At 71.4% G+C, this 52,433-nt stretch carries 52 protein-coding genes; 30 read left to right on the top strand and 22 right to left on the bottom strand.

Features of this window, described 5'->3' with window-relative positions; translation table 11 throughout:
• Both B9S58_RS03525 and B9S58_RS03520 read left to right on the top strand, forming a co-directional pair.
• Positions 1 to 1,352 (top strand): PQQ-binding-like beta-propeller repeat protein (locus B9S58_RS03525; RefSeq protein WP_258044173.1); only part of this gene is annotated, 1,352 nt, incomplete at its 5' end.
• 162 nt (positions 1,353 to 1,514) lie between these two features.
• A complete protein-coding gene (locus B9S58_RS03520; protein ID WP_258044172.1) occupies positions 1,515 to 2,807 on the top strand; it encodes a C40 family peptidase in 1,293 nt (430 codons plus the stop codon).
• A gap of 64 nt (positions 2,808 to 2,871) precedes the next feature.
• Here B9S58_RS03520 and B9S58_RS03515 read toward each other — a convergent pair whose 3' ends face one another.
• From B9S58_RS03515 to B9S58_RS03495, 5 genes are read right to left on the bottom strand one after another with little or no spacing between them, the layout of a single operon-like run.
• Positions 2,872 to 4,107, bottom strand: coding sequence for a styrene monooxygenase/indole monooxygenase family protein (locus B9S58_RS03515; protein WP_103530677.1), 1,236 nt, complete (start codon positions 4,105 to 4,107; stop codon positions 2,872 to 2,874).
• Between the two features lie 51 nt (positions 4,108 to 4,158).
• Positions 4,159 to 4,806, bottom strand: coding sequence for an ATP/GTP-binding protein (locus B9S58_RS03510; protein WP_103530676.1), 648 nt, complete (start codon positions 4,804 to 4,806; stop codon positions 4,159 to 4,161).
• Positions 4,787 to 5,203, bottom strand: a complete 417-nt coding sequence (locus tag B9S58_RS03505; protein ID WP_103530675.1) for a DUF742 domain-containing protein — start codon at positions 5,201 to 5,203, stop codon at positions 4,787 to 4,789. The genes B9S58_RS03510 and B9S58_RS03505 overlap by 20 nt, the downstream gene beginning before the upstream one ends.
• A complete protein-coding gene (locus B9S58_RS03500) occupies positions 5,200 to 5,691 on the bottom strand; it encodes a roadblock/LC7 domain-containing protein (RefSeq protein ID WP_103530674.1) in 492 nt (163 codons plus the stop codon). The genes B9S58_RS03505 and B9S58_RS03500 overlap by 4 nt, the downstream gene beginning before the upstream one ends.
• Positions 5,688 to 8,885, bottom strand: coding sequence for a nitrate- and nitrite sensing domain-containing protein (locus B9S58_RS03495; protein ID WP_103530673.1), 3,198 nt, complete (start codon positions 8,883 to 8,885; stop codon positions 5,688 to 5,690). Before B9S58_RS03495 ends, B9S58_RS03500 begins: the two co-directional genes overlap by 4 nt.
• A 364-nt stretch (positions 8,886 to 9,249) precedes the next feature.
• On the opposite strand from B9S58_RS03495, the gene B9S58_RS03490 reads away from it, so the two are divergent.
• On the top strand, positions 9,250 to 10,044 hold the full coding sequence (locus B9S58_RS03490) for a protein phosphatase 2C domain-containing protein (RefSeq protein ID WP_103530672.1): 795 nt from the start codon (positions 9,250 to 9,252) through the stop codon (positions 10,042 to 10,044).
• Positions 10,045 to 10,102: 58 nt separating this feature from the next.
• Here the strand turns inward: B9S58_RS03490 and B9S58_RS03485 are convergent, their stop codons facing one another.
• The gene (locus B9S58_RS03485; protein ID WP_103530671.1) at positions 10,103 to 10,585 is read right to left on the bottom strand and encodes a MarR family winged helix-turn-helix transcriptional regulator; all 483 of its coding nucleotides are present in this window, start codon (positions 10,583 to 10,585) and stop codon (positions 10,103 to 10,105) included.
• A 28-nt stretch (positions 10,586 to 10,613) separates the two neighbouring features.
• On the opposite strand from B9S58_RS03485, the gene B9S58_RS37780 reads away from it, so the two are divergent.
• Together B9S58_RS37780 and B9S58_RS03480 are read left to right on the top strand one after the other, a co-directional pair.
• On the top strand, positions 10,614 to 10,772 hold the full coding sequence (locus B9S58_RS37780) for a hypothetical protein (RefSeq protein WP_181009173.1): 159 nt from the start codon (positions 10,614 to 10,616) through the stop codon (positions 10,770 to 10,772).
• Between the two features lie 66 nt (positions 10,773 to 10,838).
• Positions 10,839 to 11,591 carry a polysaccharide deacetylase family protein gene (locus tag B9S58_RS03480; RefSeq protein ID WP_181009175.1) on the top strand — a complete coding sequence of 251 codons (753 nt, stop codon included), beginning with the start codon at positions 10,839 to 10,841 and terminating at the stop codon, positions 11,589 to 11,591.
• Between the two features lie 140 nt (positions 11,592 to 11,731).
• Here B9S58_RS03480 and lon read toward each other — a convergent pair whose 3' ends face one another.
• On the bottom strand, positions 11,732 to 14,164 hold the full coding sequence (gene lon / locus B9S58_RS03475; RefSeq protein ID WP_103530669.1) for an endopeptidase La: 2,433 nt from the start codon (positions 14,162 to 14,164) through the stop codon (positions 11,732 to 11,734).
• Between the two features lie 318 nt (positions 14,165 to 14,482).
• Here lon and B9S58_RS03470 point away from each other — a divergent pair, with 318 nt between their 5' ends.
• The 5 genes from B9S58_RS03470 (at position 14,483) to B9S58_RS03450 (ending at position 21,756) form a co-directional block, all read left to right on the top strand.
• Entirely contained in the window at positions 14,483 to 15,166 is a 684-nt protein-coding gene (locus B9S58_RS03470; RefSeq protein ID WP_103530685.1) for a spermidine synthase, read from the top strand.
• Between the two features lie 404 nt (positions 15,167 to 15,570).
• Positions 15,571 to 16,308 (top strand): response regulator transcription factor, encoded by a 738-nt coding sequence (locus tag B9S58_RS03465; RefSeq protein WP_103530668.1) that lies wholly within the window; start codon positions 15,571 to 15,573, stop codon positions 16,306 to 16,308.
• Positions 16,305 to 17,381 (top strand): HAMP domain-containing sensor histidine kinase, encoded by a 1,077-nt coding sequence (locus B9S58_RS03460; RefSeq protein WP_103530667.1) that lies wholly within the window; start codon positions 16,305 to 16,307, stop codon positions 17,379 to 17,381. The genes B9S58_RS03465 and B9S58_RS03460 overlap by 4 nt, the downstream gene beginning before the upstream one ends.
• A gap of 281 nt (positions 17,382 to 17,662) precedes the next feature.
• Positions 17,663 to 21,448, top strand: a complete 3,786-nt coding sequence (locus B9S58_RS03455; RefSeq protein ID WP_103530666.1) for a multifunctional oxoglutarate decarboxylase/oxoglutarate dehydrogenase thiamine pyrophosphate-binding subunit/dihydrolipoyllysine-residue succinyltransferase subunit — start codon at positions 17,663 to 17,665, stop codon at positions 21,446 to 21,448.
• A 122-nt stretch (positions 21,449 to 21,570) separates the two neighbouring features.
• Positions 21,571 to 21,756, top strand: coding sequence for a DUF6104 family protein (locus B9S58_RS03450; RefSeq protein ID WP_003966321.1), 186 nt, complete (start codon positions 21,571 to 21,573; stop codon positions 21,754 to 21,756).
• 45 nt (positions 21,757 to 21,801) lie between these two features.
• Here B9S58_RS03450 and B9S58_RS03445 read toward each other — a convergent pair whose 3' ends face one another.
• Positions 21,802 to 22,632, bottom strand: coding sequence for a hypothetical protein (locus B9S58_RS03445; RefSeq protein WP_103530665.1), 831 nt, complete (start codon positions 22,630 to 22,632; stop codon positions 21,802 to 21,804).
• A gap of 153 nt (positions 22,633 to 22,785) precedes the next feature.
• Between B9S58_RS03445 and B9S58_RS03440 the strand changes: the two genes are divergently transcribed.
• Both B9S58_RS03440 and B9S58_RS03435 read left to right on the top strand, forming a co-directional pair.
• Positions 22,786 to 23,643, top strand: coding sequence for a DUF4097 family beta strand repeat-containing protein (locus B9S58_RS03440; protein WP_103530664.1), 858 nt, complete (start codon positions 22,786 to 22,788; stop codon positions 23,641 to 23,643).
• A 1-nt stretch (position 23,644) separates the two neighbouring features.
• Complete coding sequence (locus tag B9S58_RS03435) at positions 23,645 to 24,697, top strand: PadR family transcriptional regulator (protein ID WP_103530663.1); 1,053 nt, start codon at positions 23,645 to 23,647, stop codon at positions 24,695 to 24,697.
• Here the strand turns inward: B9S58_RS03435 and B9S58_RS03430 are convergent.
• The 6 genes from B9S58_RS03430 to B9S58_RS03405 all read right to left on the bottom strand — a co-directional run bounded on the left by B9S58_RS03430 (position 24,592) and on the right by B9S58_RS03405 (position 29,930).
• Positions 24,592 to 25,263, bottom strand: coding sequence for a Clp protease N-terminal domain-containing protein (locus B9S58_RS03430; RefSeq protein ID WP_103530662.1), 672 nt, complete (start codon positions 25,261 to 25,263; stop codon positions 24,592 to 24,594). The two genes, B9S58_RS03435 and B9S58_RS03430, sit on opposite strands and share 106 nt — an antisense overlap.
• On the bottom strand, positions 25,263 to 25,472 hold the full coding sequence (locus B9S58_RS03425) for a helix-turn-helix domain-containing protein (RefSeq protein WP_103530661.1): 210 nt from the start codon (positions 25,470 to 25,472) through the stop codon (positions 25,263 to 25,265). The genes B9S58_RS03430 and B9S58_RS03425 overlap by 1 nt, the downstream gene beginning before the upstream one ends.
• A gap of 31 nt (positions 25,473 to 25,503) precedes the next feature.
• The gene (locus tag B9S58_RS03420) at positions 25,504 to 26,043 is read right to left on the bottom strand and encodes a GNAT family N-acetyltransferase (protein ID WP_103530683.1); all 540 of its coding nucleotides are present in this window, start codon (positions 26,041 to 26,043) and stop codon (positions 25,504 to 25,506) included.
• Positions 26,021 to 27,445, bottom strand: coding sequence for a cellulase family glycosylhydrolase (locus B9S58_RS03415; protein ID WP_103530684.1), 1,425 nt, complete (start codon positions 27,443 to 27,445; stop codon positions 26,021 to 26,023). Before B9S58_RS03415 ends, B9S58_RS03420 begins: the two co-directional genes overlap by 23 nt.
• A 96-nt stretch (positions 27,446 to 27,541) precedes the next feature.
• On the bottom strand, positions 27,542 to 28,510 hold the full coding sequence (locus B9S58_RS03410; protein ID WP_103530660.1) for a zinc-binding dehydrogenase: 969 nt from the start codon (positions 28,508 to 28,510) through the stop codon (positions 27,542 to 27,544).
• Positions 28,511 to 28,688: 178 nt separating this feature from the next.
• A complete protein-coding gene (locus B9S58_RS03405) occupies positions 28,689 to 29,930 on the bottom strand; it encodes an NADP-dependent malic enzyme (protein ID WP_103530659.1) in 1,242 nt (413 codons plus the stop codon).
• A gap of 527 nt (positions 29,931 to 30,457) precedes the next feature.
• On the opposite strand from B9S58_RS03405, the gene B9S58_RS03395 reads away from it, so the two are divergent.
• The 3 genes from B9S58_RS03395 to B9S58_RS03385 are packed head-to-tail and all read left to right on the top strand — an operon-like array spanning position 30,458 to position 33,175.
• Positions 30,458 to 31,420, top strand: coding sequence for an ABC transporter substrate-binding protein (locus tag B9S58_RS03395; protein WP_103530658.1), 963 nt, complete (start codon positions 30,458 to 30,460; stop codon positions 31,418 to 31,420).
• 28 nt (positions 31,421 to 31,448) lie between these two features.
• Entirely contained in the window at positions 31,449 to 32,414 is a 966-nt protein-coding gene (locus tag B9S58_RS03390; RefSeq protein WP_103530657.1) for an amino acid ABC transporter permease, read from the top strand.
• A complete protein-coding gene (locus tag B9S58_RS03385) occupies positions 32,411 to 33,175 on the top strand; it encodes an amino acid ABC transporter ATP-binding protein (protein WP_103530656.1) in 765 nt (254 codons plus the stop codon). Before B9S58_RS03390 ends, B9S58_RS03385 begins: the two co-directional genes overlap by 4 nt.
• 111 nt (positions 33,176 to 33,286) lie before the next feature.
• Here B9S58_RS03385 and B9S58_RS03380 read toward each other — a convergent pair whose 3' ends face one another.
• From B9S58_RS03380 to B9S58_RS03370, 3 genes are all read right to left on the bottom strand, one after another.
• Positions 33,287 to 34,081, bottom strand: coding sequence for a hypothetical protein (locus B9S58_RS03380; protein ID WP_103530655.1), 795 nt, complete (start codon positions 34,079 to 34,081; stop codon positions 33,287 to 33,289).
• A complete protein-coding gene (locus B9S58_RS03375; RefSeq protein ID WP_103530654.1) occupies positions 34,078 to 34,566 on the bottom strand; it encodes a SigE family RNA polymerase sigma factor in 489 nt (162 codons plus the stop codon). Before B9S58_RS03375 ends, B9S58_RS03380 begins: the two co-directional genes overlap by 4 nt.
• Positions 34,567 to 34,763: 197 nt before the next feature.
• The gene (locus tag B9S58_RS03370; RefSeq protein WP_103530653.1) at positions 34,764 to 35,525 is read right to left on the bottom strand and encodes a trans-aconitate 2-methyltransferase; all 762 of its coding nucleotides are present in this window, start codon (positions 35,523 to 35,525) and stop codon (positions 34,764 to 34,766) included.
• Between the two features lie 88 nt (positions 35,526 to 35,613).
• On the opposite strand from B9S58_RS03370, the gene B9S58_RS03365 reads away from it, so the two are divergent.
• On the top strand, positions 35,614 to 36,234 hold the full coding sequence (locus B9S58_RS03365; protein ID WP_103530652.1) for an ABATE domain-containing protein: 621 nt from the start codon (positions 35,614 to 35,616) through the stop codon (positions 36,232 to 36,234).
• Here B9S58_RS03365 and sodX read toward each other — a convergent pair.
• Positions 36,147 to 36,575, bottom strand: a complete 429-nt coding sequence (gene sodX / locus B9S58_RS03360) for a nickel-type superoxide dismutase maturation protease (RefSeq protein ID WP_103530682.1) — start codon at positions 36,573 to 36,575, stop codon at positions 36,147 to 36,149. The two genes, B9S58_RS03365 and sodX, sit on opposite strands and share 88 nt — an antisense overlap.
• A 188-nt stretch (positions 36,576 to 36,763) precedes the next feature.
• Between sodX and sodN the strand changes: the two genes are divergently transcribed.
• Entirely contained in the window at positions 36,764 to 37,159 is a 396-nt protein-coding gene (sodN, locus tag B9S58_RS03355) for a superoxide dismutase, Ni (RefSeq protein ID WP_103530651.1), read from the top strand.
• A gap of 308 nt (positions 37,160 to 37,467) precedes the next feature.
• A complete protein-coding gene (locus B9S58_RS03350) occupies positions 37,468 to 38,010 on the top strand; it encodes an NUDIX hydrolase (protein ID WP_103530650.1) in 543 nt (180 codons plus the stop codon).
• Between the two features lie 4 nt (positions 38,011 to 38,014).
• Here B9S58_RS03350 and B9S58_RS03345 read toward each other — a convergent pair whose 3' ends face one another.
• Positions 38,015 to 39,325 carry a helix-turn-helix domain-containing protein gene (locus B9S58_RS03345; protein WP_181009171.1) on the bottom strand — a complete coding sequence of 437 codons (1,311 nt, stop codon included), beginning with the start codon at positions 39,323 to 39,325 and terminating at the stop codon, positions 38,015 to 38,017.
• 158 nt (positions 39,326 to 39,483) lie between these two features.
• On the opposite strand from B9S58_RS03345, the gene B9S58_RS03335 reads away from it, so the two are divergent.
• From B9S58_RS03335 to B9S58_RS03285, 12 genes are all read left to right on the top strand, one after another.
• Positions 39,484 to 39,927: an ATP-binding protein gene (locus B9S58_RS03335; RefSeq protein WP_258044170.1), complete on the top strand. Its 444-nt coding sequence runs from the start codon at positions 39,484 to 39,486 to the stop codon at positions 39,925 to 39,927.
• The gene (locus B9S58_RS03330; RefSeq protein WP_103530647.1) at positions 39,915 to 41,027 is read left to right on the top strand and encodes a radical SAM protein; all 1,113 of its coding nucleotides are present in this window, start codon (positions 39,915 to 39,917) and stop codon (positions 41,025 to 41,027) included. Before B9S58_RS03335 ends, B9S58_RS03330 begins: the two co-directional genes overlap by 13 nt.
• Positions 41,028 to 41,030: 3 nt before the next feature.
• Positions 41,031 to 41,168 carry a hypothetical protein gene (locus B9S58_RS37775; protein WP_181009169.1) on the top strand — a complete coding sequence of 46 codons (138 nt, stop codon included), beginning with the start codon at positions 41,031 to 41,033 and terminating at the stop codon, positions 41,166 to 41,168.
• Between the two features lie 77 nt (positions 41,169 to 41,245).
• The gene (locus B9S58_RS03325; RefSeq protein WP_103530646.1) at positions 41,246 to 42,055 is read left to right on the top strand and encodes an aminoglycoside phosphotransferase; all 810 of its coding nucleotides are present in this window, start codon (positions 41,246 to 41,248) and stop codon (positions 42,053 to 42,055) included.
• A gap of 169 nt (positions 42,056 to 42,224) precedes the next feature.
• Entirely contained in the window at positions 42,225 to 42,722 is a 498-nt protein-coding gene (locus tag B9S58_RS03320) for an NUDIX domain-containing protein (RefSeq protein WP_103530645.1), read from the top strand.
• A gap of 457 nt (positions 42,723 to 43,179) precedes the next feature.
• The gene (locus tag B9S58_RS03315; RefSeq protein WP_103530644.1) at positions 43,180 to 44,052 is read left to right on the top strand and encodes an alpha/beta fold hydrolase; all 873 of its coding nucleotides are present in this window, start codon (positions 43,180 to 43,182) and stop codon (positions 44,050 to 44,052) included.
• Positions 44,053 to 44,243: 191 nt separating this feature from the next.
• Positions 44,244 to 45,212: an alpha/beta hydrolase gene (locus B9S58_RS03310; RefSeq protein ID WP_103530643.1), complete on the top strand. Its 969-nt coding sequence runs from the start codon at positions 44,244 to 44,246 to the stop codon at positions 45,210 to 45,212.
• Positions 45,205 to 46,377 carry an acyltransferase gene (locus tag B9S58_RS03305; RefSeq protein ID WP_103530642.1) on the top strand — a complete coding sequence of 391 codons (1,173 nt, stop codon included), beginning with the start codon at positions 45,205 to 45,207 and terminating at the stop codon, positions 46,375 to 46,377. The genes B9S58_RS03310 and B9S58_RS03305 overlap by 8 nt, the downstream gene beginning before the upstream one ends.
• Positions 46,378 to 46,405: 28 nt before the next feature.
• A complete protein-coding gene (locus B9S58_RS03300) occupies positions 46,406 to 47,770 on the top strand; it encodes a sensor histidine kinase (RefSeq protein ID WP_103530641.1) in 1,365 nt (454 codons plus the stop codon).
• Positions 47,767 to 48,441 carry a response regulator transcription factor gene (locus B9S58_RS03295; RefSeq protein ID WP_103530640.1) on the top strand — a complete coding sequence of 225 codons (675 nt, stop codon included), beginning with the start codon at positions 47,767 to 47,769 and terminating at the stop codon, positions 48,439 to 48,441. Before B9S58_RS03300 ends, B9S58_RS03295 begins: the two co-directional genes overlap by 4 nt.
• 68 nt (positions 48,442 to 48,509) lie before the next feature.
• On the top strand, positions 48,510 to 49,772 hold the full coding sequence (locus B9S58_RS03290; protein WP_374935652.1) for a DUF1266 domain-containing protein: 1,263 nt from the start codon (positions 48,510 to 48,512) through the stop codon (positions 49,770 to 49,772).
• Positions 49,769 to 50,953: a DUF1266 domain-containing protein gene (locus B9S58_RS03285; protein ID WP_103530639.1), complete on the top strand. Its 1,185-nt coding sequence runs from the start codon at positions 49,769 to 49,771 to the stop codon at positions 50,951 to 50,953. Before B9S58_RS03290 ends, B9S58_RS03285 begins: the two co-directional genes overlap by 4 nt.
• Positions 50,954 to 50,969: 16 nt before the next feature.
• Here B9S58_RS03285 and B9S58_RS03280 read toward each other — a convergent pair whose 3' ends face one another.
• The 3 genes from B9S58_RS03280 to B9S58_RS03270 all read right to left on the bottom strand — a co-directional run.
• Positions 50,970 to 51,851 carry an SDR family oxidoreductase gene (locus B9S58_RS03280; protein ID WP_103530638.1) on the bottom strand — a complete coding sequence of 294 codons (882 nt, stop codon included), beginning with the start codon at positions 51,849 to 51,851 and terminating at the stop codon, positions 50,970 to 50,972.
• Positions 51,852 to 51,874: 23 nt separating this feature from the next.
• Complete coding sequence (locus B9S58_RS03275; protein ID WP_103530637.1) at positions 51,875 to 52,219, bottom strand: DUF952 domain-containing protein; 345 nt, start codon at positions 52,217 to 52,219, stop codon at positions 51,875 to 51,877.
• Between the two features lie 33 nt (positions 52,220 to 52,252).
• Positions 52,253 to 52,433: LPXTG cell wall anchor domain-containing protein (locus B9S58_RS03270; RefSeq protein ID WP_146063455.1), on the bottom strand; the 181-nt coding region annotated here is incomplete at its 5' end.

Below are 52,433 nucleotides of genomic sequence, written 5' to 3'. Positions count from 1 at the left end.
CGCTGCCTCCCGCGCCGGCCCCGGTGCCCGACCCCGCCGCGAGCCGCCGGACCCTGCTGACCATCGCGGCGGCGGCCGTCGGCGGGCTGATCGTGGGCGGCGGTTCGGTCGCCGCGCTCGGGTCCGGGGGCACCGCGGTGGTTACCGACGACAAGCCCGCGCCGAAGCCCCGCCGTACGCTCCCCGGGCAGCCCCCCGAGCCGCGCTGGAGCTACGCGCACCCGGCCTCCGAGTCGTCCCCGCTCACCACCGCCGTATGGCAGGACAAGCTGCTCGTGGTGACGAGCGAGAGCCAGGCCAGCGCCTTGGACCTGCGCACCGGCAAGCGGCTGTGGCAGCGCGCGGACGCCGCGAAGGGGCAGGCCGCGCTGGCGGCGGGCGACGACCTGGTCTTCGTGGCGAGCCCGACGGAGTTCCTGTGGCTGTCGCCGGAGAGCGGCGAGGTCGTGCACCGCGTGCGCTACACGGACGCCTTCGCCGACCTGCCGGGCCTCACCGTCGGACGGCTGGCCGGGAGCTCCGGGCCGGTCATCTGGTTCACCGGATCGCACACGGTCACCGTGAAGGCCCCGAAGCCGAAGAAGGGCAAGAAGAAGGGCAAGGACAAGGAAGTCGTCCAGGCCCTCTTCTTCGCGTACGACATCGTGCGGCGCGAGGAGCTGTGGCGGACCGCGGTGCCCGCGGGCCGCGCCCCCGGCACCCCCTCCTACCGTGTGGTCACGGTGCGCTCCGCCGATGTCCTCGTACGGCAGGACGCGGTCAGCCTGACGGCGGCCGAGGTCAAGGCGGCCAAGGGGAAGGGCTCGGTCCGCTCGTTCGACCAGGAGACCGGCAAGCTGCTGTGGACCAAGCAGTACGGCGCGTCCTCCCCCGACGCGGCCACCACGGGCGACGAGGACGGGACGCTGTACGCGGCGGTCGGCACGGACCTCCAGGCCTTCGAGACGGACACCACGAAGCCGCTGTGGCGCGTCGAGGGCAGCACCGGCTCGGTGTTCGGCACCCCGCTGGTCGCAGGGCCCCTGATCCACACCACCGAACGCAGCCGGCTGGTCGGCGCGGTGGAGCGGGAGAGCGGCCGGCTCGTGTGGCGACGCTCCACGGAGGTGCCGGGCATCGGGAACGCTCCGTCGCTCACGCTGAGCGGCAGCGAGAAGACCCTGATCGCCGCCGACGCCGTCCAGGTCACGGCGTTCTCGGCTGCCGACGGCGAGCGGCTGTGGAAGTTCCAGGACATCGGGTCGGCCGATCCGAAGGGGGCGACGGTGAGCGCGTCGTACCGGGCTTTCGCCGTCGGCGAGACCGTCGTCGTCCAGCGGGACAGGTCCTTCTACGCCTTCCCGGTGGCCTGAGACCCGGGCCCTTTCACCACCACCACCGCCGTCCGGGGGACCTCCCGGACGGCGCGCCGCGCGGTGCTTGCATCACCTGACACCGAATGACCGGATTATCGGATTCGCCCATTTATGGACGAGCCCGTTGCCGGGCTACGTCTCCGTCACGGAGGTGATGTCGTGTCAGGCAGACTCCTGCGCGCGGTCTGCACGACCGCACTGGCCGCGGCGCTCACGGTCTCCCCCGCCACCACCGCGTCGGCCGAACCGGGCCCCGTACCGTCCGAAGCATCCGTACCGCCGGCCGAGGAGACCGGGGGGACGGCCGGCACGGACACGGAGGGCGCGGAAGAAGACGCCGGCGAGACCGATGTCCCGGAGGCCGATGTCCCGGAGGCCGACGCCGAGACCGCCCTCGGTGCGCCCGGGGCGCCCAGGAGCGTCGTCGTCCTGCTGCGCGAACTGCAGACCCGCTACCAGGCGGCGGAGGAGGCGAGCGAGACCTACAACGCCACCGCCGAGAAGCTGAAGCAGCGGACCGCGCACCTGAAGAAGGTGAACGCGGACCTGGCGAGGGCGCGGGCCGCGCTGGAGCTCAGCCGCGGGGACGCCGGGCGACTGGCCCGCGAGCAGTACCAGGGGCGTACCGAGTTCGCCGCGTACCTCCGGCTGCTGCTGTCCCGCGACCCCGTGCGGGCCCTGGACCAGAGCCATGTCGTGGGGAGGCTGGCCGCGAACCGGGCGGCGACGGTGGACCGGCTGACCGATGCCGCCCGGCGGGCCGACACCCTGGCCGCCGCCTCCCGCAAGGCGCTGGACCAGCAGAAGAAGCTGGCCGACCGGCAGAAGAAGCAGCGCGACACCGTGCGCGGCAGGCTCAAGGAGGTCGAGGGGCTGCTGGCCACGCTCTCCGAGGAGCAGCTGACCCAGCTCGCCGGTCTCGAACAGCAGGGCGTGGACAAGGCCCAGCGTGAGCTGGTGGCCTCCGGGGCGCTCAGCTCCACCCGGCCGCCCACCCGCCAGGGCGGCGACGCCGTCGCGTACGCGATCCGGCAGATCGGCAAGCCGTATGTGTGGGGGGCCGAGGGGCCCGGTTCCTTCGACTGCTCCGGGCTCACGTCCCAGGCCTGGTCGGCGGCGGGGCGGGCGATCCCGCGCACCTCGCAGGAACAGTGGAAGCAGCTCCCGAAGGTGCCGGTCTCCGCACTGCGCCCCGGGGACCTGGTGATCTACTTCCCGAAGGCGACCCACGTGGCGCTGTACATCGGCAAGGGTCTGGTGGTGCAGGCGCCCCGCCCCGGTACGAAGGTCAAGGTCTCACCCCTGGCGTCGAACCCGCTGCTGGGGGCGGTCCGCCCCGACCCCGGCGGCGCCCCGCTGTCCACGTACACGCTCCCGGAGCTGCCCGAGGGCGCACGCGACGGAGCGGACACCGGATACGGCACGGACGCGGCGCCGGACGCCGCCCCGTAGGGCCTGGACCTCGGCGGCCGGGCCGGCGGTGCGGGTCCGGCCGCCGAAGCGGTGGGCGGGGCGTTCAGGCGCCGGTGAGCGAGGCCAGGTACGCGTTGGTCTTCTCGGGATCGTAGAAGAAGTTCTCGAAGTCCGCCGGGTCGTTGAACCCGTTGGCGAAGCGGTCCGCGACCGGTTGGAGCCGGCCGGCCGCGCCGAGCAGGTTCAGCACGTGCTCCGGCGGGACGCCGAGCATCGCGTTGGTCCACTTCGTGACGTGCTGTGCGGTCTCCCAGTAGCGGTCGAACGTGGACTGCATCCACGCCGCGTCGAACTCCTTCCCGCCGTGCTCGATGATCGAGTCCAGGTAGGCGTCCGCGCACTTGGAGGCCGAGTTGGAGCCCTGGCCGGTGATCGGGTCGTTGGCCACGACGACGTCCGCGACGCCGAGGACCAGGCCACCGCCGGGCAGCCGGCCGATCGGCTTGCGGACCGTGGGGGCGTAGCGGCCGGCGAGGGTGCCGTTGGCGTCGGTCAGCTCGACCTTGGTGGCGCGAGCGTACTCCCACGGCGTGAACTTCTCCATGAGCTCCAGCGTCTTCGCGAGGTGCTCAGAGGGGTCCTTGATGCCCTGGAAGGCGTCCAGCGGACCGCCCGGGACGCCCTCCCAGAAGAGGATGTCGGCACGGCCGGAGGTAGTGAGCGTCGGCATCACGAACAGCTCGCCGACACCCGGCACCAGGTTGCACCGGACCGCGTCGAACTCAGGGTGTTCCGGGCGCGGGCCCATGCCGTGTACGTAGGCGACGGCCAGCGCGCGCTGCGGGGCGTCGAACGGCGAACGGGCCGCGTCCCGGCCGAACATGGAGACCAGCTCGCCCTTGCCGGCCGAGACCATCACCAGGTCGTAGGTACGGCAGAAGTAGTCCAGGTCGGAGACGGCGGCCCCGTGGATGACGAGTTGTCCGCCGCGCTGGGCGAAGGTCTCCATCCAGCCGGCCATCTTCACGCGCTGGTCGACTGACTGGGCGTACCCGTCGAGCTTGCCGACCCAGTCGACGGCGCGGGAGGAGTCGGGGGCGGCGACGGAGACGCCGAGGCCCTCGATCTTCGGGGCCTGGGACTCCCAGAAGTTCAGCTGGTAGTCACGCTCGTGCTGGAGCGCGGTGTGGAACATGCACTGCGTCGACATGACCCGGCCGGTGCGGATCTCATCGGCGGTGCGGTTGGACATCAGGGTGACTTCGTAGCCTCTGGACTGCAGCCCCAGGGCCAGCTGGAGCCCGGACTGGCCGGCTCCGACTATGAGTATCTTCCGCATCGCGGCTCTCCGTTGTGTTGATCAAGGCAATCTGTTCGATCCAGGCGGGTGCTAGGGGGTGACGTCGAGAGCGTGGCCCACCAGGGCCAGGAGCGACTCGACGACCGTGATCCGGTTGCGCGCGTCCATGATCACTATCGGCACGTGCGGGGGTACGGTCAGGGCCTCCCTGACGTCCTCCGCCTCGTAACCGGGCGTCCCCTCGAAGTGGTTGACGGCCACGATGTACGGCAGTCCGCAGCTCTCGAAGTAGTCGAGGGCGGGGAAGCAGTCGGCGAGCCGGCGGGTGTCGGCGAGGACGACCGCGCCGATCGCCCCGCGCACCAGGTCGTCCCACATGAACCAGAAGCGCTGCTGGCCCGGTGTGCCGAAGACGTACAGGACGAGGTCGTCATCCAGCGTGAGCCGGCCGAAGTCCATGGCCACGGTGGTGGTGATCTTGTCGGGCGTCGCGGTGAGGTCGTCGGTCTCCTCGCTGGCCTGGGTCATCAGCGCTTCGGTCTGCAGCGGCGTGATCTCGGAGACCGCGCCGACGAACGTCGTCTTGCCGACGCCGAAGCCGCCCGCCACCACGATCTTGGTGGCGGTGGGCGCGCGGGTGTGGTCGAGCTGCCAGGCCTGGAGGGACTCCTCGGCCTGTTCCCGGGGCCCCGGCTGGCGCGGGGCGAAGAGCGGCGCCTCAGAGACGGCGGAGTCCATTGAGCACCCTTTCGAGCAGTGCGCGGTCGGGCTGGCCGGTGCCGTGACCGGTCCCGTACACGCGGATCTTTCCCTGGTCGGCCAAGTCGCTGAGCAGTACCCGGACGACTCCGAGCGGCATCTTCAGCAGGGCCGAGATCTCCGCGACCGTACGCATCCGGCGGCAGAGTTCGACGATGGCCTGGAGCTCCGGCACGACCCGCGACGCGAGGTTGCCGTTGGTGAGTTCGCGGCGCTCGTCGGGTGCTTCGAGTGCCGCGACGAACGTCTCGACGAGCAGGACGTGCCCGAACCGGGTGCGGCCGCCGGTGAGGGAGTACGGGCGGACCCGGGCGGGGCGTTTGTCCGCCCCGCGGACGGGGAGCCGGGGGGCGGGTTCTGCGGCGGCGGTGGTCACAGGGCGCTCTCCAACGATGTGCGCAGCTCACTGCGGAGTTCGGGGGTGAGTACGTGTCCGGCGCGGCCGACGAAGAGGGCCATGTGGTAGGCGACGACACTCATGTCGCAGTCCGGGGTGGCGTGGACGCCGAGGAGCGAGCCGTCGCTGATCGACATGACGAAGACACTGCCCTCGTCCATGGCGATCATCGTCTGTTTGACGCCGCCGCCGTCCATCAGCTTCGCGGCTCCGACGGTCAGCGAACCGATGCCGGAGACGATCGTGGCCAGGTCGGCGCTGGATCCCTTGGGCCCGTCCGATGTCCCGGCGGCCGGTGCGGCCGCCTTCGGGGCCAGATGGCCGGGGTCGGAGGAGAGCAGCATCAGGCCGTCGGACGAGACGACGGTGACCGAGTGGACCCCTGGCACCTCCTCCACGAGATTGCTCAGCAACCAGTGAAGGTTCCGGGCCTCGGTACTCAGCCCGAATGTGCTGGGCGCAGTCAACTGCGTGCCTCCTCGACTGTGTCCCCCGTCTCTTCGTTCCGGCCGTCCGCCCGGCCGCCGGTCTCGGCGGTCCGTGCGGTCCTTGCGTTACGTGCGTCCTGTGCGGCGCCTGTGGCGTGTGCGGTGGCGCTCTGGTACCCGTGGCGGTCGGTGGGTACGCCCCCGGGGGTGGCGACGGTGATGCCGCCGGTCTCGGCGATCTCCGCCTCGACGTCGCGCCGACCCTCCTCCGCCGCCTGGTGGAAGCTGCCGAGCCGGCGGCGCAGGGCGTCCCGGTCCAGGCTGCCGGTGCGCCCGGTGGCGGGGGCGGTGTCGGGCCGGACCACCCTGGGGGTGCGCTTCGGCAGCCCCTTGTCGGTGATCCGCCCGGCCTCGGGGCGGCGGGGGCCGGGGACGGTGTCGGCGGGGGCGGTATCGGCGGCCTCGGCGTGGGGCGCGGGGCGGAAAGCGGGCCCGTCCGGGTCCTGGTACCCCGGGCCGGTCTCGGCCGGGCGCTCATGGCGGTCGGGGCCGATCGCGTACGGGTCGGTGGTCGCCGGGGCGACGGGGTCCGACGGGGGCTTCGGCAGCCGGACCTGCAGGGTGACCTCGGATTCCGACCCTGCCCCGGCCTCGGCTCCGGGCCCTTCGGCTTGGGGCCCCTCGGCTTCAGGCCCTTCGGCTTCGGCCTCGGCTTCCGTGGCCGACTGCCACGCGTCCTGCTCCTGCTCCGGTACGTCGGTGGCTTCCGGGCTCTCGTCGAGTGCGGCGCTCCCGGCGGCGTTCTCACGGATCGCCCGCTCGGCGGCGGCGATCATGGGGTCCAGGGCGGGCAGGGGCTCGGCGGCCGGCTCGGAGTCGCTCTCCGCGTCGAGGTCCGAGGCCACCTCGGCGGCCGGCCCGGTGGCCGCATCGGCCGCCGACATCGGCTCGCGCTCCGGGGTCGGTTCCGGCGACGGCGTCGGCTCGGCCCCGGCGGGCGTTCCGGGCTCGGGGGCCCCGGGCTGGAGCGGTGAACGGCTGGGCAGCGCGTTGGAGTTGGCCTCCGCGACCGAGCCCGGCAGGTTGAGCGTGGGCGCGTCACGGGGCAGCTGCACGGCGGGCGGCGAGGCGGCGGGCAGCGTCTTGGGCAGCAGGGCTTCCGGCAGGACGACGACGGCTGTCACACCACTCCCCTTCTGCTCGCGCAGCTGGACCCGCACTCCGTGCCGGGCGGCCAGCAACGACGTGACCTGAAGGCCGAGCCCGGCCCCGGTCATGTCGATGTGCCGCTCCCCCGGCTCGAACGAGGCCGGGTCGGCCAGCCTGGCATTGAGTTCGCCCATCCGGACCGTCGACATGCCGATGCCCGCGTCCGACACGGAGAGCATCACCTCGCCGCTCTCCAGGAGCCAGCCGGACAGCTCGACATGGGAGTCGGGCGGCGAGAAGGAGGTCGCGTTCTCCAGGAGCTCGGCGAGAAGGTGACTGAGGTCGTCGGCGGCGAACCCGGCGATCTGGGCGTGCGGCGGCAGGGACTGGATGGTCACCCGCTCGTACCGCTCGATCTCGCTGACGGCCGCGCGCGCCACGTCGACCAGCGGGATCGGTCCGGCGTGGCCGTGACCGTGCTCGGCGCCGGCGAGGACGAGCATGTTCTCGCTGTGGCGGCGCATGACCGTGGCCATGTGGTCCAGCTTGAACAGCGTGGACAGGCGCTCCGGGTCCTGCTCACGCTCCTCCAGGCCCTCGATGACGCCGAGCTGCCGCTCGACCAGCCCGAGGTTGCGCAGGGAGAGGTTGACGAAGGTGTGGCTGACCGTGTTCCTCAGCTGCGCCAGCTCGGTGGCCCGGGTCTGGAGTTCGGCCCGCTGGGCGACGAGGGTCTCCCGGCCCGCGATCAGCTTGGACCGTTCGCCGGTGAGGCCCTCGAGGTGTCCGGTGAAGTCCTGGTGCAGGGTGGTGAGCCTGCCGTGCAGGGTGTTCATCGACCGTACGACCTGCGCGAACTCGTCGTTGCGGCCGGTGTAGCGGACCGGTTCGGCGCTTTCGGGATCCTCGGCGAGGCGCGCGGCGCCGATGCGCAGGACGGCGAGCGGCTGGGTGAGGGTGCGGGCGACGGCGGTGGAGACGCCGACGGCGAGCAGGAAGCAGCCGCCGAGCAGGGCGATGCTCAGTTCGAGGGCGGTGACGTCGTCGTCGCGGAGACCTTCCAGGTGCTGGACCTGGCCGGTGGTCAGGGCGGACTCGACGCTGCGCATCCGGTCGACGCGGGCGGAGAGCGCGGCCTCCAGCTTCTTGGGGCTGACCCTGCGCTCCGCGTCGGAGAGCTCGGGGCGGTCGGTGAGGCGGGTGAGGTACTTCTCCGCGTCGTTGACCTCGGGTCCGGTGACGGTGGCGGAGAGCTTGTCGCGGGCCTCCGGGTCCGCCGCCTGGTCGAAGTCGGCGAGCGCGGCCAGCTCCCGGACCCGGGCCTGCTGGGCGGCGGCGCTCAGCTCGTCGCGTTCGCGGTCGGCCCGGGTGTCGCCCTCGTCCTGGGTCTGCACGGGCAGTCCGGTGAAGGGGTCGGTCAGCGGGGCCGTCGGCTCGGGGCTCGGCACGGCGAGCGCGGCGAGGAGGAGCCCGCGGGTGGCGGAGGCCTGTTCGGAGGCGCCGCCGAGGGTGAGCGGGGCCCGGGTGGCGTCGGCGGCGCGCGGCGGGGTCCTCTCCGCCAGTTCGGCGGCGATGCCGTGCAGTTTGGCGATGATGTCGGAGTACGCCTGGTGCGCCTTGAGGGCCGAGCCCTTGCCGGTCAGCGCGGAGCGGCGCAGGGAGACGACCGTCGAGAGGTCGCGGCGCAGGGCCGCGGAGGCCGCCTCGTGGATCTCGTCGATCTGCTGGTCGACGCGGGTGGTGCGGGCATCGCGGTTCTTCGCGCCGTTGGCGTCGTCCTCGTCCCGGCCGTCGGCGATGTACGCGGTGACGGCGTCACGTTCGTCGGCGAGGGAGTGCCCGAGGGTGACCGCCTGCTGGTTCAGTTCGGCGAGCGTGACCAGCCGCTGGGACTCGCTGAGATCGGCGGAGGCCCCGAGGACGGCGGGCGCGCCCGCCGCTATGACGATGACCCCGACGACCGCGACACCGGCGACCAGTCGGCTGCGCACCCGCACGGTCCGCTTGTCCGCGCCGGGTGCCGGAGGCGTCGCCCCGGAACCGTCGCGCGTCGTGCCCTTGCTCCGCGGCCGCTTCTTCTGCACCGGTGCTCGCAATCTTGACTCGTCCACCCTTGAAGCAGAGGTGACGCACGGTCACATGGAAGGGCGCCCCGCTCCTGGTACGGCTTCTGACCATTCCAGTGCTTTTGAGAGGGGGGCACGCATCAACCGCTCCGCCACTCGAAGGAGTGAACAACACTCTGGAGTTGGCGAACAAGTCTCCCCTGGTGCACCCCTGACCATGCATGGGCCATGGGGTGGAACTTCCGCTCCGCCTTTGGCAGGATGCCCGCCCGCAATCGGTCCGGAGCCCCACCTTCCGGCCCATGCGCCCGCGTTGACCTGCTGGTACAGGCCATATCCGGCCGCGTGCAGGGACGGTGAAGGGCTCGTGCAGACTGGCGGTATGCGCATCGAACTCACCACCGCGCCCGGCAGCCCCGAACGCCCCAACGAGGACTGGGCCTCCGCGACCCTTCCCGCGTCCGGCCAGGGCGGTGCGCTGGTCCTGCTCGACGGCGTCACTCCGCCGGCCGGGGACGACGGTTGTGTGCACTCGGTCCCGTGGTTCACCGCACGACTGGGTGGCGCACTGGTGGAACTGTCCGGTTCCCGCCCCGACCTGCCGCTGACCGAGGTCCTGGCCGAGGCCATCTCCCGTACAGCCGACACACATCGAGCCACCTGTGACCTTTCTCACGTGCGCACCCCTCAGGCGACCGTGGTCCTGGCACGCTGGAACGAACACACGATCGAGCACCTGGTGCTCTCCGACTCGGCCCTGCTGCTGGAGTCCCGCGACGGCGCGGTCCGGGCGGTCCTCGACGACCGGCTGGACCGGCTGCCGCCGGGCTCGCTCGCCTCGAACGAGATCGCCGATTCCACGGTGCGCAACAAGGAGGGCGGCTTCTTCACCGCCGCCGCCGATCCGTCCGTGGCCTCGCGCGCGGTGACGGGCAGCACCCCGGCGGCCGGCGTCCGCGCCCTCGCCGCGCTCACGGACGGGGCGGCCCGCTGGACGGAGGTGTTCGGCGAGGGCGACTGGGCGGACACGCTGGGGCTGCTGCGGAAGGCAGGGCCGCAGGGGCTGATCGACCGGGTGCGGGAGCTGGAGGTCGCCGACGCGGAGGCCGGGCGCGTACGGCTGCGGCGCGGCAAGACGCACGACGACGCCACCGCGCTCCTGGTGGAGCTGGAGTGAGCGCGACGGCGTCGGGTCAACTCCCGGTGCGGCTCCCCGCGGGCGCGACGGCGTCGGGTCAGCTCTCGGCGCGGGCGTTCAGCTGGTGCAGCAGGCGGGCCAGCTCGGCGACTTCGGCCCGGTCCCAGCCGGCCAGCTTGCGCACGTAGCGCCCGCGACGGGCGTCCCGGACACTGCGGAAGCGGGCCAGGCCGTCGTCGGTGAGATGGACGAGCCAGGCACGCCCGTCGGCGGGGTCGGGTTCGCGGGCCACCAGCCCGAGGTTCTCCAAGGAGTGCAGCTGACGGCTCATGGTGGCCTTGCCGACGCCGAAGTAGGCGGCCAGCTCGGTGGCCCGCTGCCGGCCCGCCGCCTCCAGGCGGACGAGCAGGCCGTAGGCGGCGGGCTCCAGTTCGGGGTGGACCTCCCGGGCCATCTCGCCCGAGCTGGCGCGTGCCCGGCGCAGGAACACGGCCAACTCGCGCTCCAGCGCCAGAAATTCGTGGTCCACGCCACTGCCGTCCGGCGCACCCGGCGCCGGCTCGCTGTCGCTCCCGCGCACGTCAGTACCCCTCTACGGTTTCCTGCCGATGAAAGTCTCCTCCGCGGCCGGTCAGCGCCGCGGTTCGGCCAGTATTTCGCAGGAGTGGACCAGCGGCGGCCCCCTGGGGCTCCTCCGCACCCGGGTCACCGGCGCCCTCACCTCCCGGGACCCCACTATGCACACCATGTATACGCACTGGGTATAGTCCTCGGCGTACCGCACGCCTGTGCGGATTTCCCGCACAGAGGAGTGATGTGTCGTGCCCCGAAAGATGCCGTCGCCAGGGATGGGGTTGACCGCGGCGCTGGTGACAGCGCTCACACTGACGTTGAGCGGCTGCTCGATGGACACGACGGCGCCGGGCTCGGCACGCGGTGAGGCGGCCTCGGACGCCAAGGGCTCGTTCGGGCCGGTGGACTGCCGCAAGGCCAAATGCATCGCCCTGACCTTCGACGCGGGTCCGGGCAAGGACACGCCGAGGCTGCTGGACATCCTCAAGGAGAAGAAGGTGCACGCCACCTTCTTCCTGCTGGGCAAGCACCACGTCATCAAGCACCCCGACACGGTGCAGCGCATCGAGGACGAGGGGCACGAGGTCGCCAACCACACCTGGACGCACAAGATCCTGACCGACCAGAAGCCGGACGAGATACGGGCCGAGCTGGAGAAGACGCAGCTGGCCATCGAGAAGATCACCGGTAAGAAGCCCCGGCTGATGCGCCCGCCGCAGGGCCGCACCGACGACACGGTCTCGGAGATCAGCAAGGACCTGGGGCTCTCCCAGGTGCTGTGGAGCGCCACCGCCAAGGACTACTCGACGAACGACTCCGCGCTGATCAAGAAGCGAATCCTGGACCAGGCGAGCAAGGACGGCATCATCCTGCTGCACGACATCTACAAGGGCACTGTGCCCGCCGTGCCCGGGATCATCGACGCGCTCCAGAAGGACGGCTACACCTTTGTGACCGTCCCCGAGCTGATGGCCCCGGCGGAGCCCGAGCCGGGCACGATCTACCGCCCCTGACCGGTCCGGACAGTGCACGGAACGGCCCGCCCCCGCCGACGGCGCCTTCCACCGGTCACGCACGTGGGGCCTCTCGTTCGGATCAGCCCGGCCTGATCCGAACGAGAGGCCCCCGCGTCGCGCCCGTCACACCGTGGCGCTCAGGCCGCGGCCGGGATCCTGCCCCCCGCCAGGTCCCCGGTCCTGGCCGACGCCGGGCCGAGGGCGATCTCCAGCACCTGGCGGACGTCGGTGACCGGGTGGACGTCCAGCTTCTCCAGCACCTCGGCCGGGACGTCGTCCAGGTCGGTCTCGTTGCGCTGGGGGATCACCACGGTGGTGATGCCCGCGCGGTGGGCCGCCAGCAGCTTCTGCTTGAGACCGCCGATCGGCAGCACCCGTCCGGTCAGCGACACCTCACCGGTCATCGCCACATCCGTACGGACGAGGCGTCCGGAGAGCAGCGAGGCCAGGGCGGTCGTCAGGGTGATACCGGCGCTCGGGCCGTCCTTGGGGACCGCGCCCGCGGGGAAGTGGATGTGCACACCCCGGTCCTTGAGGTCCGCGACCGGCAGCTCCAGCTCCGCGCCGTGCGACCGCAGGAAGCTCAGCGCGATCTGCGCCGACTCCTTCATGACGTCCCCGAGCTGACCGGTCAGGGTCAGTCCGGACGCCCCGGTCTCCGGGTCGGCGAGCGACGCCTCGACGAAGAGGACGTCACCGCCGGCCCCGGTCACCGCGAGCCCGGTGGCCACGCCCGGCACCGCCGTGCGGCGCCCGGCCGGGTCCTGCGCGGACTCGGGCACGTGGTGCGGACGGCCGATAAGACCGCGCAGGTCGGTGTCGGTCACCGTGAACGGCAGCTCGCGGTCGCCCAGTTCGTGCTGGGCCGCGACCTTGCGGAGCAGCCGGGCCACGGACCGCTCCAGGTTCCGTACGCCCGCCTCGCGGGTGTACTCGCCGGCCAGCTTGCGCAGCGCCGACTCCTCCAGGGCGACCTCGTCCTGCTCCAGACCGGCCCGCTCCAGCTGGCGCGGGAGCAGGTGGTCCCGGGCGATGACGACCTTCTCGTCCTCGGTGTAGCCGTCGAGGCGGACCAGCTCCATGCGGTCGAGCAGGGCCTCCGGGATGGCTTCGAGCACGTTGGCCGTGGCGAGGAAGACGACGTCGCTGAGGTCGAGCTCGACCTCCAGGTAGTGGTCGCGGAAGGTGTGGTTCTGGGCCGGGTCGAGGACTTCGAGGAGGGCGGCGGCCGGGTCGCCCCGGAAGTCGGAGCCGACCTTGTCGATCTCGTCGAGCAGGACGACCGGGTTCATCGAACCGGCCTCCTTGATGGCCCGCACGATCCGGCCGGGGAGCGCCCCCACGTACGTACGCCGGTGGCCGCGGATCTCCGCCTCGTCCCGGACACCGCCGAGCGCGACGCGGACGAACGTGCGGCCCATGGCGTGCGCGACGGACTCGCCGAGCGAGGTCTTGCCGACGCCGGGCGGGCCGACGAGTGCCAGCACCGCGCCGCCGCGGCGGCCGCCCACGACGCCCAGGCCCCGGTCGGCGCGGCGCTTGCGCACCGCGAGGTACTCGGTGATGCGTTCCTTCACGTCGGCGAGGCCGGCGTGCTCGGCGTCCAGGATCTCCTGGGCGCCGCGGATGTCGTAGGTGTCCTCGGTCCGCTCGGTCCACGGCAGTTCGAGGACGGTGTCCAGCCAGGTACGGATCCAGGACCCCTCGGGCGACTGGTCGCTGGACCGCTCCAGCTTCTCGACCTCCTTGAGCGCGGCCTCGCGGACGTGCTCGGGCAGGTCGGCGGCCTCGACGCGGGTCCGGTAATCGTCGGACTCGTCCTCCGGGTCGCCGTTGAGCTCGGAGAGCTCCTTGCGTACGGCGTCGAGCTGGCGGCGCAGCAGGAATTCGCGCTGCTGCTTGTCGACGCCGTCCTGGACGTCCTTGGCGATGGACTCGGCCACGTCCTGCTCGGCGAGGTGCTCGCTCAGCCACTGGATGGCGAGTTTCAGCCGGGCGATCGGGTCCACGGTCTCCAGCAGCTGGACCTTCTGGGCAGTGGTGAGGAACGGCGAGTATCCGGAGTTGTCGGCGAGCGCGGAGATGTCGTCGATCTGCTGGACCCGGTCCACGACCTGCCAGGCGCCGCGCTTCTTCAGCCAGCTGGTGGCGAGCGCCTTGTACTCCTTGACGAGCTCGGCGGCGGATCCCGGCAGGGGGTCGGGGACAGCGGTGTCGAGGACGGTCCCCTCGACCCAGAGCGCCCGGCCGGGCCCACTGGTCCCGGCGCCGATGCGGACCCGGTCGCGGGCCCGGATGAGTGCGCCCGGGTCGCCGTCCGACAGGCGTCCGACCTGCTCGACGGTACCGAGGACACCGGTCCCCGTGTACGTCCCGTCGATCCGCGGGACCAGCAGCACCTCGGGCTTGCCACCGCCGGGGCGGGCGGCGGCCTGCGCGGCCTCGACGGCGGCGCGCACCTCGGTGTCGGACAGGTCCAGCGGCACCACCATGCCGGGCAGGACGACCTCGTCGTCGAGCGGCAGCACAGGCAGATCGATCGGTGTGAACGCCTCGGACTCGTTAGTCATGATCTCCCCTTCGGCAGGCAAGTTGAGCTACATGGACTCAATGCTCCTGAGCCGCCGAATGTTCCCCGACACCTGTTCGCTCTGAGCGATCAGGTGTTGCGGGTCAACCTCGTGCCCACCCGCCCGGGCAGGCCCTTCGAGTACGGGAGCACCGGGGAACGGGCTGTTGTTCCCCTCCCCCGTCCCCCTCCCCGGAGTGCGGAACCCGCTGGCCACCGGCCCGGGTGGCGGGACAGGATGGCGGACACCGACCACTACGACCGGAGACCGGAGAGCCACACCATGTCCGCGATGTCCGCACCGCAAGCCCCCGACCCGATGCCGACGCGATCCGACGACACCCCCGTCGTCCTCGACCGCCGCGAGGGCCCCTTCGGCGAGGTCGTGCTGCGGGAGCGCGGGGAGCACTTCGAGATCATCGCCAACGGCTGCTTCCTGATGGACACCTCCGACGGGCGTTCCGAGCGACTGCTGATCGACGCCGCGCTGGCCGCCCTGCCCGCCGGGCGGACCGGCCCCTCGGTGCTGATCGGCGGCCTGGGCGTCGGGTTCTCCCTGGTGCGGGCCGCCGAGGAGGAGCGCTGGGGGCGGATCGTGGTCGTGGAGCGGGAGCAGGCGATCGTGGACTGGCACCGGGCCGGGCCGCTGGGCCGGATCTCCGGGCCGGCGCTGACCGACCCCCGGACCGGGATCCTGCACACGGACCTCGTCGCCCACCTCCGTACGGCCACGGAGCGTTACGACGCGCTCTGCCTGGACATCGACAACGGGCCCGACTGGACGGTCACGGAGGACAACGGAAGCCTCTACTCCGCCGCCGGACTCGCGCACTGCCACGACCGGCTGACCCCGGGCGGCGTGCTCGCCGTCTGGTCCGCGCAGCCGTCACCGGCCTTCGAACAGGCGTTGCGGAATGCCGGGTTCAGCGGAGTTAGGACGGAAGAGGTGGCCGTTGCCCGAGGTGTGCCCGACGTGGTCCATCTCGCACTCCGGGTGGCCTGAGACCCACCGGCAATTGAGAGGTGGGAGAAGGAGCGGGGCTGGGTGCGTGCGGCTGCGAGGCGGAGGATCGAGGCAACGCGGATGGGGCCTCCCCTGCTCGAGCGAAGCCGAGAGCTTGGGGGAGTGCGTGCCAGCCCCGCGACGCCGCCCCCCCGACTGCCGGTGGGTCTGAACCCCCTCCCGGTATGCGCGGCCCGCCGGTGGCGCGGGCCAACCGGCACAAGGGCGACGATCCGGTTGCCCGGCGGGCACGAACGCACACTGCCGGGACAACACCCTGCGTAGCCGGGAGCCCTCCGCTGCCTTTACGCTGCTGACCGGCACACGGGATCACCCACGAAATCCACGAGCGAAGACCGTGCCTCCGGGGGAATGCTCCCGCGAGAACGGGCAGGGGCGGGGCGATGGAACAGACACACACCACCCACAGCGGCGTCGCGGCCACTCCGGGGGCTCAGCGCCGGGTGCTGGTGGTCGAGGACGACGCCACGATCGTCGACGCCATTTCCGCCCGGCTGCGGGCGGAGGGCTTCCTCGTGCAGACCGCGCTGGACGGCCCCGCGGCCGTGGACGCGGCCGAGGCCTGGCAGCCCGACCTGATGGTGCTCGACATCATGCTTCCCGGCTTCGACGGCCTGGAGGTCTGCCGCCGGGTACAGGCGCAGCGCCCGGTGCCGGTGCTGATGCTCACCGCACGCGACGACGAGACCGACATGCTGGTCGGGCTCGGGGTCGGCGCCGACGACTACATGACCAAGCCGTTCTCCATGCGGGAGCTGGCCGCCCGGGTGCACGTGCTGCTGCGGCGGGTGGAACGGGCCGCACTGGCCGCCGTCACCCCGCGCAGCGGGATACTGCGTCTGGGTGAGCTGGAGATCGACCACGCGCAGCGCCGGGTCCGGGTGCGCGCCGAGGACGTCCACCTCACTCCGACCGAGTTCGACCTGCTGGTCTGCCTCGCCAACACCCCGCGCGCGGTGCTCTCCCGGGAGCAGCTGCTGGCCGAGGTGTGGGACTGGGCGGACGCCTCGGGCACACGCACGGTCGACAGCCACATCAAGGCGCTGCGCCGGAAGATCGGCGCGGAGCGGATCCGTACCGTGCACGGCGTGGGCTACGCCCTGGAGACTCCCGCGCCATGACGCGGCCAGGGTCCGGACTGCGGCCCTTCTCGATCAAGGCCAAACTCGGCACGCTCGTCGTGGTCTCGGTGTTCATCACCACGGGGCTGCTGATCGTCGCGTTGCGGACCCGTACGGAGTTCCGCTTCATCACGGTGTTCTCGGTGATCGCGACGCTGCTGATCACCCAGTTCGTGGCGCACGGTCTGACCGCGCCGCTGGACGAGATGAGAGCGGTGGCCCGGTCCATCTCGCACGGCGACTACACGCGCCGGGTGAGCGGCGCCGGGCGGCGCGACGAGCTGGGCGATCTGGCGCAGACGATCAACCGCATGGCGGACGATCTGGAGGCGGAGGACCGGCATCGAAAGGAGCTGGTCGCCAATGTCAGCCATGAGCTGCGTACCCCCATCGCGGCGCTGAGAGCCGTGCTGGAGAACGTGGTGGACGGGGTGTCCGCCGCCGATCCCGAGACGATGCGCACGGCGCTGAAGCAGACGGAGCGACTCGGCCGGCTGGTCGAGACGCTGCTGGACCTGTCGCGGCTGGACAACGGGGTGGTAGCGCTCAAGGCACGCAGCTTCGAGGTGTGGCCGTATCTGTCGGGCGTGCTGAAAGAGGCCAATCTCGCCGCCTCCCACCGACGCCTGCCGTCGGGTTCGGGCAATCACTCCCGTACGGACGTCCACCTGCATCTGGACGTCTCGCCGCCGGAGCTCACCGCGCACGCGGACGCCGAGCGGCTGCACCAGGTGGTCGCCAACCTCGTCGACAACGCGGTCAAGCACAGCCCGCCGCACGGCCGGGTGACGGTGCTCGCGCGGCGCGGGGCGTACTCCGAGTCGCTGGAGCTGGAGGTCGTCGACGAGGGGCCCGGCATCCCGGAGGCGGAGCGCCACCGGGTGTTCGAGCGCTTCAACCGCGGCCAGGTGCCGTCCCCGCACGGTCCGGGCAGCGACGGCGGTACGGGACTGGGGCTGGCCATCGCCCGTTGGGCGGTCGATCTGCACGGCGGCCGGATCGGGGTGGCCGAATCCGCACGGGGCTGCCGCATCCAGGTCACCCTCCCTGGAATCCCCGAGCCGCGCGGCTGACGGCACGGTTGGCATAGGGTCGAACCGGAAGGGCACGTTCTCCGTGTCCTTCCAGCAGGGGACCTCACGTGGACACGGTCGGATGACCGTATCCACGGTCCCGTGTACTCGAAGTGCAGTGGAACCTCGCTTGTTTCCCGCCATTTCCTGCGCCGAAACCCGCCTTCAGATGTGATGTGCACGACGAAGCACCGGCCCGGTCTGCAAGGAACGGTCCGGGGGGCGTAGCCTTGATTTCCGCTGTCCATCACCTTGTGAAGCGGAAGAGGGCGGTTGCCGCCGTGTCGTCTCAGTCCCCCAGTAACTCGAGCATCTCGACCGACCAAGCCGGACCGGGCACCAACCCGGCCGCGGCGTTCGGAGCCAATGAATGGCTCGTCGACGAGATCTACCAGCAGTACCTCCAGGATCCCAGTTCGGTCGATCGCGCCTGGTGGGACTTCTTCGCCGACTACAAGCCGGGTGCCTCCGGCACGGCGGACAAGCCCGTTCCCGGCGCCGGGGCCCCGGTGACCGAGGCCCCGGCCTCCGCCGCACCGGCCGCGGCCGCTCCGGCACCGGCGAAGGCCGCGCCCGCAGCGGCTCCCGCGCAGCCCGCTCCGGCCAAGGCCGCCCCGGCGGCCCCGGCTCCGGCGAAGCCCGCGACGGCGAAGCCCGCCGCCGCGCCCGCCAAGGCCGACGAGGCCACCGAGGCCCCGGCAGGCCCGGAGTACGTGACGCTGCGCGGCCCCTCGGCCGCCGTCGCGAAGAACATGAACGCCTCGCTGGAGCTGCCGACGGCCACATCCGTCCGCGCGGTCCCGGTGAAGCTGCTCTTCGACAACCGCATCGTCATCAACAACCACCTCAAGCGTGCCCGCGGCGGGAAGATCTCCTTCACGCACCTCATCGGGTACGCGATGGTGCAGGCCCTCAAGGCCATGCCGTCGATGAACTACTCCTTCGCCACGAAGGACGGCAAGCCGACCCTGGTCAAGCCGGAGCACATCAACCTGGGTCTGGCCATCGACCTGGTGAAGCCGAACGGCGACCGCCAGCTGGTCGTCGCGGCCATCAAGAAGGCCGAGACGCTCAACTTCTTCGAGTTCTGGCAGGCGTACGAGGACATCGTCCGGCGTGCCCGCATCGGCAAGCTCGGCATGGACGACTTCTCGGGCGTCACCGCCTCGCTGACCAACCCCGGCGGCATCGGCACCGTTCACTCGGTGCCCCGCCTGATGCCCGGTCAGGGCCTCATCATGGGCGTCGGCGCGATGGACTACCCGGCGGAGTTCCAGGGCACGTCGCAGGACACCCTGAACAAGCTCGGCATCTCGAAGGTCATGACGCTGACCTCGACCTACGACCACCGGGTCATCCAGGGTGCCGCCTCCGGCGAGTTCCTGCGGGTCCTGGCCCAGCTGCTGCTCGGCGAGAACGAGTTCTACGACGAGATCTTCAAGGCGCTGCGCATCCCCTACGAGCCGGTCCGCTGGCTCAAGGACATCGACGCCTCGCACGACGACGACGTCACCAAGGCCGCACGGGTCTTCGAGCTGATCCACTCCTACCGGGTCCGCGGCCACGTCATGGCCGACACCGACCCGCTGGAGTACCACCAGCGCAAGCACCCCGACCTGGACATCACCGAGCACGGCCTCACCCTGTGGGACCTGGAGCGGGACTTCGCGGTCGGCGGGTTCGCCGGCAAGACGATGATGAAGCTCCGCGACATCCTCGGCGTGCTCCGTGAGTCGTACTGCCGCACCACCGGCATCGAGTTCATGCACATCCAGGACCCGAAGCAGCGCAAGTGGCTCCAGGACCGGGTCGAGCGCCCGCGCCCGAAGCCCGAGCGCGAGGAGCAGCTCCGCATCCTGCGCCGGCTGAACGCCGCGGAGGCGTTCGAGACGTTCCTGCAGACGAAGTACGTCGGTCAGAAGCGGTTCTCGCTGGAGGGCGGCGAGTCCGTCATCCCGCTGCTCGACGCCGTCCTCGACTCCGCCGCCGAGGCCCGTCTCGACGAGGTCGTCATCGGCATGGCCCACCGCGGCCGGCTGAACGTGCTGGCGAACATCGTCGGCAAGTCGTACGCGCAGATCTTCCGCGAGTTCGAGGGCAACCTCGACCCGCGCTCGATGCACGGCTCCGGCGACGTCAAGTACCACCTGGGCGCCGAGGGCACCTTCACCGGTCTGGACGGCGAGCAGATCAAGGTCTCGCTGGCCGCCAACCCCTCGCACCTGGAGGCGGTCGACCCGGTCCTGGAGGGCATCGCCCGCGCCAAGCAGGACATCATCAACAAGGGCGGCACGGACTTCACGGTCCTGCCGGTCGCGCTCCACGGCGACGCGGCCTTCGCGGGCCAGGGCGTCGTCGCCGAGACGCTCAACATGTCGCAGCTGCGCGGCTACCGCACCGGCGGCACCGTGCACGTGGTGATCAACAACCAGGTCGGCTTCACCGCCGCCCCGGAGTCCTCGCGCTCCTCGATGTACGCCACCGACGTGGCGCGCATGATCGAGGCGCCGATCATCCACGTCAACGGCGACGACCCGGAGGCCGTGGTCCGTGTCGCGCGGCTCGCCTTCGAGTTCCGGCAGGCGTTCAACAAGGACGTCGTGATCGACCTCATCTGCTACCGCCGCCGCGGTCACAACGAGGGCGACAACCCGGAGTTCACCAACCCGCAGATGTACACCCTGATCGACAAGAAGCGCTCGGTGCGCAAGCTCTACACCGAGTCCCTCATCGGTCGCGGCGACATCACGCTGGAAGAGGCGGAGCAGGCGCTCCAGGACTTCCAGGGTCAGCTGGAGAAGGTCTTCGCGGAGGTCCGCGAGGCCACCTCGCAGCCCGCCGCCCCGCACGTCCCGGAGCCGCAGGCCGCGTTCCCGGTCTCCGTCGAGACCGCGGTCTCCGCCGAGGTCGTCAAGCGGATCGCCGAGTCGCAGGTCAACATCCCCGAGTCGGTCACCGTCCACCCCCGTCTGATGCCGCAGATGCAGCGTCGCGCGGCCTCGGTGGAGAACGGCACGATCGACTGGGGCATGGGCGAGACCCTGGCCATCGGTTCGCTGCTGATGGAGGGCACCCCCGTCCGGCTCGCCGGCCAGGACACCCGCCGCGGCACGTTCGGCCAGCGCCACGCGGTCCTGGTCGACCAGGTCACCGGCGAGGACTACACCCCGCTGCTGTACCTGGCCGACGACCAGGCCCGGTACAACGTCTACGACTCGCTGCTCTCGGAGTACGCGGCGATGGGCTTCGAGTACGGCTACTCGCTGGCCCGTCCGGAGTCGCTGGTCATCTGGGAAGCCCAGTTCGGTGACTTCGTCAACGGCGCGCAGACCGTCGTGGACGAGTTCATCTCCTCGGCCGAGCAGAAGTGGGGCCAGACCTCCGGCGTCACGCTGTTGCTGCCGCACGGCTACGAGGGCCAGGGCCCGGACCACAGCTCGGCCCGCCCGGAGCGCTTCCTCCAGATGTGCGCGCAGGACAACATGACGGTCGCGATGCCGACCCTCCCGTCGAACTACTTCCACCTGCTGCGCTGGCAGGTGCACAACCCGCACCACAAGCCGCTCATCGTCTTCACCCCGAAGTCGATGCTGCGTCTCAAGGCGGCGGCGTCGACGATCGAGGAGTTCACCACCGGCGGCTTCCGCCCGGTGATCGGCGACGCGTCGGTCAAGGCCGAGGACGTCCGCAAGGTCGTCTTCTGCGCGGGCAAGCTCTACTACGACCTGGACGCCGAGCGGGAGAAGCGCGGCGACACGGAGACGGCGATCATCCGGCTGGAGCGCCTGTACCCGCTGCCGGGTGCGGAGATCCAGGCCGAGATCGCGAAGTACCCGAACGCCGAGAAGTACCTGTGGGCCCAGGAGGAGCCGGCGAACCAGGGTGCGTGGCCGTTCATCGCGCTCAACCTGATCGACCACCTGGACCTCGCGGTCGGCTCGGACGTGCCGCACGGCGAGCGCCTGCGCCGCATCTCGCGTTCGCACGGCTCGTCCCCGGCGGTCGGCTCGGCCAAGCGCCACCAGGCGGAGCAGACGCAGCTGGTCAACGAGGTCTTCGAGGCCTAGGACCACGTAGCCGTACGAGCTGTTCGTACGTCACCGGGACCCGGTTCCGCGCTTGTCGCGGGGCTGGGTCCCTGGCGTATCCGGCGTTTCGGTGGGCGTCCTCGCCTCGATATCCTGTGCGCATGTACTTCACGGACCGTGGCATCGAGGAACTGGAGAAGCGGCGCGGCGAGGAGGAGGTCACCTTCGAGTGGCTCGCCGAGCAGCTGCGGACGTTCGTCGATCTGAACCCCGACTTCGAGGTGCCGGTCGAACGCCTCGCGACCTGGCTGGCACGGCTGGACGACGAGGACGACGAGGACGCGTAGCCGCACGCTCCAGGAGGCGTCCCCACCAAGATCTTCATGAATCTTCTAGGAGGCGTCCGCGCCCGCCCTGGCCCGTTCGTACGCGAGACCCAGCGCGCCCTGCGCCAGGAGCACAGCACCGGCCGCCGCCCAGCCGCCGCTGCGGCGGCGGGCGCCCCACAGCAGGAGCGGGAGCCCCGCCGCGAGCTGGACGGCTGCGACGGCCCGGGCGCGGGGGCCGCGTACCCACGGGCCGATCCGGCTGCTCTCGACCGCGTCCAGTTCGACGCGTACGGCATCGCGCCAGCCGGCCCACGCGACGCGCTCCACCCCGCGCTGCACGGCGGCGACGCTGCGCAGCCGGTCGGCGCTCTCGCCCGGTGAGAGTCCGGCGGGCAGGGTCAGCCCGGTGCGGGTGAGGACGGCGAGCAGTCCGCGCAGCCGGGCGTCCGCGCCCGCGTCCGGATCGGGACGGGTGAGTCCTTCCAGTGCCTGCACGTCCAGCACCGGGTCGAGGCCGAGCCGGACCGCGAACGTACGCATGGCCTCGTCCTCGCCGACCGGGGTGCCGTCGGTCAGCCAGATGTAGCCCACGGGCCGGCGGAATCCGGCGGCGAGGGTGTACCCGGCCCGGTCGGCGTCCCACCACAGGGCGAGCACCGGCCAGGTCGAACCGACGGCGAGTGCGGTGGCCCAGCCGCCGAGGATCCGGTCGACCGGCTCGGCGTCCTGCTCCGCGCCCACGGTCCGCCAGGGCTTCCCCTCCGGGACGAGCACGCTCCACTCCTCGCCCGCGCGGGCCAGCAGCATCTGCTCGCGCAGCAGGTGGGCGAGCGGCCGTACGGTCTCGGGGTCGGCCCGGCACAGCAGGAGGGCCCCGGTGGGTGTCGCGTTCATGGCTCACACGCTAGGGCAATACGCCCAAGTTTGATGCTGTTGCATATGATTCGCCCCCAGCCAACTTCCCTTGACTTCCCTCATCCGCGATATATCGTGTTCTGGACGAGACACGATATGTTGCGTCGCCACGCTTTTCGGGAGGTCACATCCATGCCTGTGTCGACGTGGACCATCGCCGAGCCGCGGAAGCTCGCCTTCGACGATCCGGTGGCGGCGCTCCACGTGCGCATCGTCGACGGCACGGTCAACGTGGTCGGGACCGACGAGCCGGACGCCCGGCTGGAGATCTCCGCGATCGAGGGCCCGCCGCTGATCGTGACCCAGGAGGACGGCCGGCTCACCGTGGCCTACGAGGATCTGCCCTGGCAGGACTTCCTGCGCTGGTTCGACCCCAAGGGCCGCCGCCGCAGCGCCGTGGTCTCGCTCGTCGTGCCGGCCACCTCCTCGGTCGAGGTCGGCGTGATCGGCGCCGGGGCCGTCGTCTCCGGCATCAGCGGCCGCACCGAGGTCCGCGGCATCACCGGGGACTCCACGCTCGTCGGGCTGACCGGCGCGGTGCGCGGGGAGTCCGTTTCGGGCAGCCTGGAGGCCCAGAGCGTCACGGGGGACCTGCGCTTCCACTCCGTGTCCGGTGATCTGACGGTGGTCGACGGGGCAGGCGCCTCGGTCCGGGCCGAATCCGTCAGCGGTGACATGGTGCTGGACGTCGACCCGTCCGGGAAGCCCACGGACATCCGGCTGACCACGGTGTCCGGCGAGATCGCGATCCGGCTGCCGCACCCGGCCGACGCCAGGGTCGAGGCGAACACCGCGAGCGGATCCGTCTCCAACGCCTTCGAGGACCTGCGGGTCGGCGGGCAGTGGGGGGCGAAGAAGATCACCGGCACGCTGGGCGCCGGGACGGGGACCCTGCGGGCGACGACCGTGTCCGGTTCGATCGCCCTCCTGCGCAGGCCACCCGCCGAGGACGACGCGTACGCCGCCGAGCCGACCGGAAAGGTTCTCTGACATGCCTCCCGTATTCGCCCACGGCCGTCTGCGGCTGTATCTCCTCAAGCTCCTGGACGAGGCTCCGCGCCACGGCTACGAGATCATCCGCCTGCTGGAGGAGCGCTTCCAGGGCCTGTACGCCCCGTCCGCCGGCACGGTCTACCCGCGGCTGGCCAAGCTGGAGGCCGAGGGCCTGGTCACCCACGCCACCGAGGGCGGCCGCAAGGTCTACTCGATCACCGACGCCGGCCGCGAGGAGCTGGCGGGCCGCAGCGGCGAACTGGCCGACCTGGAGCTGGAGATCCGCGACTCGGTCTCCGAGCTGGCCGCCGAGATACGCGACGACGTACGGGGCGCGGCGGGCCGGCTCCGCAGCAACATGCGGGCGGCCGCGTCGGAGTCCCGGCACGGCGCGAAGGCGGGGGACGGAAGCGGCAGAGGGACGGGGAAGGGCGAACCGTCCTCCCCCTTCGGCGACTTCGGTGACTTCGGCAATCTGGGTGACCTCGGCGACAGCGAGGCGTGGCGCACGGCGAAGGAGGAGCTGCGCCGGGCCAAGCAGGAGTGGAAGGAGCAGGCCCGCCGGGCGAAGGACGAGTCCCGGCGCGCCCGCGAGGACGCCCAGCAGGCCCGCCGTCAGGCCAAGGAAGCCCAGGAGAAGGCACGCGAGCAGATGCAGACCGCCGCCCGCCAGGTGCAGGAGCACTTCGCGCGGGGCGACTGGCCCTCCGGAGTACGGGAGGGGCTCGCGGAGATCACCGGCCAGCTCGGTGGCTTCGCGCGGTCCGGCGCCTGGCCCCCGTTCGGCAAGCCCGAGCCGGACGCCGCCCCGGCCGCCCCGGCTGCCCCGGCCCCCGACGACGGCTTCGACTGGGGCACGGACGCGCCGGTCACGGGCGACCCGGTGCGCGACCTGGACCGCCTGCTGGACCGTTTCCGCGACGGCATCCGGGATGCCGCCCGCGATCACGGGGTGACGGAGGCCCAGCTCGCGGAGGCCCGCCGCCACCTGGGCGCGGCGACGGTGCGGATCGAGGCACTGCTGACGCCGGAGGACGAGGGGAAGGCCTGAGCCGGGCCCCCGTCGGCGTCGGGGCCGTACAGCGCGCGCCGCACGGTCGCGTAGGTCGCGCCGTGCTCGGCGAGGACGTCGGCGACGACTCCGGGCATCGCGGTGAGGGCCAGGAGCAGGTGCTCCTCGCCGATGAACCGGTCGCCGCGCCCCAGGGCGACCCGCAGCGACTTCTCCAGGGCGGCCTTCGCGCCCGGGGTGAAGGGGCGGTGCCCGGACCACCACCACCGGCGGCTGCCGCGGCCGGCGGCCAGGGCCCCCTCGCCATGGGTCCCTTCGACCCGGGACACGATCTCGCCGACATCGATCCCGATGCCGGCGAGGGCGTCTGTTTCGGCCCTGGTCAGGCCGCCAAGTCGGCAGGCCTCGGCGAAGGAGGCCGCCAAGGAGGCCCGGCGGTCCCGGAGACCGAGGGCGGTGACGGCGAACGAGGCCCGGCCGCCCTCCTGTTCCAGCAGCGCGAGCAGCAGGTGTTCCTCGGTGACCGAGTCGGCCCCGACGTGCTCCGCCCGGGTCACGGCGCCCTTCACGGTCGCGCGGGCCCCTCGGGTGAATCGCTCGAACATCAACGCCTCCCGTGCTTCTTGTGCACGGCCTGCCGGCTGACGCCCAGCTCGGCGGCGATCTCCTGCCACGACCAGCCCTGGACGCGGGCACTTCCGACTTGTACCGCTTCGAGCTGCTCCAGCAGCCGCCGCAGCGCGGCCACCGCACGCAGCCCGACGCGCGGGTCGCGGTCACCGGCGCGTGCGGCCAGATCCGTTGCTTCGGTCATGACGTCAACCTACATTGACACCACCCTATCGTCAATCAAAGTTGACACTGTCGTCGGCCAGGCGCGCGTGCCGCTCGACGTCGTACCGGGCGTCGCCGTAGCGCAGCTTGGCCCGCTCGACGCCCTCGAACGCGAACCCCGACCGGGTCGCGACCCGGCACGAGGCCGGGTTGTCGGTGCGGTGCCCCAGCTCCAGCCGGTACAGCCCGAGCTCGCCGAAGGCCCAGCGCGCCAGGGCCCGCACACCGGCCGGGGCGACGCCCCGGCCGCGTGCGGCCTCCGTGGTCCAGTAGGAGACCCAGCCGGTGTCATGGGCCCGGTTCACGGCGCCGACCGCGACACAGCCGAGAGCCTCGCCCGCCTCCCCCACGACGGCCCAGGAGTAGCCGGTGCGCGCTCCCCGTTCGCGCGTACGGTCCGCGATCCAGGCCAGTGCCCCGGGCCGGTCGAACACGGGCCGGTCGGTCTGGCGGTCCATCTCGGCCGGAGCGAAGGCGCGGAGCACCGCCGAGGCGTCGGCGGGCTCCCAGTGGCGCAGCAGAAACCCTTCAGGGGTGGTCAGTTCGTCCATACGGGCCAGGTTCCCGCACGGTCACCACCACCTCGGCCCCGGGCCACGCCAGCACGACCGGCCACCCCTCGCTCGACGGCTTGCCGAGGAGGCGTGCCGGGCCGGTGACGGAGACGCGCCAGCCCCGGGGCGAGGGCGGGAGGGACAGTTCCGTCACCCCGGGGCGGGTGGCCGCCCGGTAGGCGAGGCGGTAGGAGCGGGTGTCCGCGTCGTACGCCTCGGAGCTGACGGTTCCCGCGACGGCCGGGGCGTAGGGAGTGGCCGTCTGCTCCTTGTTCGTACGGAAGCGGCCTCGCTCGTCGACCGCGCAGTAGCCGCCGCCGTAGCACCAGACGTACCCGGCCCAGCCGGAGCTGTAGCGGTTCAGGGAGGCGACGGCCTCGCGGTAGAAGCGGCCCATGTTGGGGAGAGAGTTGTTCAGGGGCCCCCACTCACCGACGACGACCGGCATCCGGTAGCGGGCCGGGTACGCGGTGACGGCGGCCTCGTACGCCTGGATCCAGCCGGCCGAGGGGTCGTAGTCGGCGCCCGCCTCCATGGCGGTGTTGTAGAAGTGCGGGGCGTACACGGTCCGGTGGTCCTTGATCCGGCCGAGCCCGGTGGGGACGCCCTCGCCGACGATGGGGGTCGGTTCGACGAAGAGCCAGGTGTCGCGGTCCTTCGCCCGGACGGCGCGGGCGAGCCGGTTGTACATCGGAGTGAGGTGCTGGGCCTCGATGCGGCGGGCGGCGGTGGGCAGGTCCTCACCCTCGTGCGGCTCCCCCATCGGCTCGTTGATCAGGTCGTAGCCGATGACGGCCGGATGGTCGCCGAAGCGTCCGGCGAGGACCTGCCACATGGCGGCCTGGGCGCGCTGGAGGTCGGGGTCGTCGTAGAGGTGGGTGAAGGCCCGCTGGACGGCGGGCTGGAAATACTCGGAGAACCAGTCGTCGGGGTTCGGGGTGAACGGCAGGCCGTCGGTCCTGGTGGCCCAGGCGGGGATGCCCCGGTGGCCGAACGCGGGTCCGAAGACGTCCTGGTGGGCGTCGATGAGAACGTGAACGCGATACTTGCGCGCCCAGTCCAGGATGCGTTCGATACGCCGGAGGTAGCGCTCGCTGTACTGGCCGCGCCGGGGCTCCAGATCGTCCCAGAAGACCAACAGCCGGGCGAAGTTGAAGCCGTTCGCGCGCAGGTTGCGGAAGTGCCGTTCGGTGATGGCGGTGAGGGCGGCCTCGCCGCGGTTCGCCTTGTCCTCGACGTTCCAGCCACGCAGGGTGAGGGTGCGCCCCCGGTCGTCGGTCAGCGGCGGGACGGAACGTCCGTGGGACCCGGAGGCCGGTGCGGGAACGGGTGCGGGGCGCGCCGAGGCGGCGGGGGCGAGGGCCCCCGCCGCGAGCACGGACGCGACGACAACTGCCATGAGTGCTCTGCCCATTCGCATGGGCCGATCCCATCAGCAGGTCTGACGATCCATCAAGGGTGCGGCACCGATGGTCTTCGGACGATGCCGATGCGGTCAGGCTGTGGGGTTCAGCACGATCTTCCCGAAGAGGTCACCCGACTCCAGCTGTCGGAACCCCTCCCGGGCCCGGTCCAGCGGCAGCACCGCGTCGATGACCGGGCGCACCCCCGTGGTCGCGCAGAACGCGAGCAGGTCCTCCAGCTCGTCCTTGGACCCCATGGTGGAGCCGACGACCTTCAGTTCCAGGAAGAAGATCCGGGTCAGCTCGGCGTGCGGCGGCCGGTCGCCGCTGGTGGCCCCGGAGATGACGAGGGTGCCGCCGGGGCGCAGCGACTTCACGGAGTGGGACCAGGTGGCGGCCCCCACGGTCTCGATGACGGCGTCCACCCGCTGCGGCAGCCGGGCGCCGGGCTCGTACGCCTCCAGCGCGCCGAGTCCGACCGCCCGCTCCCGCTTGGCCTTGTCCCGGCTGGTGGCGAAGACCCGCAGCCCGGCGGCCTTCCCGAGCACGATCGCGGCGGTGGCGACCCCGCCGCCCGCGCCCTGGACAAGCACGGAATCGCCGGGCCGCACGCCTGCGTTGGTGAACAGCATCCGGTACGCGGTGAGCCAGGCGGTCGGCAGGCAGGCGGCCTCCTCGAAGCTGAGCTCCTTCGGCTTGGGCAGCACGTTCCAGGTGGGGACGGTGACCTGCTCGGCGAAGGTGCCCTGGTAGCGCTCGGTGAGGATGGAGCGTGGCTCCTTCGGCCCGACGCCGTGCCCCGACTGCCCGATGACGGAGTGCAGGACAACCTCGTTGCCGTGCTGGTCGACGCCGGCCGCGTCGCAGCCGAGGATCATCGGCAGCCGGTCCGGCGAGAGGCCCACGCCCCGCAGGGACCAGAGGTCGTGGTGATTGAGGGAGGCGGCCCGGACGGTGACGGTGGTCCACCCGGGACGCTCCTCGGGGGCCGGGCGGTCGCCCAGTTCCAGGCCGTCGAGGGGCTGGTCGGGATCGATGCGGGCTGCGTAGGCGGCGAACATGGCTCGACGATAGGCGGGGCGGGACGGCCGCGTAACCGCCTACGCGTGTGACGCACGCCAACACGGCCCAAGCCCCTCCGGCGACTACGGTCCAAGCCCCTCCGGCGATTGAGGAGCGGGGGTCGGGGGCAGCGCCCCCGACCCCCGCTCCTGGAATGCCGGAGGGGCTGAAATCCCGTCAGCGCCGGGCCACACCCTCCGCACGGGCCGCCGCGGCCACCGCCGCGGTGACCGCCGGAGCGACCCGCTCGTCGAACGGCGACGGGATCACGTAGTCCGCCGCCAGCTCGTCGCCGACGACATCCGCCAGCGCGTTCGCCGCCGCGATCTTCATGCCCTCGGTGATCCGGGAGGCCCGGACCTGGAGCGCGCCGGCGAAGATGCCCGGGAACGCCAGCACGTTGTTGATCTGGTTCGGGAAGTCCGAACGGCCGGTCGCCACGACGGCCGCGTACTTGTGCGCGACCTCCGGGTGGACCTCCGGGTTCGGGTTGGCCATCGCGAAGACGTACGCGCCGGGGGCCATCGAGGCCACCGCCGCCTCCGGGACCGTACCGCCGGAGACGCCGATGAAGACGTCCGCACCGGCGAGCGCCGTCTCCAGTGAACCGGACAGGCAGGCCCGGTTGGTCAGTTCGGCCAGCTCACGCTTGACCTCGGTGAGGTCGTCGCGGTCGCGGCTGACGATGCCCTTGCGGTCGGCCACGGCGATGTCGCCGATCCCCGCCTCCAGCAGGAACTTGGCGATGGCCACGCCCGCCGCGCCCGCGCCGGAGATGACGCCGCGCAGGTCGCCGAGCGTCCGCCCGGAGAGCTTCACGGCGTTGCGCAGGGCGGCGAGGGTGACGACGGCCGTGCCGTGCTGGTCGTCGTGGAAGACCGGAATGTCCAGGCGCTCCTGGAGCTTGCGCTCGATCTCGAAGCACCGGGGCGCCGAGATGTCCTCCAGGTTCACTCCACCGAAGGACGGGGCGAGCCGGACGACGGTGTCGACGATCTCGTCGGCGTCGGTGGTCGCGAGCGCGATCGGCACCGCGTCGACGCCGCCGAACTGCTTGAAGAGGATGGCCTTGCCCTCCATGACGGGGAGGGACGCCTCGGGCCCGATGTCGCCGAGCCCGAGCACGGCGGTGCCGTCCGTCACGACGGCCACGACCTGGGACTTCCAGGTGTAGTCGTGGACGAGCTCGGGGTTGTCGGCGATGGCGCTGCACACTTTCGCCACACCGGGCGTGTACGCCAGGGAGAGGTCGTCCTTGTCCCGGATCGGGACGGTGGCCTGCACGGCCATCTTCCCGCCCCGGTGGAGGGCGAAGGCCGGATCGAAGGGCTCGTCGGCCCCGATGTCCGCTGCGCTCGTGCGCTGGATGCCGCTGTCGGTGGTGCTGTCGCTGCGAGGATTGACGATCTCCGCTGCCATGGTGTTGACCCCTTAAGTCTTCATCGTTTGAGGGTGGCCACTCCTGGTTGAGGAGGGGTGGGCGGGCACCGCGTACGTGTCCTGCGCCGAGCGGGTTGGCCCGCCCCGGCAGGGAGTGAGGTACATACGCGCGGGCGCGCCGCACACGCGCCCTGAGCCCCGGATGAGGGGTGTAAACGTCTTTCTTACCGGACGAACGGTGTTACGGACGAGTCCATATCGACGCGGTGACGTGACTCATAGTCGAATATCTGGACAAGTCGGCAAACCGGCATAAATGCCGCCCGCTGGTCGAGACGTGCCGAAGATTCTCCGGCGGGGGGAGCACATCCCCACAGATGGTCCGGCCGTCGCGTACCGGCCGTTGATGTTCGGGGGTCGCCCGTTATCCGATTTTGACATGGCAGGACCCCTGAATGGGCCAGTCCGAATGGCAGGATGCCGTCATCACACAAGGTGGCGACACTCGAAGGTGCGTGCCAAGCCGCCCACCAGCACCTCACCCTCACCTGCCGGAGGATCCCGACATGACCGCAAGCATCACGCGTCGTACGACCGCCAGGGCCCGGATCGCGGCGGTCGGCGCCATCGCGGTCGCCGGCACCCTGCTCCTCACCGCCTGTGGCGACCAGACCGACAGCGCCTCCCAGGAGAGCGGCAGCGGCAAGGAGACCAAGGCCGGCGCACCGCTCTTCTCCAAGCTGCCGGAGAAGTACCAGAAGTCCGGTGTGATCAAGGTCGGCACGAATGCCGAGTACGCCCCGATGGAGTCCGTCGAGAACGGCAAGATCGTGGGTGTCGACCCTGATCTGGCCGAGGCCCTCGGCAAGCACCTCGGGGTGAAGTTCGAGTTCACCTCGGGCTCCTTCGACGGCCTGATCACCGCCCTGAACACCGGGCGCCACGACATCGCGATGTCGTCGATCACGGACAACAAGCAGCGCCAGGAGGGCCTGGACGAGTCGGGCAAGAAGCTGGGGGAGGGCGTCGACTTCGTCGACTACTTCCTCGCGGGCACCGCCGTGTACACGAAGAAGGGCAACCCCGAGGGCATCAACTCCATCGAGGACCTCTGCGGGAAGACCGCCGCCGTGCAGCGCGGCACCACGTACGAGAAGGCCCTCAAGACGCAGTCGAAGGCCTGTACGGACGCCGGCGAGAAGGCCGTCAAGATCGAGCCGTTCGAGAACGACACCGAGGCGCAGACCCGCGTCAAGTCCGGCGGTGCGGTCGCCGGTGTCAACGACTACCCGGTCGCGGTCGAACTGGCCCGCAAGGCCGACGGCGGCAAGGCGTTCGAGGTCGTGGGCGAGCAGGTCGACGCCGGCCCGTTCGGCATCGCCGTCAAGAAGGACAACACGGGGCTGCGCGACGCCCTGAAGGAGGCCGTCGACGCGATCATCGCCGACGGCTCTTACCAGAAGGTGCTCGACAAGTGGGGCGCCGGCACGGGAGCGATCGACAAGGCCGCCATCAACGGCGGCAAGTGACCGGACGCTTCACCGAAGGGCAGTCACGATGACTGACAAGCTCGACAAGACACCCGCCGGTTCACCGGCCGGCCAGGTGTCCGTCTCCAAGGCCGCCACCACGGCCCCGGAGAACATCAAGGCCATTCCCGTCCGCCATGTCGGCCGCTGGATCAGCGGCGTCGTGGTCATCGGCCTCCTCGTCGCCCTCGGGTACGCCTTCTCGCAGGGCGACATCCAGTGGCACGCCGTGGGTGACAAGCTGTTCGACAGCAGCGTCATCGCCGGAGCCGGCCGCACCGTGCTGATCAGCGTCCTCGCGATGCTGCTCGGTGTGGTCCTCGGCATCGTGCTGGCCGTGATGCGGCTGTCGAGGAACCCGGTCACCAGCTGGGTGGCCTGGCTGTACATCTGGTTCTTCCGCGGCACCCCGGTCTACGTACAGCTGCTGCTCTGGTTCAACCTGGCGCTGATCTTCCCGGTCCTGAACATCCCGTTCATCTACAAGGACGAGATGACGGACGTCATGACCCCGTTCATGTGCGCCCTGCTGGGCCTCGCCCTGAACGAGGCCGCCTACATGGCGGAGATCTGCCGCGCCGGCATCCAGTCGGTGGACGAGGGGCAGACCGAGGCGTCCCACGCGCTCGGCATGACGCAGGCGAAGACCATGCGCCGCGTGGTCCTGCCGCAGGCACTGCGGGTGATCATCCCGCCGACGGGCAACGAGTTCATCAACATGTTGAAGACCTCCGCACTGGTCTACGCGGTCACCTACAACGAACTGCTCCGCTCCACCTCGCAGATCGGCTCCACGTCGTACGCGGTGATGGAGATGCTCTTCGTCGCGTCCATCTGGTACATCGTGATGACCAGCGTGTTCAGCGTCGGCCAGTACTACCTGGAGCGCCGCTTCGCCCGCGGCTCACTGCGCTCGCTGCCGCTCACCCCCTGGCAGCGCGTCAGGGTCAACCTCGTCTCCTTCAGCAACCGGCCCTCCGGAGGTGTCTCATGACCACCCCCATGGTGAAGGCCGAGGGCGTCCACAAGTCCTTCGGCGCCGCCCACATCCTCAAGGGCATCGACCTGGAGGTCGCCCCGCGTGAGGTGTTCTGCCTCGTCGGCCCGTCCGGCTCCGGCAAGTCGACCTTCCTGCGGTGCATCAACCACCTGGAGCAGATCAACGCCGGCCGGCTCTCGGTCGACGGCGAACTGGTCGGCTACCGGCAGAAGGGCGACAAGCTCTACGAGCTCAAGGACAGCGAGGTCGCCCTCCAGCGCCGGGACATCGGCATGGTGTTCCAGCGGTTCAACCTGTTCCCGCACATGACGGCCCTCGAGAACGTCATGGAGGCCCCGGTCCAGGTCAAGGGCGAGGCCAAGGCCGTGGCCCGGGCCCGTGCCGAGAAGCTGCTGGACCGGGTGGGCCTCGCCGACAAGACGAAGAACTACCCCTCCCAGCTCTCCGGCGGTCAGCAGCAGCGCGTGGCCATCGCCCGCGCGCTGGCGATGGAGCCGAAGCTGATGCTCTTCGACGAGCCGACCTCGGCCCTCGACCCGGAGCTGGTGGGTGACGTCCTGGACGTCATGCGCGGGCTGGCCGAGGACGGCATGACGATGATCGTCGTCACCCACGAGATGGGCTTCGCCCGCGAGGTGGGCGACGCGCTGGTCTTCATGGACGACGGCGTGGTGGTCGAGTCGGGCCACCCGCGCGAGGTACTGACCAACCCGCAGCACGACCGGACGAAGTCGTTCCTGTCCAAGGTGCTGTAGGACGGGGCCCCGCCGCACGCGGGAGGGCGGTACGGACCGTGGTCCGTACCGCCCTCCCGCGCGTCCGGCCGCGCCCGGCCGGGCCCGGCGCACTCTCCCGCGCCCGCGCCCTCAGCCCCTCGGCAGCACCTCCGGGCCGGTGAGCAGCTCCTTGATCTGCTGCCGGGAGAGCGGCGGCTCCGGGAGCAGGGCGCCCTGGGTGCCGGAGCCCTCGAAGCCGGTGCTGGAGCGTACGAGGAACTGCGATCCGTCCGACTGTGCGAGGCGGCCGACCAGTTCGGGCCCCCAGCCGACGCTGTCGTCGCCCTCGCGGTCCATCGAGTCGTGCCACGTCGTCAGCGCCCGGCCGTCGGGGAGCACCTCACGCACACAGTCGGTACGGGCCGGCTGCTGGCCCACCCGGGCGCAGAGGTCCTCGGCCGGATCGGCCGGGCTGCCCGTCTTCTTCTCCATCGCCTCCCGGTCCATCAGGGTGAGCAGCAGATAGCCGACGCCGCCGTCCTTGCGGAACGCGTAGTGCCCGTCCAGCGGCCCGAGGTACGTGGTCCGCGCCTGTTCGGGGGTCGCGTTCTTGATGAGCACGGCGAGGGAGACTTCCTTGATCTCCCCCACGTCCGCCGGCAGCAGCGCGGCCAGCCGTTCGGCCTTGGCCGACGCGGGAGCCGGCACCGACGGGGAGGCGGACGGCCCGGCCGACGCCACCGAGGTGTGCGCCGGGTCCTCGTCGCCGCCCGTCCGGGGCAACGCGAACGCCCCGGCGGCGACCACCACGAGGACGGCGGCGGAGGCGGCGGCCCGGCGGCGGCTGCGGATCCGGGCGGCCTTCGCGTACACGGCCCCGGCGGAGAACGCGGGCTTCCCCGCTGCCTCGACGGCGCGGCCGAACAGTTCACGGACGTCGTTCATACCAATTCCTCCGCCATCCCGGCGCGCAGCGCCGCCAGGCCCCGAGCCGTGTGGCTCTTGACCGTGTTCGTCCGCATCCCGAGCGCCTCGGCCGTGGCCTCCACGCTCAGGTCCTCCCAATAGCGGAGCACCAGCACCGCCCGCTGCCTGACCGTGAGCCGGGCGAGCGCTTCCCTGACGACCAGGCCGGTGTCCGTGTCGGCCGTGTTCCCGGGGCGGTCGGGCAGTTCGCCGTACGCCCGCTCCCGCCGCCAGAACCGCCGACGGCTCGCGATGAACGTGTTGACCAGCGTCTTGCGGGCGTACGCCTCGATGTTGTCGAGCCGCCCGTGGCGCCGGCCGCCGAGGACGACCTTGACCAGGGTGCTCTGGACGAGGTCCTCGGCCTCGTGCCGGTCACCGCAGAGCAGATAGGCGCTGCGGAACAGCGCGGTGCGTCTGCCCTCCACGAAGTCGTGCAGCGCCGCGTCGTCATCGGCCCGCATTCGGGCCCCTCTCCGGAATCCGCATGCCCCGCCCCCTTCTCTTCCCGCCACCCGGCCCGCGGAGGCGGACCGTCTCACCCTTCCAGTGCGCCGGGGCCCGGAGCAGGTTGCGGACCGCGACGAAAAAGGGGGCGGTACGGGCCCGACGCCCGTACCGCCCCTCTCCCCGTCGTATGGCCGCCGCCGTTCGCGGGCGGCTACTTCACCGCGAGTACGAGGGTGTCCGAGGGCGACGCCCAGACCGCGCGGGCCTCGCCGAAGCCGGCGGCCAGCAGGGTGCGGGCGTGCCAGTCGGGCGAGGGCATGTCGCCGTCGGCGTGCTCGCCGTAGATCGCGAACCGTTCGGCGGTGGGTGCGGCGAGGACCGGGTCCTTCGCGGCGACGGCCCACCAGTCCGCCCAGTCCAGCGCCCCGGCGGCCTTGGCGCGGTCCATCGCGGCGTGCCGGTGGGCGCGTTCGGCGGCGTTGATCCGGGGCGTGCCGGTGTCGATCATGTGGTCGGCGTTCATGAACACCCCGCCGTCCCGGACGAGGCCGCCGATCTGCCCGTACAGCGTGGCGAGCGGCTCGCTGTGCAGCCAGTGCAGGGCGGTGGCGGTGAGGACGGCGTCGTACGAGGTGTGGGGCAGCCGGGCGGTCCAGTCCGGGTCCTTGAGGTCGGCGGTGACGAAGGTGACCCGGTCGTCGCCCTCGAAGGTGCCGCGGGCGATGGCCAGGAGCGCGGGGTCGAGGTCGACGCCGGTGCTCGTGGCGTTCGGGAACCGCTTGAGGAGCCGGTCCGTAATACTTCCCGTACCGCACGCGAGGTCGAGCACCCGCGGTTCCGGTCCGACGACCGCCTCGACCATGTCCAGCATCACCCGGAACCGCTCCTCGCGGTCGGGCATGTACCACTCCTGCTGCCGGTCCCAGCTCTCCTGCCAGGACTGCCAGTCGGTGCCCGTAGCCGTCTCCGTCACGTCAACCTCCACGTAATACTCATACCCGTCAACCGACCATTACAATGACCGACGCCCTGACTCTAGACTGACACCGTAAGGACTACAAGTGGAACTGGCCTATTACTCGGACTACGCCGTGCGCCTGGTCAACACCGAGGAGCCGGCCCGCAACAAGGACGCCCTCACCTCGGTCGAGGCGGTCCGGGAGCTATTCGGCGCCAATCAGCAGGCGGCACGGCGGACGACGGACGCGGACGTGACCCGGTTCCGTTCCGTACGGGCGCGGCTGCGCGCGGTCTTCGAGGCGGCGGACGGCGACGACGAGACGCTCGCGGTCGACCTGCTGAACTCGCTGCTGCTGGAGTTCCCGGTGAGCCCGCAGATCTCGGGGCACGACGTACGGGACGACGACGGCAGGCCGGACTGGCACATGCACCTGGCCGACCACCCGTCGAACGCGACCGCCGGCTACGCGGCCATCGCGGCGATGGGGCTGGCCTTCCACCTCACCGGGCACGGAGTGGACCGCCTCGGCCTGTGCGAGGCGCTCCCCTGCCGCAACGCCTACCTGGACACCTCCACCAACCGCTCCAGGCGCTACTGCTCGGACCGCTGCGCGACCCGGGCGAACGTGGCCGCCTACCGGGCCCGCAAGCGCGAGGAGGCCGAGCGCACGGGCCGCAACGCCGAGACCGCCCAGCCCAGCACCGCCGCCACCGACCGCTGACCCTTCGCCAGGGGCCGGTAGCGGGCCCGCACCCGGGCCAGCACCAACTCCTCCGGCACGGTCCCGTAGTCGGTGCTGTCCCCGCCCGCGAAGGTGTTGTCGCCCCGCACCCACCAGCCGCCGGGCCGCCGCTCGGTGGCCCGTTTGACCACCAGCAGGTCCTGCTGGAAGGGATGGCGCAGGATCACCACGTCACCGGGGCGCACGGGCGCCCCGTACTGCACGAGCAGCAGGTCGCCGTGGTAGAGCGTGGGCACCATCGAGGGGCCCGTCACCTCCACCACCTGCAGCGGACGCCGCGTCACCCGCCCGCCTCCGGACATCTGTCGCCGCTCCGGCATCTCCGGCATCTCCGGCACCTCCTCCAGCACATCGTCAGTACATCGCCCCGCCTACGGCTCCGTACATTCGGCCGACGGCCCGGTTCCCACCCCGGACTTTTGACCTAAGCCCCTGGGGCAGCCACGGAAAGCGGCGCTCCACGGAGTAATGTCCCACCTGAGAAGACGATCACGAGGAGGACAGCTCCATGCTTTCCCGCCTGTTTGCCCCCAAGGTGAAGGTCAGCGCCCACTGCGACCTGCCCTGCGGCGTGTACGACCCGGCCCAGGCCCGCATCGAGGCCGAGTCGGTCAAGGCCGTCCAGGAGAAGTACCAGGCCAACGAGGACGCGGACTTCCGCACCCGCGCCGTCCTGATCAAGGAGCAGCGCGCCGAGCTCGCGAAGCACCACATCTCGGTGCTCTGGAGCGACTACTTCAAGCCCCCGCACTTCGAGAAGTTCCCGGAGCTGCACCAGCTGGTCAACGACACCCTGAAGGCGCTCTCCGCGGCCAAGGGCTCGAACGACCCGAAGACGGGCCAGAAGGCCCTGGACCTCATCGCTGAGGTCGACCGGATCTTCTGGGAGACCAAGAAGGCCTGATCCCGGTGGAACCGGCTGACTCGGCCCGCACTGGCCGTTGACGCCGCCCATCGGACCGCCGCCGCACCCGGTCCGCCGGTCGCCGATTTCGGTGGCCCGGCGGGCCGGGTGCGGTGTTTTCCGACGGGAGCGCCTGCATCCGCAGCGTGATCACGGCAGTCACGTGACCGAGGACTCACTGTGCCTGCTCCCTGCTGAACATGAAGTTTCTTACTCGCGCCGGAGTGGGCGGTGATGCCCCAACTCGCGCACGAATTCTCGTCAAAGTGACATGATGGAGACTTCACTGAAGCGAGGGAGCTGAACTCATGCAGTGGACCGTCCATGGCGAGCGGCAGATCTACAACAACCCATGGGTGAACCTCTGGCTTGTGGACGTCCAGCAGCCTGACGGCCGGCGGTGGGAACACCATGTGGTCCGGATGCGGCACCTGGCCGTAGCGGCCGTTGTCGATGACCAGAAGCGCGTGCTGATGATGTGGCGGCACCGGTTCATCACCGACACCTGGGGCTGGGAACTTCCGATGGGCCTCATCGAGGCCGACGAGACCCCCGAGCAGGCTGCCGCTCGCGAGGTGGAGGAGGAGACCGGGTGGCGGGTGGAGAGCGTCAAGCCGCTGGTTTACGCGCAACCCGCGAACGGCATCACGGATTCCGAGCACTTCGTCTTCCGCGCTGAGGCAGCCTCGTATGCCGGTCCACCGACCGAGCTGAACGAGTCCGACCGAATCGAGTGGGTTCCGGTCTCCGAGATCCGAGGCATGATCGACCGCCGCGAAGTCGTCAGCAGTGGCAGCCTGGTCGGTCTGCTGTACCTGTTGCTGGACGAGGTGACCGGCAGTTCCTCGTAAGAGGTCAGCCGAGGACTTCACGCAGGCGTTGCTCGAAGGCGAGGACGGGGGCTTCGCGTGCGTAGGGCAGCATTCGGCGGTGAAGCTCCCGAACATGCCCACTCACTCGTGGCGAGTCGATGGCTGCGGCGAGGTCGAGGGCGAGGCCGGCGCTCGCGCATGCCTCGTCGAGCTTGCCCAGCTGGAGCTGGACACTGGCCAGCCAGTAGGCGTGGAAGGCACGGCCTCGCTGTTGGTCGGCATCTTCTCGACGTAATCCCTCAGTGATGAGGGGTTCGGCACGGGCCGGTTCGCCGAGGCGCGCGTAGGCGATGCCGGTGTCGACAAGGAGTTTCGTCTCGTCGAAGTACTGGACCCAGTCGGGCGCCTCGGCTTCATGTGCGCGTGATCGTTCGTACTGGCCACGGGAGCGATCCACGGCCTGGTGGCAGGCCTGGGCGTCTCGAAGGGCGGCATGGGCGAACGCTTCACGCAAGTGCAGCATCGACATGACGAGCGGCTGTTCGCCGGCGGCGCGGGCCACGTCCTGGGCGCGGCATGCAAGGGACACGGCGTCGTTCGGGTTGCCGTCGTAGGTGGCCAGCAGGCTCATACGGGACAGCACATTGGCCATGAAGAGGCTGTCGCCTTGAGTGTGGGAGAGCTTGAGCGCTTGGGTGAAGTAGGTGCGTGCGGTGCTGTACTGACGGGCGTCGAAGTAGGCCCAGCCGGAAAGCCGCGCCAGCTCGGCCGCAACCCCTTGGAGGTCGTGCCGTAAGCCGGCCTCGGCAGAATCGAGGAGTCGGCCGACATAGCGCAGATGCCCCACGACGGCGGGCCGCAGGGTCGCGCCACCGTGTGCGTTGTCTCGCCGCCAGTAGTCCTGGACCGACGAGCGCAGGGCCGTGAGGGTGGAACGGGTGGCACCGCCGTCGACCAGGGCGAGAAGGTCGTCCAATTCCTCTGCCGGTTCGGCGCGCTGTGGTTCGCACGGTACGGCAGGAAGGGGCTCGGGCGGCCTCTCGTCGGTGCGGGGTGGGGCAGGAATCTCCCAGGGGCGGTGGGCCAGGCCGAGCATTGCACCAGGGATACGCAGGCCGTCGGCGACGCGTTCGATCACGTCGATGTGTGCCAAACCGCGCCGCCCCGCCAAGATCTCGCCGACTCTGCTCGGCGTCATGCCGCACAGCGCAGCGATTCGCGACGGGTAGATCCCGGCTTTGACTTTGACCAGCCGGAAGATGCGGGCGAAGTCCCTGGCGCGACAGGCTTCCTGCCAGGCCGCGCTGGCCAGCAGATCGGCCGGCAGGGCCCGGTGGGCCTGCGAGCGTGCCACTCATCCCCCTCACTCGCCCGTTCGGACGGACTGACATGGGACCGACTGCTGATGAGATTACCTACGTTGGGTAATCACCGTGACCTGATTCCGTGATCGCCGCAGCGGTGAACTTGTGTCCCACAGCCCGCCCGCGACGAGGGGACGCGATGCACGCGATGACGACGCACGACCGACAGACCACCCCGGTGCGGTGGCAGATGCAGTTCAGCCCGGTACGCAAGTGCGTGCCCCTGGCCCGCGCCCTCGTCTCCAAGACGCTCGCGAGCCGGGGATACGGCCAGGAGGACATCGACCGGGTGGCCCTCGTCTGCGGAGAGCTCTCCGCCAATGCCGTCCAGCACGGCGGCAGACGTGGGCACCTCTTCGAAGTTCGGCTGACTGTTGACGGCCCGCGCTGCCTGGTCGAGGTCTCCGACGCCAGCCGCACCCCTCCCCGCTCCACCAAGGCCTGGGAGGACGACGAAGGCGGCCGAGGCCTGCTTCTCGTCGATTCGCTCTCTGAGGAGGCCGGCCACCACGACCGCTATCCGCTCGGCAAGACCGTGTGGGCCCGCCTGATCCTCGGCAGTCCGAGTGAGGAGTCCGTATGCACGAGCTGATCGCTGCCCCGTACCTCGACCACCACCTCCTCGTGCAACCTGGCAGTCCGAGGGCAGCCCGCCTTCCTGTTCACCGGTACGAGGAACTGCGCACCGCGCCGGGCACCTCCGCAGCGCCCACCTGGCTGGCCGACGTGGCCCGCCGGGCTTGGGAGACCGATCTGAGCGACCGACGTCTCGGGGAGACTGTGCTGGTCCGCTCCCGCTCTCCCTATGGGTGCGGACGTGCCTCGTACGAGCTGAACCTCGGCTGCAACTACGACTGCGAGCACTGCTATCTCGGCCTGAAGCAATTTGCCGGCCTGGAGTGGCCTGAGCGTGAGCGCCTGCTGCACGCCATCCGGGACTCCGGGGTGCTCTGGCTCCAGCTCACGGGCGGTGAGCCGATGATCGACAAGCTGTTCCCCGAGACGTACCGACTGGCATACGAGCTGGGCATGATGGTCGAGATCCTCACCAACGGCTCGCGACTTGCCGCACCGAAGAACCTCGGCCTGCTGACACGCCTGAGGCCGAACCGGATCACACTCAGCCTGTACGGGGCCACCGCCGATTCCTACGACGGGCTGACCCGGCGTCGGGGCGCGTACCGCATGTTCGTCAAAGGGCTAAACGCAGCCCACGAAGCCGGGCTACCCCTCGACCTTGCCTTGATCATCACGCGGCACAACACCCATGAGGCTGACCAGATGCGCGCCTTCGCCGATCGCTACGGGCTGCCGTACCGCGAGTACACCCACATGTCGCCGACCATCTACGGCGGCGCGGAAACCCTCGCCACCCAGGCCCCGGACCACCTCGCAGATCGCGATCCCTTCAACGGCTGCAACGCCGGCCACACCTTCTTCCACGTCGACCCGCACGGCATGGCTTCCATCTGCAAGGTCGGCCGCGACGCAGCGATCCCCCTCATGACCACGGGAGTCGAGGGCCTGAGCCGCCTCGGCGTCATCGCCGACTCCCTGATGCTTCGCACCGGTGGCTGCAGCGGCTGCCAGCTCTCCGGCACCTGCCGGGTCTGCCGGCCGCTGGCCAAGGTCTACCAGGAGGCGAAGGCACCACTGGACAGGTACTGCCAACACGCGACTACAAGGAGCTGAACCATGACCGCCGTAGCAGTCGAGATCACCCCCATCCGCCCGCCGTCCGAGCCTGATGCGGAGATCATCCTCATCGACGACGTGGACGCCTTCGCTGCGGCCACCACGCCCGGCTGCGGGGACGACAACCCGTACAACTGACCATCCCTTCAGGGGCTTTCGGCGGCACCTCGCGCCGGAGGCCCCTGTTGGACCGTAGATCTGGAAACCTGACGGCCATGCCCGCACCCTCCATCGCCTTCGCCGGTCTCCCCTCTGGCGCTCGTACCGCCATCGAGGCCGAGACCGGCCCAATTCTCAGGATCGAAGACGTCAGCACCGGTCTCAACAGCTCCCTCTCCGCGCTCGCACACACCGCCGGCGGAGTCGTCTTCCTCAAGGGCCTGCGCGCCGACCACCGCTGGGTCTGGACGCAGCAACGCGAGGCAGACATCAACCCGTACGTGACCCAGATCGCCCCGCGCCTACTCTTCCACGTCATCGCCGACGGCTGGGACGTCCTCGGCTTTGAGGCCATCGGAGGCCACCACGCCGACTACTCCCCAAGCTCCCCCGACTTGCCCATAGTCACCGACGCCCTCCGAGAGCTCGCATCTCTCCCTTGCCCTGACATCGATCTCCGGCACGCCGAACAACGCCTGGCCGGCTACGTCGCCGACCCCGCAGACGCGGAAGCTTTCACAGGGAACGCGCTGCTCCACACCGACTGGAACAACCACAACGTTCTCATCGCCCACGACCGCGCTCACCTCGTCGACTGGGGCTGGGCCACCCGCGGAGCCGCCTGGCTCGATCCGGCCCACTGGATCATCTGGCTCATCGCGGCCGGCCACACGCCATCAGCCGCAGAGGAGACGGTCGCGTTTCTTCCTACCTGGGCATGGGCACCACCCCGAGCGGTGGACGCCTTCGCCGACGCCAGCGCGAACCTCTGGGATGAGATCGCGGGCTCCGCCCCCGACGACTGGACAATGAACTTGCTCAACGCCGCATGGCTCTGGCAACAGCATCGAAGCAATCGCTCCTGACGGACGCAGCCTGCGGATTGATCGACCATGGCGCAGCCTCCCGCACGTTGATCTCGTGCTCCTGAGAACAGACGGGTCGGCGAACCTCTCCGAACCGCTCTCTTCGCGGAACTGTTATTGCGGCCCCGCGGAGCCCTCGCTCGACCATCAGTCCTACGAAGGGACTCTTATGCCCCAGCAGACCGACAACCAGCCGAAGGCACTCAAACCGCCGCTCGATTCGATGACCCTGCTGGTCGCTGCGGTCATCGTCCACGACAGGGCCACCAACCGCGTCGTCCTACTCCAACGCAGTGAGAACGCCAAGTTCGCCCAAGGCATGTGGGACCTGCCGGTCGGCAAGAGCGAACCCGGCGAGCCCATCACCGAGACCGCAGTCCGCGAACTCTATGAGGAGACCGGCCTTACCGTGAAGCCCGAGTCCCTCAAGGTCGCCCACATCATCCACGGCGCCTGGGGCGTCGAAGCCCCCAATGGCTTCCTCACCGTAGTCTTCACCGCCCACGAGTGGGCCGGCGAACCCGAGAACCGCGAACCCCGTAAGCACTCTCAGGTCCGCTGGGTTGACGTCAACGCCATTCCCGAAGAGTTCGTGGACACCACCGCAAGCGCCCTCCACCGATACTTCACGGGAGGCCTGGAGGTTTCCCTCAACGGCTGGCAGTAGAGGTGCCTGACCCTCCTGGCGGACGCTTATCGACCACGGCGAACGCGTACATTGGGCCGGGGAAGACGCAGCATACAAACATCTTCAGCACGAACTCACATTTGGCCGCACACCGGTTTGAGCCTCCAACCGCTCAACGATGCTGCACCATTCATCAAATATCACGGCCGGGGCATCCAGCGAGTTCAGCGCCCTGCAGGGAAGATCCCCCCAGGTCATCGCCCCGCCCCATTACTGGGAGACCAAGAGGGCTTGATCGCCCACCCAGGGTTCGACGGCCCCGGTCCGCGCGTTTCGCGTACGGACCGGGGCCGTTTCTCGTCCGGCCACCGGTCTCGACCCGCGCCCCATCGACTTCAACGCCACCACTGGTCGCTCACCCGGCGATGCGCTAGCCTCAAAACGAGACGATACGTCTCGTCTATTCGATCGACTCTCCAGAGCCGCGAGGTCCACCATGGAACGCTTCGTCGAAGTCGCCCCCGGCATACGCCTTTGGGCCGAGGACCGCGGCGCTCCCGACGCCCCCGCCCTACTGCTGGTCATGGGCGCGCAGGCGTCCGGGCTCGGCTGGCCCGACGAGCTGGTGGAGCTGCTCGCCGCCCGGCATCGCGTGATCCGTTACGACCACCGGGACACCGGCCGCTCCACCTGGGCCTTCGACGAGCGGCCCTACCCGCTCACCGCGCTGGCCGAGGACGCCGTGGCCGTGCTCGACGCGTTCGGCGTGGAGCACGCGCACATCGTGGGGATGTCGCTGGGCGGCATGCTCACGCAGTTGCTGATCGCCGACCACCCGGAACGGCTGCTGAGCGCCACGGTGTTCGGGACGCGAGCGCTCAGCTCTGTCCCCTACACCGCCCCGGACGGCTCCCGCGTCCCGCCCGAGCAGCTCCCCGGCGTCGCACCCGCCCTGCTGGAGCTGTGGTCCCGGCCGGTCGAGGACCGAGGACCCGATGCCGAGTTGGAGCGGCGCGTGGAGCACTGGCGGGCGCTCGGCGGCGGCCTGGTCCCCTTCGACGCCGACCACACCCGCGCCCTGGAGCGCCGGATCATCGAGCACACCGGGCACCATCGCGCCGGTTCCGCGCACGCCCGCGCCGACTACTCCGGGATGGACCGCACCGAGCAGCTCGCCCGGACCCGCGTGCCCACCCTGGCCGTCTCGGCTCTCGCCGAGCCCGTCTTCCCGCCCCCGCACTCCGAACACCTCGCCCAGGCGATCCGCGGCACCCGGCTCGTCGAGATCCCGGGCATGGGCCACGCCCTCCCCCGCGAGGTGCACGCCCCGCTCGCCGCCGCGGTCCTGGAGCACACCGGCCGGGGCTGACGCCGTACCGCACCGGCCGCGGCCGACACTGTGCCGCACCGGCCTGCGTCGGCCCCCTGTCGTGTCCTCCACGTCATACCTGAGAGCCACCCCTCAGGTGCCCTCTCCAGCGGGACGCCGACTACCGGCCCCCGTCCATAACTTCTGTACCGGAAGCACGCAATGCCCCCGGTACGGAAGGACCTCGTCCCATGGCGGACCGCCCGCGCAGATCCCGTCTTCGCCGCACCCTGCTCGCCGCCCTCGTCACCTTCGCGGTGGCCGTGCCGGTGTCCGGAGCGGCCCGGCCCGCCGTCGTGCCCGCCCCCGCGCCGACCGTGCCGGAGCGGCTACGGGACGCGAGCCCGGCGGCGCTGGAGGAGCGGTACGCGGTGAGCCGGCGGGACATCCGGGCTGCGGAACGGGCGGCGGAGGGGCACGGGGACCTCCGGCGGGCGGGCTCCCTGCGGGCGATGGCCGCGCCGGGGCGGCAGTTCCTCGCCTTCGACGGGCGGGACGGCGGCCGGAGCACGGAGGTCTTCGGAGAGCTGTCCACGGCCCGGCGGATCGCGGTGCTGGTGCCCGGGGCGGGCGTCGGCCTGGACGCGTACTGGCGGCTGCGGCGTGATGCCAGGGCTCTGCACCGGGAGTTGGGCGAGGGTGCGGCCGTCGTCGCCTGGCTCGGCTACCGCACGCCCGCCACCGTGAGCCCGGCCGCGCTGACCACCGGGCGGGCCGACGAGGCCGCGCCGGGGCTGCGCGCGCTGGTGGACGGGCTGCGCGCGGTGCGGCCCGCCGCCCGGATCAGCCTGCTCTGCCACTCCTACGGTTCGGTGATCTGCGCCCGGTCCGCGCCGGGGACTTCCGCCGACGCCCTCGTCCTCTACGGCAGCCCCGGGGTCGGGGCCCGGGACGCCGCCTCGCTGCGCACCGGGGCGCGGGTGTGGGCGGGCCGGAGCGGCGGGGACTGGATCGCCCGGGTGCCGCATGTACGGGTGCCGGTGCCGTTCGTCGCGACGGTCGGCTTCGGGACGGATCCGGTGGCGGACCGGTTCGGGGCCGAGGTGTTCGACGCGGGCGACGGCGGCCACAGCGACTATCTGCTGCCCGGTTCGCGCTCCTTGACGAACCTGGCCCGGATCGCGGCCGGCGCCGAACCGCTGGGGGCCTCCCGTGACTAGTCTCGTCGCACGGATCGAGGCCGCCACCCCGCCCGGCCGGGACCGGGCCGTCGACGCCCTGCGGGCCCTGGCGATCCTCGGCGTGGTGGGCGGGCACTGGCTGGTGACCGCGCTGGTCACCGACAGCGGCACGGTGCGCGGGGCGAGCCCGCTGACCTATCTGCCTCACCTCACCCCGGTCTCCTGGGTGTTCCAGACCCTCGCGGTGTTCTTCCTGGTGGGCGGGCGGGTGGCGGCCGGGAGTTGGGCCTCTGCGCGGAAGCGGGGCGTGCCGTACGGGCCGTGGGTGGGCGGCCGGCTGGCCCGCCTGTTCCGGCCGGTGGCAGCGGTCCTCGTGGTGTGGACGCTCTCGGCGGCCGCGATGCTGATGGCCGGGGTGGGCGAGTCCACGGTCCGCGCGCTGGTCAAGCTGGTCTGGTCCCCGCTGTGGTTCCTGCTGGTCTTCGCGGCGCTGACCGCGCTGACCCCGCTGGTGGCGCGGCTGCACCCGCTGTGGCCGCTCGTGGTGGTGCTGCACGTCGACCTCGTACGCCTGGGAATCGGCGGTCCTCGCGAGCTGAGGTGGATCAACGTCGTCGTGGGCTGGCTGGTGCCCTACTGCCTGGGGGCGCTGGTGGCCCGGGGCGGGATGCGCGGCCGGACGGGCCGCTGGGCGCTGCTGCTCGGCGGGGCCTCGGCGGCCGGCGCGCTCGTGCTGTGGGCCGGGTACCCGGCCGCTATGGTCGGCGTTCCCGGCGGCCGGATGTCCAATCTGGATCCGCCGAGCCTGGCCGCCGTGGCGTTCGGCCTGGCGCAGTGCGGGGCGGCGCTGCTGCTGCTCGGGCCCCTGCGCCGGGCGCTGCGGAGGCCCGCCCTCTGGGCGGTGGTGGCGGTGGTGAACCTGTCCGCGATGACCGTGTTCCTCTGGCACCAGACCGCGATGATCGTCGTCACGATGAGCGCGCTGCTGATCGCGGACGGCCCGCTAGCGGGGCTGCACACCGTGCCCGACGGCCCCGGCTGGGTGCTCGCCCGGTTGCTCTGGCTGCCGCCGTTCGCGCTGGCCCTGCTGGTGTGCTGGGCCGCGTTCCGGGGTTACGAGCAGGGCGGGCGGCGCCCCGGCGGGGGCTCCCTCGCCGTCCGGGAGTCCTCCCCCGAACGGAAGGGACACGCACGTCGTGCCTAGTCTGTGCGGGAGTGGAGCCGAGGGGGCGGTGGGGGCGGTGACGTCATCGGGAGCGGTACGCCTGCGGGCGGCGGTGCGCCGTGCGCCGCGTGCCCTGTTCGAGGAGTTGTGGGCGGCGCCCGCCGACCGGGTGCCGCGCATGGGAGAGCCCGACTCGCCGGTGTGGCGGCCGGTGTTCCTGGTCCTGCTGGTGATCACCGCGGTCGGCACCATGGTGATCCGTACCAACGAACTCGTCCCGCACGGAGGCACGGTCTACCTGTTCGCGGTACTGGCCGCCGGCGCGCAGTCCGCGGCGCTGGTGGCCGGAATGATCCGTCCCGTGGGGGCCTGGTGGACGGCGACCGCGCTGTCGGTCGTGACGGTGCTGGTCACCGAGGCCACCGCGCCCTCGGAGGGTTCCTACCCGTGGATCCCCGCCGCCTTCCCCATGAGCCCGGAGTTGCTGTATCCCCGGCCCTTCGCGGGAGTGGCTCTGCAGGGCGCTGCGCTGTTCCTGCTGGCGCTGCGGGTCCGGCCCCGGCGCGCGGTGGCAGCGCTGGCGATCACGCTGGGGGTGGCGCTGCCCCTGGCCCTCTACACGCCTCGACTGCCGCACGTCAACTCCCTGGTGTCCGCGCTGGTGTTCGTCACCGCCCTGGTCCTCGGCGTCGCGCTCCGCAGCGTGCGCCTGGCCCGTAAGGACCTCGTCGTCCAGGTCGAGCTGACCGCCGAGGAGCGGGCCCGGCGCACCCTGCTGGAGGAGCGCGGCCGGATCGCCCGCGAACTGCACGACGTGGTCGCCCATCACATGTCGGTGATCTCCATCCAGGCGCAGGTCGCCCCGCACCTGGTCGAGCACCCCACCGAGGAGCTGCGGGAGAATCTGACCGGCATCCGCGAGAACGCCCTCGAAGCCCTCGCCGAACTCCGCAGGGTGCTGGGCGTCCTGCGCTCGGAGGACGCGCCGACGCAGAGTACCCGGCATGCCCCGCAGCCCGGCCTCGACCGGCTCGACGAGCTGGTCGCCACCGTGCGCTCCGCCGGTCTCGCCGTCACCGTCGCCACCACCGGCGAACCCCGCCCGCTGTCGCCGGGCGTCGAGCTGTCGGCGTACCGCATCGTGCAGGAGGCGCTGAGCAACGTGATGCGCCACGCGCCCGGTGCGAGCGCCGAGGTGACGATCGGCCACCGGCCCGCCGGGGTGACCGTCCGGGTCGCCAACTCCCCGCCGGACCGGCCGGCCGCCCCCTCCCCCGGGGTACGTCACGGCCTGCTCGGGATGCGCGAACGGACCGCGATGCTCGGCGGTGAGCTCGCCACCGGGCCGACCGCCGACGGCGGCTGGGAGGTCTCCGCGATCCTGCCCGCCACCACCGCCCCTGCCCTTGACCCTGCCGAGGACGCCCCATGACACCGCCCATCCGCGCCGTGATCGCCGACGACCAGATGATGGTCCGCCAGGGCTTCACCGTCCTGCTGAACGCCGAGCCGGACATCGAAGTCGTCGGGCAGGCCGTCAACGGGCTCGACGCGGTCGCCAAGGTCGCCGAACTCGCTCCGGACGTCGTCCTGATGGACATCCGGATGCCGGAGCTGGGCGGCATCGAGGCCACCCGGCGGATCACCTCCCCCGAGGGCTCGACGGTGAAGGTGCTCGTGCTGACCACCTTCGATCTCGACGAGTACGTCTACGAGGCACTGCGCGCGGGCGCTTCGGGCTTCCTGCTGAAGGACGCCTCCGCCGACGAACTCGCCCAGGCGGTACGGGTGGTGGCGGCGGGCGACGCGCTGCTCTCGCCGAACATCACCAAGCGGCTGATCGTGGAGTTCTCCCGGACGGCCGGGGCCCCGCGCCCGCCGCTCAAGGCGCGGATCGGGGACCTGACGGAGCGGGAGACGGAGGTGCTGACGCTGATCGCCGGGGGCCTGTCGAACGCGGAGATCTCCCGGCAGCTCATCGTGGCGGAGCAGACGGTGAAGACCCATGTGGGCCGGATTCTGGTCAAGTTGGGTGTCCGCGACCGGACCCAGGCGGCGGTGTTCGCGTACGAGTCGGGGCTGGTGCGCCCGGCCGGGCTCTGACCTCCCACGGGACCAGCCTGCGGGCCTCCCCCGGCCGGCCGCCGGACCCCGTTCCGTAGGATCTCACCGTGACTACGGGGAACGGGACAGAAACAGAGAGCGGCCGAGCGGTGGCCGCCGCGCACGGCGGGTGCGGGCCGGTTCTGTCACCGTCCGCGCGAACAGCGCCGCACCCACCGGCGTACCCACCGCCCACGCCGCCCACGGAGATCGAGCGCGCACTGTCCGCGGCCGTCGCGAGCGGCAGCGCCGACGCGGTCGTGGAGCTGCTCGCGCGGACCCGGCTGTACGTGCTCGTCGCCCGGCTGCACGCGGACGTCCCCGGCTGGACGGCCCCCCTGCCCGCGATCCGCGACGAGGTCTCCGGGCGGACCTGCGTCCCGGTCCTGACCCAGGGGATGCTGCCGCCCTGGCACCCGGAGTGGGTCTTCCGCGAGGTGAGCATCGGCGAGCTGGCCCGGACCTGGCCGTACGACGTGCGCCGGCTCGCGGTGAACCACGGCACCCCGTTCGCGGCGATGGTCGACGCCCGGCCCAAGCGCCTGAAGGCCTGGGCGAGGGCCGACGAGCACTCCGGCGGGGCCCAGCGGGGCGTCCTGCTCACCGACGGCGGCGGGCCGCTGCACGGGCCGCTCGCCCACGGGCTGGCGCTCGGCGCCCATCTGGCCGTCACCAACGGCCTGGTCTGGAACCGGCTCGGCGCCGCCTACGAGAACTACGCGGCCGACCGGGCCCGGCTGCGCAGCCCGTGGGGCATCCCGCACCGCGCCGAGTACCGCGACCGCCTCGCGTCCCTGATGAGGAACCAGCTGGTCGGACGCGTCCAGGAAGGCGTCCTGCGGACCCGGCACACCCTGGCGCACCGGCTGGGGCGCACGCCGACGCGCGAGGAGTGGTCCGATGCGGTGGCCCGTGCCTTCGCCGCGCGCGACGCCGACGACCGGGCGGTCGCGGACCGGGCGCTGCGTCACATCACCCTGTACGAGGAGAGGTTCCGGGCCGACGGCGTGCTCGCCCCGGACGGTCGCGTCGACACCCTGGCCGCCTTCGACCTCGGCCGGGCGGTCAACGTCGTACGGCTCGCGCTCGGCGCCCGGTACGGCGATCCGCACGAGGCCGAGCAGGACGTGCTGCGGGTCGGCGAACTCGCCCGGGCGGCCTACTCCTCGTGGGCGGACTTCTCCCTCGGCTACCTCATGGCCCGGGTGGTCCACCGGGCCGAGGACGACGGCCCGGAGGCGGCGGAGCCGACGTACCGGCAGTCGCTCGCCGAGCACCACATCCTGACCCAGGACCCCGCCGGCCCCTACCGGAACATCCCCTGGTCATGAACCCGAATCTCCCCACCACGCCCCCGGCCCCCTGGACACCCGCCCCCTGGGTCCCGCCGTCCGAGACCGAGCAGCTCCTCCACGAGGCGGCGCTGCGCGGCGACGCCCGGGCCCAACTGGCGGCGCTCGCCGGGGCCGAGCTGTACATCCCGGCCCCGCGCGCCGAGGCGGACGCGAAACCGGACACCATCACCTGGCGCGCGCACCACGACCCGGCCGGCTTCGTCTGCCGCCCGGTGCTCACCCGGGGCATGCTGCCCGCCTGGCATCCGGACTGGGTCTTCCACGGGGTCTCGCTGCGGTGGGCCGCCGAGTTCGGCTGGTCCGACCCGCACGTGTTCCTCGGGGTGAACGTGGGGACGCCCGGCCAACTGCTGCTGCCGACGGGCCCGACGGACCTGGCGCTGTGGCAGCGCGCGTACGCGGAGAACGACCGCCTCCCGGAGAACCGGCTGCTCGCGCTGCGCCACGGTGCGCTGCACGGGCCGCTGGCGTACGGGCTGGCCTGCGGGGCGCATCTGGCGATCGGGAACGCGGTGCCGTGGAACGAGGTCGGCACGGTCTACCGCGAGTACACCACCGAGCGTGATCTGCTCCGCGAGTCGTGGGGCATCACCGGCCACGCGGAGTGGCGCAGGCAGCTGGACACCCTGCTGGAGGCCCGCAACAGCCCGCCGGAACCGGACTTCGTGCTGCGCACCCGCGACCAGCTGGCGTCCGCGCTGGGCGAGTCGCCCTCGGCCGACCTGTGGCGCGAGACCGCGGCGGGCCACGCGCAGGACCTGGGGGCGGACCCGGGCACGGTGAAGGGCATCGAGGAGCTGGTGCGCCGGATCATGCGCTACGAGGCCCGGTTCCGGGCCGACGGGCTGCTGCCGCCGGACGGCCGGGTGCACACGACGGTCGCGTACGACTACGGGCGGGCGGTGAACCTGGCGCGCTGGGGGCTGTCGGCGCGCTACTGCGCCCCCGCCGACGCGGAGCAGGCGATCGTCTACGCCGGGGCGCTGAGCAAGTCGGCCCACCGCTCCTGGGAGGAGTTCTCGGCGGGCTACTCGCTGGGGCGGGTGCTGCGGTTCGACGAGGAGGAGTACGGGCCGTTCTACGAGAAGAACGTCCTCGCCCACCGTCTGCTGGCGGAGAGCGAGGGCAGTCCGTGGCGGCACCTCCCGTGGCGGTGAGGCGGGGTTCTCCCGGTCAGCCGCCGGGCAGCAGGTGGCGGTAGCTGTCCGGGTTCTCCACCAGGAACTGGGCGAAGCTCTTCGCCGGGTGCCCGGCGAGCGTGGGCACCGCGTCGGAGACGGCGGCCAGTTCCCCGTTCGCGATGGCCTCGTACGAGGTGACCCAGCCGGCCACCTCCCAGTCCTCCGCCCCGTAGCCGGCCCGGGATGCGTAAGCCTCCTCGCGGGTCTCGGGCACGTAGACGACGGGGCGCCCGGTGACCCGGCTCAGCTCTTCGGCCGCCTCGGCGAGGGTGAACGCCTCGGGTCCGGTGAGGTCGTAGACCCGGTCGTCGTGGTCCGTGCCCTCGTCCAGCAGCACGGCCACCGCCGCGTCGGCGATGTCCTCGTGGGCGACGGCCGCCACCTGTCCGTCGCCGCCCGGCCCGCGCAGCACCCCGTCGGTCCCGGCCATCGCGGGCAGCCCCGCCAGATACCAGTTGTCGCGCAGGAAGGTGTGGCGCACCTCGGCCGTACGGAGGTGGGCCTCGGTGTCCCAGTGGTCGCGGGCGAAGGTGAACGTGGCGTCGGGCGCGGCCCCTTGGAAGGACACGTACACGATCCGCTCCACGCCCACGGCCACGGCGGCGTCGATCGCCGTGGTGTGTTCGCGGACCCGGTAGGGGCTTTCGTGGGCGGAGACCAGGAACAGGGTGTGGGCCCCGTCGAGGGCCCGGCGCATGGCCTCCCCGTCGCCGTAGGGGGCGGCGGGCGCGTGGTCGGCGCCGGGCAGGTCGGGCAGTCGGGCGGGGTCGCGGCCGAGAAGCCGTACGGGTACGCCGGTCCGGGCGAGCCGCCGGGCGACCCGGCCGCCGACCGCTCCGGTCGCTCCGGTCACCGCGGTGAGGGGGCCGATCACTGGGTTCGTCTTCCTCTCGTTGTTCACCGTGCCAGGGGTTCCCCGTGCCAGGGCCGCACCTCCACGACCGCGCCCACCGGGAGCGGTCCGTACAGGTGCGGGAACTCCTCGCCGCCGGGCCTCATCGCCTCGTACCGGACGGGGTCGGCGAGGCGGTCGGGGTCGACGACCAGGACCACGAGGTCCCGACCGCCGTCCCCGTCCCCGTACAGCATCCGGGCCACACCAGGGAGCTGGTGGGGCAGCGAGAGGTGGATGAAGCCCTCCTCCTGGAGGGTGCGGCCGCGGGTGGACATCTCGTACGTCCCTGTCCCGCGGGCCGCCTCCCACAGTGGTGCTTCGGCGAGGTGCAGCAGCGGTTCGGTCATCGAACCACGCTAACGGGTGCTGCTTCGCGCCTGCTAGAAGGTGCGGCGACGAGCCCTGCGCGTGGCCACGAGGACCGTGCCGCCGGCGGCCACCAGCGCTGCCGCGATGGACCCGATGATCCATTCTCCGCCCCGGGAGCCGGTGTCGGGCAGCTCACCCGGGTGGCTCGGCGAGTGCGTGGGGTGCGGCGTGTGGCCGGTGGGGGTCGGCGTG

This window comes from Streptomyces sp. SM11 (assembly GCF_002910905.1).
Lineage (GTDB): Bacteria > Actinomycetota > Actinomycetes > Streptomycetales > Streptomycetaceae > Streptomyces.
This window is presented reverse-complemented; position numbering and strand designations above follow the sequence as displayed.

What these genes read in the sequence shown, in the direction of transcription:
- B9S58_RS03375 (WP_103530654.1), bottom strand. Translation starts at nt 34,566, where the DNA reads ATGCGGGCCGATGACGACGCGGCGCTGCACGACTTCGTGGAGGGCAGA.
- B9S58_RS03335 (WP_258044170.1), top strand. Translation starts at nt 39,484, where the DNA reads ATGACGACGCACGACCGACAGACCACCCCGGTGCGGTGGCAGATGCAG.
- B9S58_RS03320 (WP_103530645.1), top strand. Translation starts at nt 42,225, where the DNA reads ATGCCCCAGCAGACCGACAACCAGCCGAAGGCACTCAAACCGCCGCTC.
- B9S58_RS03515 (WP_103530677.1), bottom strand. Translation starts at nt 4,107, where the DNA reads ATGCGGAAGATACTCATAGTCGGAGCCGGCCAGTCCGGGCTCCAGCTG.
- B9S58_RS03410 (WP_103530660.1), bottom strand. Translation starts at nt 28,510, where the DNA reads ATGTTCGCCGCCTACGCAGCCCGCATCGATCCCGACCAGCCCCTCGAC.
- B9S58_RS03310 (WP_103530643.1), top strand. Translation starts at nt 44,244, where the DNA reads ATGGCGGACCGCCCGCGCAGATCCCGTCTTCGCCGCACCCTGCTCGCC.
- sodX (WP_103530682.1), bottom strand. Translation starts at nt 36,575, where the DNA reads ATGCCGGAGCGGCGACAGATGTCCGGAGGCGGGCGGGTGACGCGGCGT.
- B9S58_RS03420 (WP_103530683.1), bottom strand. Translation starts at nt 26,043, where the DNA reads ATGGACGAACTGACCACCCCTGAAGGGTTTCTGCTGCGCCACTGGGAG.
- B9S58_RS37780 (WP_181009173.1), top strand. Translation starts at nt 10,614, where the DNA reads ATGAAAGTCTCCTCCGCGGCCGGTCAGCGCCGCGGTTCGGCCAGTATT.
- B9S58_RS03295 (WP_103530640.1), top strand. Translation starts at nt 47,767, where the DNA reads ATGACACCGCCCATCCGCGCCGTGATCGCCGACGACCAGATGATGGTC.
- B9S58_RS03425 (WP_103530661.1), bottom strand. Translation starts at nt 25,472, where the DNA reads ATGACCGAAGCAACGGATCTGGCCGCACGCGCCGGTGACCGCGACCCG.
- B9S58_RS03390 (WP_103530657.1), top strand. Translation starts at nt 31,449, where the DNA reads ATGACTGACAAGCTCGACAAGACACCCGCCGGTTCACCGGCCGGCCAG.
- B9S58_RS03275 (WP_103530637.1), bottom strand. Translation starts at nt 52,219, where the DNA reads ATGACCGAACCGCTGCTGCACCTCGCCGAAGCACCACTGTGGGAGGCG.
- B9S58_RS03440 (WP_103530664.1), top strand. Translation starts at nt 22,786, where the DNA reads ATGCCTGTGTCGACGTGGACCATCGCCGAGCCGCGGAAGCTCGCCTTC.
- B9S58_RS03490 (WP_103530672.1), top strand. Translation starts at nt 9,250, where the DNA reads ATGCGCATCGAACTCACCACCGCGCCCGGCAGCCCCGAACGCCCCAAC.
- B9S58_RS03470 (WP_103530685.1), top strand. Translation starts at nt 14,483, where the DNA reads ATGCCGACGCGATCCGACGACACCCCCGTCGTCCTCGACCGCCGCGAG.
- B9S58_RS03380 (WP_103530655.1), bottom strand. Translation starts at nt 34,081, where the DNA reads ATGAACGACGTCCGTGAACTGTTCGGCCGCGCCGTCGAGGCAGCGGGG.
- B9S58_RS03385 (WP_103530656.1), top strand. Translation starts at nt 32,411, where the DNA reads ATGACCACCCCCATGGTGAAGGCCGAGGGCGTCCACAAGTCCTTCGGC.
- B9S58_RS03395 (WP_103530658.1), top strand. Translation starts at nt 30,458, where the DNA reads ATGACCGCAAGCATCACGCGTCGTACGACCGCCAGGGCCCGGATCGCG.
- B9S58_RS03325 (WP_103530646.1), top strand. Translation starts at nt 41,246, where the DNA reads ATGCCCGCACCCTCCATCGCCTTCGCCGGTCTCCCCTCTGGCGCTCGT.
- B9S58_RS03450 (WP_003966321.1), top strand. Translation starts at nt 21,571, where the DNA reads ATGTACTTCACGGACCGTGGCATCGAGGAACTGGAGAAGCGGCGCGGC.
- B9S58_RS37775 (WP_181009169.1), top strand. Translation starts at nt 41,031, where the DNA reads ATGACCGCCGTAGCAGTCGAGATCACCCCCATCCGCCCGCCGTCCGAG.
- B9S58_RS03460 (WP_103530667.1), top strand. Translation starts at nt 16,305, where the DNA reads ATGACGCGGCCAGGGTCCGGACTGCGGCCCTTCTCGATCAAGGCCAAA.
- lon (WP_103530669.1), bottom strand. Translation starts at nt 14,164, where the DNA reads ATGACTAACGAGTCCGAGGCGTTCACACCGATCGATCTGCCTGTGCTG.
- B9S58_RS03415 (WP_103530684.1), bottom strand. Translation starts at nt 27,445, where the DNA reads ATGGCAGTTGTCGTCGCGTCCGTGCTCGCGGCGGGGGCCCTCGCCCCC.
- B9S58_RS03285 (WP_103530639.1), top strand. Translation starts at nt 49,769, where the DNA reads ATGAACCCGAATCTCCCCACCACGCCCCCGGCCCCCTGGACACCCGCC.
- sodN (WP_103530651.1), top strand. Translation starts at nt 36,764, where the DNA reads ATGCTTTCCCGCCTGTTTGCCCCCAAGGTGAAGGTCAGCGCCCACTGC.
- B9S58_RS03350 (WP_103530650.1), top strand. Translation starts at nt 37,468, where the DNA reads ATGCAGTGGACCGTCCATGGCGAGCGGCAGATCTACAACAACCCATGG.
- B9S58_RS03480 (WP_181009175.1), top strand. Translation starts at nt 10,839, where the DNA reads ATGCCGTCGCCAGGGATGGGGTTGACCGCGGCGCTGGTGACAGCGCTC.
- B9S58_RS03330 (WP_103530647.1), top strand. Translation starts at nt 39,915, where the DNA reads ATGCACGAGCTGATCGCTGCCCCGTACCTCGACCACCACCTCCTCGTG.
- B9S58_RS03510 (WP_103530676.1), bottom strand. Translation starts at nt 4,806, where the DNA reads ATGGACTCCGCCGTCTCTGAGGCGCCGCTCTTCGCCCCGCGCCAGCCG.
- B9S58_RS03430 (WP_103530662.1), bottom strand. Translation starts at nt 25,263, where the DNA reads ATGTTCGAGCGATTCACCCGAGGGGCCCGCGCGACCGTGAAGGGCGCC.
- B9S58_RS03405 (WP_103530659.1), bottom strand. Translation starts at nt 29,930, where the DNA reads ATGGCAGCGGAGATCGTCAATCCTCGCAGCGACAGCACCACCGACAGC.
- B9S58_RS03445 (WP_103530665.1), bottom strand. Translation starts at nt 22,632, where the DNA reads ATGAACGCGACACCCACCGGGGCCCTCCTGCTGTGCCGGGCCGACCCC.
- B9S58_RS03465 (WP_103530668.1), top strand. Translation starts at nt 15,571, where the DNA reads ATGGAACAGACACACACCACCCACAGCGGCGTCGCGGCCACTCCGGGG.
- B9S58_RS03435 (WP_103530663.1), top strand. Translation starts at nt 23,645, where the DNA reads ATGCCTCCCGTATTCGCCCACGGCCGTCTGCGGCTGTATCTCCTCAAG.
- B9S58_RS03315 (WP_103530644.1), top strand. Translation starts at nt 43,180, where the DNA reads ATGGAACGCTTCGTCGAAGTCGCCCCCGGCATACGCCTTTGGGCCGAG.